The 57,671-nt window shown below is 41.2% G+C and carries 37 protein-coding genes (1 of these 37 only partly in view); 10 read left to right on the top strand and 27 right to left on the bottom strand.

Translation table 11 applies throughout. The features are described from left to right. Positions 1 to 102 precede the first annotated feature (102 nt). The 3 genes from QZZ41_RS09150 to feoB all read right to left on the bottom strand — a co-directional run bounded on the left by QZZ41_RS09150 (position 103) and on the right by feoB (position 3,627). Positions 103 to 1,020, bottom strand: coding sequence for a CorA family divalent cation transporter (locus QZZ41_RS09150; RefSeq protein WP_295070781.1), 918 nt, complete (start codon positions 1,018 to 1,020; stop codon positions 103 to 105). A 120-nt stretch (positions 1,021 to 1,140) separates the two neighbouring features. Then, positions 1,141 to 1,278, bottom strand: coding sequence for a FeoB-associated Cys-rich membrane protein (locus QZZ41_RS09155; RefSeq protein ID WP_295070784.1), 138 nt, complete (start codon positions 1,276 to 1,278; stop codon positions 1,141 to 1,143). After that, positions 1,279 to 3,627 (bottom strand): ferrous iron transport protein B, encoded by a 2,349-nt coding sequence (gene feoB, locus QZZ41_RS09160; RefSeq protein WP_295070787.1) that lies wholly within the window; start codon positions 3,625 to 3,627, stop codon positions 1,279 to 1,281. A gap of 583 nt (positions 3,628 to 4,210) precedes the next feature. Between feoB and QZZ41_RS09165 the strand changes: the two genes are divergently transcribed. Next, positions 4,211 to 6,217, top strand: a complete 2,007-nt coding sequence (locus QZZ41_RS09165) for a metallophosphoesterase (protein ID WP_295070789.1) — start codon at positions 4,211 to 4,213, stop codon at positions 6,215 to 6,217. 57 nt (positions 6,218 to 6,274) lie between these two features. Here the strand turns inward: QZZ41_RS09165 and QZZ41_RS09170 are convergent, their stop codons facing one another. Next, positions 6,275 to 7,075, bottom strand: coding sequence for a class I SAM-dependent methyltransferase (locus QZZ41_RS09170; protein WP_295070792.1), 801 nt, complete (start codon positions 7,073 to 7,075; stop codon positions 6,275 to 6,277). Positions 7,076 to 7,627: 552 nt separating this feature from the next. On the opposite strand from QZZ41_RS09170, the gene QZZ41_RS09175 reads away from it, so the two are divergent. Next, the gene (locus tag QZZ41_RS09175; protein WP_295070794.1) at positions 7,628 to 10,363 is read left to right on the top strand and encodes a CotH kinase family protein; all 2,736 of its coding nucleotides are present in this window, start codon (positions 7,628 to 7,630) and stop codon (positions 10,361 to 10,363) included. 101 nt (positions 10,364 to 10,464) lie between these two features. Beyond that, the gene (locus tag QZZ41_RS09180; RefSeq protein WP_295070797.1) at positions 10,465 to 11,202 is read left to right on the top strand and encodes a polyphenol oxidase family protein; all 738 of its coding nucleotides are present in this window, start codon (positions 10,465 to 10,467) and stop codon (positions 11,200 to 11,202) included. Positions 11,203 to 11,520: 318 nt separating this feature from the next. On the opposite strand, the gene QZZ41_RS09185 is transcribed toward QZZ41_RS09180, so the two are convergent. Beyond that, positions 11,521 to 11,670, bottom strand: a complete 150-nt coding sequence (locus QZZ41_RS09185; protein ID WP_295070922.1) for a hypothetical protein — start codon at positions 11,668 to 11,670, stop codon at positions 11,521 to 11,523. Between QZZ41_RS09185 and QZZ41_RS09190 the strand changes: the two genes are divergently transcribed. Next, positions 11,639 to 12,703, top strand: coding sequence for an alpha/beta hydrolase-fold protein (locus QZZ41_RS09190; RefSeq protein ID WP_295070800.1), 1,065 nt, complete (start codon positions 11,639 to 11,641; stop codon positions 12,701 to 12,703). The genes QZZ41_RS09185 and QZZ41_RS09190 overlap by 32 nt on opposite strands. Before the next feature lie 111 nt (positions 12,704 to 12,814). On the opposite strand, the gene QZZ41_RS09195 is transcribed toward QZZ41_RS09190, so the two are convergent. From QZZ41_RS09195 to QZZ41_RS09205, 3 genes are all read right to left on the bottom strand, one after another. After that, complete coding sequence (locus QZZ41_RS09195) at positions 12,815 to 13,870, bottom strand: metal ABC transporter substrate-binding protein (protein WP_295070803.1); 1,056 nt, start codon at positions 13,868 to 13,870, stop codon at positions 12,815 to 12,817. Positions 13,871 to 13,957: 87 nt separating this feature from the next. After that, positions 13,958 to 14,257: a hypothetical protein gene (locus tag QZZ41_RS09200; protein WP_295070806.1), complete on the bottom strand. Its 300-nt coding sequence runs from the start codon at positions 14,255 to 14,257 to the stop codon at positions 13,958 to 13,960. A gap of 264 nt (positions 14,258 to 14,521) precedes the next feature. Further along, complete coding sequence (locus QZZ41_RS09205; protein WP_295070809.1) at positions 14,522 to 24,787, bottom strand: leucine-rich repeat protein; 10,266 nt, start codon at positions 24,785 to 24,787, stop codon at positions 14,522 to 14,524. Between the two features lie 395 nt (positions 24,788 to 25,182). On the opposite strand from QZZ41_RS09205, the gene QZZ41_RS09210 reads away from it, so the two are divergent. The 5 genes from QZZ41_RS09210 to QZZ41_RS09230 are packed head-to-tail and all read left to right on the top strand — an operon-like array spanning position 25,183 to position 30,910. Beyond that, positions 25,183 to 25,866: a response regulator transcription factor gene (locus tag QZZ41_RS09210; RefSeq protein ID WP_295070812.1), complete on the top strand. Its 684-nt coding sequence runs from the start codon at positions 25,183 to 25,185 to the stop codon at positions 25,864 to 25,866. Beyond that, positions 25,866 to 27,017, top strand: coding sequence for a HAMP domain-containing sensor histidine kinase (locus QZZ41_RS09215; protein WP_295070814.1), 1,152 nt, complete (start codon positions 25,866 to 25,868; stop codon positions 27,015 to 27,017). Before QZZ41_RS09210 ends, QZZ41_RS09215 begins: the two co-directional genes overlap by 1 nt. Before the next feature lie 60 nt (positions 27,018 to 27,077). Beyond that, positions 27,078 to 27,839, top strand: coding sequence for an ABC transporter ATP-binding protein (locus tag QZZ41_RS09220; RefSeq protein WP_295070817.1), 762 nt, complete (start codon positions 27,078 to 27,080; stop codon positions 27,837 to 27,839). 10 nt (positions 27,840 to 27,849) lie between these two features. Continuing rightward, complete coding sequence (locus tag QZZ41_RS09225; protein WP_295070820.1) at positions 27,850 to 30,195, top strand: FtsX-like permease family protein; 2,346 nt, start codon at positions 27,850 to 27,852, stop codon at positions 30,193 to 30,195. Positions 30,196 to 30,244: 49 nt separating this feature from the next. After that, entirely contained in the window at positions 30,245 to 30,910 is a 666-nt protein-coding gene (locus QZZ41_RS09230; protein ID WP_295070823.1) for a CPBP family intramembrane glutamic endopeptidase, read from the top strand. Between the two features lie 72 nt (positions 30,911 to 30,982). On the opposite strand, the gene QZZ41_RS09235 is transcribed toward QZZ41_RS09230, so the two are convergent. Next, complete coding sequence (locus tag QZZ41_RS09235; RefSeq protein ID WP_295070826.1) at positions 30,983 to 32,605, bottom strand: DUF5131 family protein; 1,623 nt, start codon at positions 32,603 to 32,605, stop codon at positions 30,983 to 30,985. Positions 32,606 to 33,432: 827 nt separating this feature from the next. On the opposite strand from QZZ41_RS09235, the gene QZZ41_RS09240 reads away from it, so the two are divergent. Beyond that, positions 33,433 to 34,572, top strand: coding sequence for a glycerate kinase (locus QZZ41_RS09240; RefSeq protein ID WP_295070829.1), 1,140 nt, complete (start codon positions 33,433 to 33,435; stop codon positions 34,570 to 34,572). 103 nt (positions 34,573 to 34,675) lie between these two features. Here the strand turns inward: QZZ41_RS09240 and QZZ41_RS09245 are convergent, their stop codons facing one another. The 18 genes from QZZ41_RS09245 to QZZ41_RS09330 form a co-directional block, all read right to left on the bottom strand. Continuing rightward, positions 34,676 to 37,390, bottom strand: a complete 2,715-nt coding sequence (locus tag QZZ41_RS09245; RefSeq protein WP_295070832.1) for an endo-1,4-beta-xylanase — start codon at positions 37,388 to 37,390, stop codon at positions 34,676 to 34,678. A 345-nt stretch (positions 37,391 to 37,735) separates the two neighbouring features. Continuing rightward, positions 37,736 to 39,286, bottom strand: a complete 1,551-nt coding sequence (locus QZZ41_RS09250) for a serpin family protein (RefSeq protein WP_295070835.1) — start codon at positions 39,284 to 39,286, stop codon at positions 37,736 to 37,738. Between the two features lie 45 nt (positions 39,287 to 39,331). After that, complete coding sequence (locus QZZ41_RS09255; protein WP_295070838.1) at positions 39,332 to 41,257, bottom strand: serpin family protein; 1,926 nt, start codon at positions 41,255 to 41,257, stop codon at positions 39,332 to 39,334. A gap of 184 nt (positions 41,258 to 41,441) precedes the next feature. Then, complete coding sequence (locus QZZ41_RS09260; protein ID WP_295070841.1) at positions 41,442 to 43,553, bottom strand: hypothetical protein; 2,112 nt, start codon at positions 43,551 to 43,553, stop codon at positions 41,442 to 41,444. Next, positions 43,540 to 44,094, bottom strand: a complete 555-nt coding sequence (locus tag QZZ41_RS09265) for an RNA polymerase sigma factor (RefSeq protein WP_295070844.1) — start codon at positions 44,092 to 44,094, stop codon at positions 43,540 to 43,542. Before QZZ41_RS09265 ends, QZZ41_RS09260 begins: the two co-directional genes overlap by 14 nt. A 267-nt stretch (positions 44,095 to 44,361) precedes the next feature. Beyond that, positions 44,362 to 45,393, bottom strand: coding sequence for a GGDEF domain-containing protein (locus tag QZZ41_RS09270; protein WP_295070847.1), 1,032 nt, complete (start codon positions 45,391 to 45,393; stop codon positions 44,362 to 44,364). A 399-nt stretch (positions 45,394 to 45,792) separates the two neighbouring features. Next, positions 45,793 to 46,401, bottom strand: coding sequence for a dTDP-4-dehydrorhamnose 3,5-epimerase (rfbC, locus tag QZZ41_RS09275; RefSeq protein WP_295070850.1), 609 nt, complete (start codon positions 46,399 to 46,401; stop codon positions 45,793 to 45,795). 1 nt (position 46,402) lies between these two features. Continuing rightward, positions 46,403 to 47,290, bottom strand: a complete 888-nt coding sequence (gene rfbD / locus QZZ41_RS09280) for a dTDP-4-dehydrorhamnose reductase (RefSeq protein WP_295070853.1) — start codon at positions 47,288 to 47,290, stop codon at positions 46,403 to 46,405. 3 nt (positions 47,291 to 47,293) lie between these two features. Next, a complete protein-coding gene (rfbB, locus tag QZZ41_RS09285) occupies positions 47,294 to 48,322 on the bottom strand; it encodes a dTDP-glucose 4,6-dehydratase (protein WP_295070856.1) in 1,029 nt (342 codons plus the stop codon). Positions 48,323 to 48,334: 12 nt separating this feature from the next. Beyond that, positions 48,335 to 49,222 carry a glucose-1-phosphate thymidylyltransferase RfbA gene (gene rfbA, locus QZZ41_RS09290; RefSeq protein WP_074717897.1) on the bottom strand — a complete coding sequence of 296 codons (888 nt, stop codon included), beginning with the start codon at positions 49,220 to 49,222 and terminating at the stop codon, positions 48,335 to 48,337. Between the two features lie 9 nt (positions 49,223 to 49,231). Then, a complete protein-coding gene (locus tag QZZ41_RS09295) occupies positions 49,232 to 50,464 on the bottom strand; it encodes a nucleotide sugar dehydrogenase (protein ID WP_295070861.1) in 1,233 nt (410 codons plus the stop codon). Between the two features lie 110 nt (positions 50,465 to 50,574). Further along, positions 50,575 to 51,453: a glycosyltransferase family 2 protein gene (locus QZZ41_RS09300; RefSeq protein ID WP_295070864.1), complete on the bottom strand. Its 879-nt coding sequence runs from the start codon at positions 51,451 to 51,453 to the stop codon at positions 50,575 to 50,577. A gap of 100 nt (positions 51,454 to 51,553) precedes the next feature. Next, positions 51,554 to 52,462 carry a glycosyltransferase family 2 protein gene (locus QZZ41_RS09305; RefSeq protein ID WP_295070867.1) on the bottom strand — a complete coding sequence of 303 codons (909 nt, stop codon included), beginning with the start codon at positions 52,460 to 52,462 and terminating at the stop codon, positions 51,554 to 51,556. 20 nt (positions 52,463 to 52,482) lie between these two features. Next, positions 52,483 to 53,619 (bottom strand): EpsG family protein, encoded by a 1,137-nt coding sequence (locus QZZ41_RS09310; protein ID WP_295070870.1) that lies wholly within the window; start codon positions 53,617 to 53,619, stop codon positions 52,483 to 52,485. 21 nt (positions 53,620 to 53,640) lie between these two features. Beyond that, positions 53,641 to 54,672, bottom strand: coding sequence for a glycosyltransferase (locus QZZ41_RS09315; RefSeq protein ID WP_295070872.1), 1,032 nt, complete (start codon positions 54,670 to 54,672; stop codon positions 53,641 to 53,643). Positions 54,673 to 54,860: 188 nt separating this feature from the next. Further along, positions 54,861 to 56,216, bottom strand: a complete 1,356-nt coding sequence (locus QZZ41_RS09320) for a Gfo/Idh/MocA family oxidoreductase (protein ID WP_295070875.1) — start codon at positions 56,214 to 56,216, stop codon at positions 54,861 to 54,863. A gap of 29 nt (positions 56,217 to 56,245) precedes the next feature. Next, positions 56,246 to 57,319 (bottom strand): aminotransferase class V-fold PLP-dependent enzyme, encoded by a 1,074-nt coding sequence (locus tag QZZ41_RS09325; RefSeq protein WP_295070878.1) that lies wholly within the window; start codon positions 57,317 to 57,319, stop codon positions 56,246 to 56,248. Between the two features lie 2 nt (positions 57,320 to 57,321). Continuing rightward, a protein-coding gene (locus tag QZZ41_RS09330) for a Coenzyme F420 hydrogenase/dehydrogenase, beta subunit C-terminal domain (RefSeq protein ID WP_295070881.1) crosses the window boundary here: on the bottom strand, positions 57,322 to 57,671 show its 3' portion. 871 nt of this gene lie beyond the right edge of the window; only the last 350 of its 1,221 coding nucleotides appear in the window; the start codon falls outside the window, past its right edge; its stop codon occupies positions 57,322 to 57,324.

Raw genomic sequence — 57,671 nt, forward strand, 5'->3', positions numbered from 1 at the left:
GGTTCGGGGGAAAACCTTTCCTCAGAAAGGGTTCCCCCGATAAATAAATATATTTTTCTGTATCAGTATCATCATTAAGGCAGCTTTTCTAATCAACTCGGTTTACAGCCATTTTTTCTTTCTGAAGAATATCAGGCTTATCACAACTATTATAATGCTTATCAGTATAACGATAGGATATGACGCTTTGAATTCAAGCTCAGGCATATATTTGAAGTTCATTCCGTACCAGCCTGCAATGAGTGTAAGCGGCATAAAGATAGTCGTAACAATGGTAAGTATGGTCATTATGCGGTTCTGCTTTATATCAAGCTGGGACTGGTAAAGCTCGCGTATCTGTGCGGTGTAATCTCTCAGTGCTGCGGTAGTATCATGGAGACGCGCGATACGCTGAGTAAAGAGGTGGAAATATCTCAGGTTTTCGTGTGCAAAGAAGTTATTCTCATTCTCCTCAAGCTCCTGACCAAGATCCTCAAGCTGTTCGTAGTGTATCCTCATATCGCGGAGATCGCTTCTTATCTCACTTAAACGCTTGGGGTAATTGTCCTCTTCTCCTGCAAGGATCTTATCCTCCATTTCGTCAAGCTCAGCATCGTATTTGGCAAGAATTCCCTGATCTATATAAATTATCTGCTCTAAGAAATCATAGATGAACCTTTCAAGGGACGGATTAGTCCAACGCTTGCTTTTTACGACTCCTTTGATTATTTCCTCCACAGTACCGCTGTCGTCAATGAAAACTATCCCCTTTTCGTCCAGAGCAAATGCGAAATTGTTCTTTTTTTCCGCAATATTATGCCTGTCGGGAATAGAAAATGTACCTGTAAGTGAATCATAGTTTACTTCCGCCTTTGTACTGTGTATCTCGGAGGTACTGACTTCAAGGTCAATGCCCATATCAAACTTTGAACTGTTGCCGAGCCATTCCTCAGTCGAAAGCACTGCAACATACTTTGCCTTTGAATCCTTTGGTCTTAAATTCTTGCATTTTTCAAGAGTATCCTTAATAAGATAAAACATAGTATTCTCCCTTTGTGTCACGAACGTTTTTTTCATTATATCACACAAGTACACACAAATCAATATCAGCGAAAAATAAATACCTGTAAAGCCTCTTTCCCGAAGCTTTACAGGTAATTTTCATTTTTTATAACATCCGCTGCATTTAGCACAGTTACCGCAGCAGCTTCCGCTTTTTGCATTTTTCACCGCAGCCCTTACCGCAAACACAAGAGCCGCAGCTATAAGCACTATAAGGACAATATCAGCTATATTCATTCAGCTCACTCCTATCGCTATAAGTACAGCGCGTATGATAAGCGTTACGATCCACGCAACTCCGCACTGCCATACTACCACTGCCAGAGCATATTTTTTGCCGAGCTCCCTCTTTACAGCTGCAATAGCCGCAACACATGGAGTATAAAGCAGTGAGAACACCAGCAGACAGCCTGCGGAAAGTGAAGTCATTGCAGCACCAACGCTTCCCGAGTAAAGTATCTCAAGTGTGGATACTACGCTTTCCTTTGCCATAAATCCGCTTATAAGCGCAACAAGTATACGCCAGTCGCCAAGCCCAACAGGACTCATTACAGGTGCAAATATTCCTGCTATGCCTGCAAGTATGCTGTAACCTGCATCGCTAACCATATTCAGATGAGTGTCAAAGCTCTGTAAGAACCATACAACAACTGTAGCAATGAGTATTACCGTGAAAGCTCGCTGTAAGAAGTCCTTTGCCTTTTCCCAGAGAAGCTGCGCAACGTTCTTTGCGGCAGGAAGTCTGTAATTAGGAAGCTCCATTACAAAAGGAACTGCTTCGCCGCGGAATAAAGTTCCCTTGAAAAGATAAGCGGCAAGTATTCCCGTAACTATACCGAGAAGATAAAGTCCGACCATTATAAATCCGCCACGTTTTGGGAAGAAAGCATTTACGAAAAATGCATATATAGGCAGTTTTGCGGTACAGCTCATGAATGGCGTGAGAAGTATGGTCATCTTTCGGTCGCGCTCACTTGGCAGAGTTCTCGTTGACATTACAGCAGGCACTGAACAGCCGAAGCCGATAAGCAGCGGAACTATACTTCTTCCCGAAAGTCCTACCTTTCGCAGGAGCTTGTCCATAAAGAAGGCAACTCGTGCGATATAACCGCTGTCCTCAAGCATTGACAGGAAGAAGAACAGCGTAACTATTACAGGCAGGAAGCTGAGAACGCTTCCCACACCTGCAAAAATACCGTCTATAATAAGATCATGTATGACGGAGTTTACGTGTGTATGGACAAGAGCCTTATCAGTAAGCTCCGTGACCTTGTCTACGCCCATTTCAAAAAGATCCTGCAAGAACGCGCCGATAACGTTGAAGGTAAGAAAGAAAACAAGTCCCATAATAAGGATAAACGCAGGTATTGCAGTATATTTTCCAGTTAGTACCTTGTCTATCCTGCGGCTGCGGATATGCTCCTTGCTCTCCGCAGGTTTATTTACGGTATCATCGCAGAGCCTGTGTATAAACCTAAATCTCATATCCGCTATGGCGGAGCTTCTGTCGAGACCGCGCTCCTTTTCCATCTGAGTGACTATATGCTCCATAGTCTCGATCTCATTCTGGTCAAGGTCAAGCTTTTCTATTACAAGAGGATCGTCCTCAATGACCTTGCTGGTGACAAATCTCAGCGGCATACCGATAGACTCTACATGATCCTCGATAAGGTGGGATATACCGTGCAGGCAGCGGTGTACTGCACCGCCGTTCTCGGTCTTGTCGCAGAAATCATATCTAAGTGGTCTTTCCTGATAATAAGCAACGTGCATGGCGTGTTCCACAAGCTCCTCGATACCCTTGTTTTTAGCTGCGGATATAGGCACAACAGGTACTCCCAGACGCTTTTCCATATGATTTATGTCGATACTTCCGCCGTTTGAGGTAAGCTCGTCCATCATATTCAGTGCAACTACCATAGGTATGTTCATTTCGAGGAGCTGCATGGTAAGATAGAGATTTCGCTCTATATTCGTTACATCAACAATATTGATTATAGCGTGAGGCTTCTCATTGAGTACGAAATTACGGGAAACTATCTCCTCGCTGCTGTATGGCGACATTGAATATATACCCGGCAGGTCTGTGATAAGTGTATCATCATGGCCTATGATAGATCCGTCCTTGCGGTCAACTGTAACACCCGGGAAGTTGCCTACGTGCTGCTTTGAACCCGTTAATCTGTTGAAAAGTGTGGTCTTGCCGCAATTCTGATTGCCAACAAGTGCAAAACGTATAACTGTACCCTTTTCAAGCGGAACACCGTCACCTTTTGCGTGGAAGCGTCCGCCCTCACCAAGTCCGGGGTGCTCGGTCTTTTGCTTTTTCTTCTTTTCCCTGACTTCTTCCTTTTTTTCAGTGACAGGACAGACTTCGATCTCGTCTGCGTCAGCAAGACGGAGAGTAAGCTCATACCCGTGAAGTCTCAGCTCCATAGGATCACCCATAGGTGCGTATTTTACAAGAGTCACCTCTGCTCCGGGGATAAGTCCCATATCGAGAAAATGCTGTCTCAGCGCACCTTCACCGCCGACTTTTTCAACTCTGACAGTCTCTCCTATTTTTATGTTTTTAAGCGTTTCCATAACCTGCTCCTAAACCTGTAAAGATCATATTTTTTCTATTATATCGCAAAGGATATATCACATCAATTCTTTCAGAAGCCCCATTATCATTGTTAAAATAAAAAAATATTTCCGAATATGTCTGATTAAACTATTCTGATACGATTGTATTTATGTGAGCGCAATTGCTACTACCACATTAGCAAGCCCCCGGAAACTTTTCGCAGTTCACTCCCCCCATCGCTGCGGAAAATGTTTCTTTGATTTAATCATATCCTCGGAAAAACAGGTACAGGTTTCTGTGCCTGTTTTGCTTTTATATGGTAAATACGGCGTTAAACATTGTTTAATCATGGGTTAGCTTAAACAAACCCTGTTTTATTTATAAGGGGTTAGCTCAAACTAACCCTTATAAATAATATCACTTTCCCAGTGTTTTGTCAATAGCATAAACATAGCATCAGGCAGAATTTGTTATCATGAACAAATATAATAGTATTCGCTAACTTATTTTAGCTAATTTCTGAGCATTGAATTATTTCCCGATACATGATATAATACATATGATACGTAATTTATGCATAGAGATCGGAGTTTTTCATATATGAATATCCTAAAAAAAGCAGCAGCTGTTTTGTCTGCCGCAGTTTTTTCAGCCATGTTCATGCCTTTTAAGCCGCAGGTCGCCGCAGCCGATAGCTACATCGCTACTGCGCCGTTCAGCCTTGAAAAAGGCGTTCTTACTCTGGATAACGGCGAAAAATGGTATAAAGTCAACGAATTTGAAAACGGAAATGACTACATCATAACAGTAAAAGGCTCTGACGATAAAGAGCTTATGCTGACTGCTTCAAATGACGATATAAGCGAATATATCTGGCATTATTACAGAAGCACTATGGTGACCAGCACTGCTCCCGAGTACACTACCCTCATTTCTCGTTCATTTTCTCTTGCCTGCCACGAGAACGAACTGTATACTGTATCAAACTGGTGGTCATCAGGCGAAATGGCGTGGGAGTATCATAACGGCAATCTCTGCTACAGAGAGGACGGAAGCGTTTCTTATCTTAAATACAGTGAAGGAAGCGATGTTCCCTTTACCTGTACCGATAATGCCGCAGAAGCCGCAGAAGTGTGCCTGTATTCACAAAGCGAATACCTAAGCCGCTGCATTGCGGAACACCCGTCCGCCGAAAGCTATGTTATCGAGGGCAGCGGTTATGCTGCACCTGTATTCACAGCAAAGCTCTACGATGATATAACTGTTGACAGCGTAAAGTGGTTCATTAACGGCAGGGAGCAGTCCTGTGCAGAGCTTTCGTTCACTGCCGATGCTCTCAGAAATAAAAAAACAGGAGTTTACCGTGTAAACTGCCTTATCGAAGGACATGACGGCAATGATATCCATTACCGCGAAAAATCGGCAGACGCAGCATTTATTGTTGCAAAGGGAGTTACACCCGAGTCCTTTATGACTTTTTCCGATGTACACGAGCAGTACTTCTTTATCACCGATGCCATAGAAAAGATTATGGCGCATACAGGCGGATATGTGCCGTCACTTGTCATATGCACGGGCGACCTCGTAAACGGACCGACTGCAAGCAAGGAGAAGATGCTTGACCGCTATTATCCTCAGATAGTCTCATATCTCGGCGGACTTGACACAGTATTCGTATCTGGCAACCATGATTCGGGCGAAGCAGCTTCCATAATGTCCGACAATGCAGGACTCGGTTCTGAGAATGACCGTTCACCATACGGCGGACAGATATTCAAAGGCACTTCCCAAGCCGCTGCTAAAAACGGAAAGAGCAGCCGTTTCGCAAAAGGTATCACCGTCTACGGTCTTAACTTTGAAGCTTCTATCGAAGGAAGCGGCAATAATATCACTTATTCCTACGACAGAACCATAGAAAAACTTGACAGCTTTCTGAAAAAGACTGCCGAGGATTACCACGGCGAACTTGTGGTGATATCGGCTCACTCGGGACTTCATGTACTGGGCGTTCAGCCTGAGTCAATGACCAGATACGGAATTCAGATAAGCAAATGGATAGGCGAAAATCAGTACAACATTGATAATTCCTATGAGCTGACAAAGCTTATAAACAGCTACGCCGAAAAATACAATATGGATATAATGTACCTCTTCGGTCATGACCATTCACGTCAGGAAAGCGAGCTTATCATGACAGACGGTGACGATCTCACAAGTACTGTTGAATACAGCAGCAGAAGCTATGACACTCAGCCGTTGAAATTCACCTATGCACATTCGGGCTATCTTTCCACTACCATTGGCTGTGCAGATGCGCATTTCAGCTTTGTATACCGCAATGGTGAAAACTACAGCTTTGACCTTATGAGCACCTATAATGATACGCTGAGACATACGGAAATCAAAGCGAAAAATACGTTCAAAGAGCCTGTTGTCACTACTTCGGCATCAACAACTGTCCCAACTAAGACAACAGCAGCAGGAACTTCCGCAAAAAAAGGTTCTGACAGTCCTGCTACAGGCGATAAATTCAGCATCATCGGCATTGTCGTCCCTGCGGCAGTACTTATGCTGATTAGCAGAAAGCGCAAAAAGAATAACCGTTAAATGAAAAGCTCCCGAAAGCAGAAAATAACTGTTTTCGGGAGTTTTATTATATATCGCTTAAAGCTTTCGTGCCAGTTGAAGGTCTAAGGTATCGGATATGACAAGCCTGCCGCCGTTAGCGTTTATGGCTTCTTTTATGCTTGAGAAGAATTCTTCCCTTACTCCTTTTTCAATGGTGATGTGGTCTGAGTAAGTGCCGAGGAGCTGAATGTACTCATCAGCCGTAAAAACACGTTCACGGTAAAATATATGAGACTGAATATCGATAAAACCGTATTTTCCTGCTATATTTGCAGTTTTCTCGGACTGCTCTGCCGTATACTCGGCAGAAGTACCTCGTTTTTTCTCAGGATAATAGCTGTAGTAGTATTTATCATAGGCAGCTTCTATCGCCTGTGCAAGTGCGGTATCTTTTTTGCTTATGCAGGGGTGATTGGCAAAACGCGCAAACGCTCCGCCCTGTCTGAGCATGGAGAATACCTTTCGGTAGCCTGTCTCTTCGGGTATCCAGTGGAATGCAGTTGCTGAGAATACAAGATCATAGGTATTTTCAGCAAAAGTCATATCTTCAAACTTTCCTGTCATAACAGTCAAATTCGGGTATTCTTTAAAATTCTCCTTCAATAGCTCGGACAAATTCTCACCATACTCTACGGCTGTGAGGTCACAACCTGTATCGAGCACAGGCTTTGTAGCCTGACCGCTGCCGCTTCCTACCTCGACAGCACGGCTGTTTTTTTCAATATGTACATAGCCGAAAATCTTCTGATATAATTCACCGACATAGCCGGGACGCATCTTATCATATGCTGATGAAACACTGTCAAAAGTACGTTTTAGCTCATTTTCTGCTGTCATTGCAATGCACCTCCGTATAACAATATAGGATAATCATTATATAACATATCATACCAAAAGTCAAGCTACGGGATTATACGCTAAATATTAACATCAAAAATATTAAATACAGTAATTATTTCCATATATATTGCATTTTGTGTTTATGTGTGCTATAATGAGTGTAGCACATTAATTATATCATAGCACTTCACTTACATGATATAATGAACGCTAAAGCATTCATTATAATTGATTTAAAAGCCCTTGCAGATACGCAAATCTGAGATTTGCTCCCTGCATATCGGGCAATTATATCATAACGCTTCGCTTATATGATATAATGAACGCTAAAGCATTCATTATAATTGATCTAAAAGCCCTTGCAGATACGCAAATCTGAGATTTGCTCCCTGCATATCGAGCAATTATATCATAACGCTTCGCTTATATGATATAAATAATGTAATGTAAATGGGAATGCGGATTACGACAGGGAATCTATAAGACAGAAAAATGTTCCGGTAATATCGGGTCAATGAGGATGATTAATCTAAATTATCGGAGGAGAACATGAAAAACAGATCAAAGAAACGTACTGCTGCGGGAGTACTGTGTCTTGGTATGCTGTTGCAGTCAGCAGCATATCTCCCTGCAAACGCAGACAACAACGGTGCAGTGACCATAAATGAGGTCTGCACCAAAAACACCACCTACCAGTCGGGTGACGGAAACTATTATGACTGGATAGAACTTTTCAACAGCGGAAAGTCAGAAGCAGACATATCAGGCTGGGGACTTTCAGACAAAGAACAGGAGCCTTACAGGTATACATTCCCAAGCGGAACGCACATACCTGCAAACGGACGACTTGTTGTGTTCTGCGACACCGATGCCGCAGCAAATGACAGCAAGACTGCTCCATTCGGATTATCTGCTTCGGGCGAAACTCTCGTACTTACGGACTCACAGGGCAAAACAGCTCAGACTCTTACAGTCGGCGCACTTGCTGCTGATACTTCATACGGACAGTATCCCGACGGCAGCGGCGAATTCTACACACTGAGCTGTACACCGGACAAAGAAAACGCTGCCCCCGAAGGCAGTGCAGCTGTACGTCAGCCTGTGTTCTCACAGGAAAGCGGTTTTTATGATAGCAGCTTCTCTCTGAACCTTACCGCAGAAGAAGGCTGTACCATATACTATACCACTGACGGCAGCGATCCAACAACAGAGTCTGAAAAGTACACAGCACCTATCACTATCGAAGATATGTCAGATACTCAGAACCGCCTCAGCGCACGTACCGACATAACTCCGAACAAAGCAACAGCACCGCGTGACAGCGTTGACAAGGCAGCTTTGATACGCGCAATATCAGTTGACAGCGAAGGCCGCGCAAGCGAACCTGTAACAAAGACGTATTTTATAGGCAAAACAAATTCGGGATACTACAAACAGATGAAAGTAGTATCATTAGTCACAGATCCTGACAACCTTTTCGATTACGAAAAAGGCATCTACTGTCTCGGAAAGGTGTTCTACGGCGACAAAAATCCAAACGATCCACAGGAGGAGCAAAGACCTGAGGAGCACAAAGAGCCTGAGGGCGAAAGACCTGAGGATAACAAGCCCGAGGAACATACAGGTCCCGAGGGCGGCAGACCTGGACGCAACAGAGCTCCACAAAACGGCAATATATGGGAAATGGAAGCCAATTATACTCAGAGAGGAAAAGAATGGGAACGTCCTGCTAACTTTACTCTCTTTGACGGCGGCGAAATGGTACTCCAGGAGAATGTGGGTATCAGAATAAAGGGCAACTATTCAAGGTGCCTTGCACAGAAGAGCTTCAATATCTACACAAGACAGGATTACGGCTGTGCAGAGTTTGATTACGACTTCTTCTCGGGGAAGGCTACAAAAGCTAAAAACGGAAAGGCTATCAAGAAGTATGACGGGCTTGTTCTCCGCAACGGCGGCAATGACAACGGTGCGGCTTTCTTCCGCGACAGCATAAACCAGAGCCTTATAACTGACAGAGCATTTGCTTATCAGGCTACTACAGAATGTGTAGTATTCATTGACGGCGAATTCTGGGGCACTTACCAGATGATGGAAAAGATCAGCGACAGCTACCTCAGCTCTCACTACGGAGTTAAGAAAAGCGATATCGCTATGATAAAGAACGGCGAGCTTGAAGAGGGCAGCGAAAGTGATCTGAGTGACTGGCAGGCTCTCTGCAATGGTGTTGCAAACGGCAGCATATCCTACGATGAATTCTGTCAGAAAGTGGATATACAGGGCTTTATGGACTACTTTGCAGCTCAGATATACTGGGCTAATGCAGACTGGCCGAAGAGAAACTATACCGCATGGCGTTCAGATGCCATTGACGAGGAAAATCCCTATGCTGACGGCAAATGGAGAATGGTTCTCTTCGATACGGAATCAGGTCAGGGACTTTACGGTTCATATGACAAGTCATTCTCAGCAGACTGCTACAGCCGCTTAAAACAGGACGGCAGCCAGCTTGCTAAAATGTTCACTGCTCTTTCGGGCAATGAACAGTTCAGACTTGACTTTTCAAGAACTATGATGGATATGGCAAACTATAACTTCGTTCCCGAAAAAGTAAACGAAGTCATAAGCTATTACAAGAACAACTACAAAGAGCAGATCGCAGATACTTACGAGCGTTTCAACTCAGGCAGCTCAGGCAAATTCGAGAGCGAGCTCTCAACAGTTGCAAACTTCTACGCTCAGCGTTATTCATATGCAGAGCGTACCACAAGATTGGCAATGAAGCTGTCTTCCGAGCCTCACAAGCTCACAGTAATCAACTCAGGCGATAAGGGTACTATTGACCTTAATACTCTCAAGCTCGGAAACATAGACCAGTGGAGCGGCAAATACCACTCCGATTACGACATCACTATCTCAGCAGATGCAAGCGGCGAAGAGGCTTTCACACGCTGGAACATTAAAGGCGCAGAGATAATAAGCGGAGACAAGACTTCGGCAACTATCACAGTAAGACTCAGCTCAGATGCAACAATTGAAGCAGTTTACGGAGACTCGGAGGGAACTATCTCCGAAGAACCCGATGAAGAATACATTTTAGGCGACCTCAACAACGACGGAGTTGTGGACATCTATGATCTCAGCCAGATGAGAAAGGCAGTCGTTTCAGGCAGTGCTGAACACTTTGCAGCTGCCGATATCAACGGCGATAAGGCTATCACCAGCGACGACCTTACACTTCTCAAGAAGTACCTCACAGGCGAGATAAAAGCATTTACAAACTAAACTATAAAAGCAGACCGTCTGTCATATGGCAGGCGGTCTGTTTACATTTTTATGCTTAGATGATATAATAAAGTATCACATGATCCTATGAGGTAAAATAAATGAAAAGCATAACTATAATTGATGATGAGTTCTCCTTCGGCGGATTTACTTCGGGAAATGAGGGCATATGGACAAGAAACGCTCCCACCGATCCGCCTACAGATGATTACATATCTCTAAGTGAAAGACTTGAAGCACCATTGTCACGTATCATACGCCCATATCAGGCAAGCGGTGATAAAGTTGAGATAGTCGGTGCTGAACACGGCGGCATGGGAGTCATAAAGGATAACGTACTGAAAAAAGTGGACGGTATCGTTACTGCCGAAAAAGGCATTGTTCTCAGCGTTCTCGCGGCGGACTGCGTTCCCATATATCTTATTGACAAAAAGGCGGCAGTCATCGGACTCCTGCACTGCGGCTGGCATTCGGCAGCAGGTTCACTTCTCCATAATGCTGTTCAGCGCATGAAAGAGCTGGGAGCTTCTGCTGCTGAAATTCAGGTGATAACAGGACCTCATATCTGCCATGAATGCTATGAAGTGGGCGAAGATGTCCGCAAAGTTTACGCCGAAGCTTTCACAGAAAAGCAGCTCGATGCTATATTCACTACCATTGACGATAAGCTGTATCTCCACCTATCGGAAGCTGTACGGTCAAAAGCTGCGGCAGAAGATATTCCCGATGAAAATATCTCAGCAATAAACTGCTGCACTTTCAACGATGAGTCATTATACTCATACAGACGGGGCGACAGAAGCAGACAGAATGCAGCATTTATCATGATGAAAGCATAATATTGATTAAATTAGGAAAGTATTATCTTAATTCTCACTTATCATGGAACTCAGCCTTTAGCCCTTAGCTATTAGCCAAGGTGTCGCCTTCGGCGAATAATTTAAATAATGTGAGCGTAAGCGAACTCCTTCGGCTAATGGCTTTTTTACAAAGAATCTCTTCCCTAATTCAATCAATATTAATTTAAAAATTAAAGCGGATGTGCCGCTTCTTTTTTAGTATTTTAACCTTCCGAATTCCTTGACTTTTCGGGAAATTTACGGTAAAATTAAACAGTCAATCAAGTATAAGACTCGGGGGTATTAAAATGAATATTATCAAAAAACTGCTGCTTCATTTGCAGCTGCCGCAGCTATAGCTGTATCCTCTGCGCTGCCTGCATCAGCTGCTGTAAGAGGTGACCTTAACAACGACGGCACTATCGACTCATTCGATGTGGTATTATGCCGCAGGAATATCATCACCATGTTCTCGGGCGGTCAGACTGACCTGCTGGCTGACATCGACGGCAACGGATCTATACAGATAAACGACCTTGTACTGCTGCAAAAATACGTGCTTGGCACTATAAAGGAATTTCCGCAGACTACAACTGCCGTCACAACTATGGCCACTACAACTTCTGTACCTGTTGTTACTACGACTGTTACAACGCCAAACGGTGACAGCTACATGAAGAAAATGGCAGCAGATATACACATTCATGAGGAATCGTCCTCAACTGAAAAAAAGGCAGGCGTTGACTACGGAACGATCGAGAAGAAAACTTACTTCTCAAAGGACGCTCAGCGCGAAAAGAACCTCAATATCCTGCTTCCGCCGGGATACGACAGCAGTCAGAAATACCCTGTAATATATGTTTTCCACGGTATATTCGGCTCTGAGGACTCCATGCTCGATGAAAGCATGAAGATACAGACAATGCTCGGAAACCTTGTAGCTTCGGGTGAAGCTGAGAAAATGATAATCGTTTTTCCACAGATGTTCACCACAAAGGAGAACATCTTCCCTGCATTCACAAATGAGTCCTCCCGTGCATACGATGCTATCCGCGAGGATCTCGAAAACAGCATCATGCCGTTTATGAAAGAGAATTACCCTATAAAGGAAGGCAGAGAAAATACTGCTGTTACAGGTTTTTCAATGGGCGGCAGAGAGGCTCTCTATGTTGGAGTCACAAGACCTGATCTCTATGGCTATGTGGGCGGAGTATGCCCTGCTCCGGGTATATTCCCTACTGTTGACGGAAATATGACTCACGAAGGCTGTATATCTCCCAGTGAATTCTGCTTCGGCTCAGCTCCGAGCCCGTATGTTTTAATGATAACCTGCACAAGATTTGACGGTACTGTAGGAGATGCTCCCGACAGCTACCATGACACGCTCACTCAAAACGGCGTGGAACATATCTGGCATCAGCTTACTGACGGCGACCACGGTTCTATATCCGTAAGAGCGCATATGTATAATTTCCTAAGATATGTATTTAAAGCTAAATAATGCCGTCGCTTATATAAAATCCAAGCCCCGAGACAATGCCTCGGGGCTTGTTCATACTATTATCATACTCGCCGAATTAATAACTCACTGTAAGTGCAGTAACTCCGCATCTCATTTGAGCGTACCGCTCAGAACGTCGTAATTCTTCTGCATAAGCGAGATATAGCTTGCACCGTCCTTTATATCATTTTTGGATACAGACTGTAGCGAATTAAGTTCAGCTATCTTGACGCCGCTCTTTCCCGAGCTTGAAATAACTGCATTTGCTATATCCTTGTTTGAGTTTTCAAGTGTATATACAGTATCGCAGCCTAACTCCTTAACTTTATCGGAAAGGAATTTGATAGTTTCAAAGCTTGCTTCGGATTCAGCTGAACAGCCGATAAATGCTGCAAAGTAATCAAGTCTGTAATCGTCTACAAAATAGCGGAATGGGAATCTGTCACCGAATATAAGAGTTTTTACGGAAGCACTGTCCACAAGTGCCTTGAAACTGCTGTCAAGCTCATCAAGCTCTGAAACATAGCTTGCAAGGTTAGATTTATAGTCAGCAGCATTTGCAGGATCTATCGCCTCAAGACTGCTTTCTATTTCTGTACAGAGGAGCTTTGCATTTTTCAGTGAGAGCCATACGTGTTCATCGTATTCGATCTCTTCCTCTTCATCTTCCTCTTCGGACTCCTCTTCTTCCTCGCCCTGCATACCTTCTTTCAGCTCCTCAGCCTTTGCAAAATCGCCGAGAGCGTCCATAAGGTTGATGACCTTCATATCCTTGTTTACTGCATTTTCGAGTGCATCTTCCACCCACTCGTCAGACTCGCCGCCTACATACACGAACAGATCACAGGTCGATATCTTCATAATATCATCAGCTGTGGGCTGATAATTATGCAGGTCTATACCGCTGTCAAGCAGATAGGATATATCAACGTTTTCGGCATGGCTGCCGAGTATCTCCTTTGTCCAGTCATACTCGGGAAATATAGTGCATACGACCTTCAATGGCTCTGCATCAGTCTTTGTTTCATTATTCTCTGTAGCTGTTACAGTTGCACCTGTCTCACTTTTTTCAGATGCTGCTTTACCATTAGCAGACGAACAGCCTGTTAATGCTGAAGTAGCCAGCATAAAACTCATAGCTGTTAAAACCGTACTTTTCTTTAACATAAAAAATGACCTCCATTTTGAATAACTGACATAATTTTGTTAAGCTTTGCCACGAAAAGGCATAGCTCTCCTATAAACTGCCGTTTTTCAGCTTAGGAGCTCAACTTTCAGCGATACGAGGGTATCATGCTCTGAATATACTCTGATAACTGCTTTTATAAGTGCCGCCACCGTAATGAGCAGCAGCATAAGCTTTATAACACCTGCTGCCTCGGCATTTACCGTATGAAGAACGTGACTGCACTCAGCAAGTTCTATGCAGACGGAGCAGTTCTCTCCCGAACATACGTGATCGGTATGAACTGCTATATAGCAGGCGGAGCTGAAAATAACAAAGCTGAATATGATAAATATCATAAATGAAAGTATTCTGTTTTTGTTATTCATCATGCTCACCTCAGCTTATCAAATATAATATGATAATGATTATCATATTCGCATTATTAATTATAACGCTTATGACCGCTTATGTCAATGCATGACTGAAATTTTCTACGCCCTCTGCAAATTGATAATGTCTCTCATTTTTAAACTATTAAAAATGAACAATCCACCGCATTGAAAACTCCAGCACAATTTAGCTTAGAAGCGTAAAAAAGAGTCCCCACAGATCGTGAGGACTCTTCTTTTTTGTGTCATTCGCTGTAAGACTTAATCAACTTTAGTTGTCTGTGGAACAGCGATCGTTGTTGTTGTAGTTGTTGTCTTGGGTTCAGCAGATGTTGCAGCCGTAGTTGTTGTAGTTGTAACAGGCTCGTCATCGCTTTGTGCATCTGCTTCAATCTCGATCGACTCGATCACGTTATTCTTAACGAATTTCTCAAGTGATACAGGCTCAGTTATTGTTGAATAGTAAACATAGTATCTGAGAATGATCGAAGCGTCAACAGAGTCTACAGAACCGTCATTGTTAACATCAGCAGCAGCAAGATTTTCTTCCTTGATGATACCATCCTGATGTGTAGCAACGAGTGCGTACTGACGAAGAACAACTGATGCGTCAACTGCATCTATTAATCCGTCTGCATTTACATCACCGTAGTTTACGACAACAGGAACTGTTGTTGTTACAGTTGATGTAGTTGTTGGCTCAGATGTTGTTGTAGATGTTGAAGTTGAAGATGTAGTTGTTGGCTTAGATGTTGTTGTAGATGTTGATGTAGTAGATGTTGTGGTTGGCTTAGATGTTGTTGTAGATGTTGATGTAGTAGATGTTGTGGTTGGCTTTGATGTTGTTGTAGATGTTGATGTAGTAGATGTTGTGGTTGGCTTAGATGTTGTTGATGTAGATGTAGTAGATGTTGTAGTTGGCTTAGATGTTGTTGATGTAGATGTAGTAGATGTTGTAGTTGGCTTAGATGTTGTTGATGTAGATGTAGTAGATGTTGTAGTTGCCTTTGATGTTGTCGAAGATGTTGCAGTTGTTGTAGTTGTAGTTGTAGATGTTGTTGTAGTTGTTGTAGTAGTTGTTGCAACAAGTGGACCATTGCCTGTGAGGTTATACTCACGTCCGCTGAAGTCGTTTACCTTGCCCTTAGCTACAATCTTAGCACCGTTCTTTACAGTGATGTTTGTATCAGGAGCAATAAGAACATCAACGTTCTCAGGGATAGTTATGTCAGATGCTATTGTAATATTACCGAAGAGTGAAAGCTCTGTCTTAGTGTCGAGCTGAGCAGCTTCCTCAACAGCTACCTTGACATCAGCATAAGTATTCTTATTGCTGAGCATTGCAGTTGCCTTTGGATTGATAGTTATGCTGTCACATATCTCACCGCAGGTATCACATCTTCTTACTGCAAGACCTTCCTTGCCGTCCTTAGGAGCAGCTACAAGAGTGTAACCGCTTGTTGACTTGCACTCATGCTTTTCAACATTGCTGATCTTGATCTCTTCTGTTGTACCGTCTGAGTAATCAACGATGAGCTTACCGCTTGCACCGATCTGATCTGAACTTACTCTGATGATAGTATCGCCCTTTACAGTAAGTGAACCGTCTTCATTGAGCTCTGTGCCGTTGATATCAGCAAGTGTGAACGAGTTCTCTGATGCAGCTGCCTTTACCTTGCTGTTTCCAAACGGAGCAAAGTTGCGGATTACGTCTGCTTCAATTCTGATATTTGTAGGAAGTTCTCCGTGTGAATGGAGGATAAGGTTCAGTTCATCAGTAAATGGTAAGAGATTTCTGTTATATCTGTTGATATATTCATCGAAATCGTCGATGAAGAATGGTGAATCGGTAGTTACATACTGAATATAGTGGTTAGTGAAGTTTATATACTGATTTGTTGTCTTGTCTGCGTGCTTGTATGCTTCAAAGAACAGCTCGCTTACCAGCTGATTAGCTGTATTTGATGCTACTCTTCTTACAGGGATCCTCTGATCAGGAGTACGCTCCTTGACCTTGATCTCGCAGTCAATTGCGTTTGAACCGTAGAACTGTACGATAACGTCCTTAAGGATATGCTCTACAGGCATTTCACCTACAGCTGCCTCAAATACGCTGCGGATACCGTCTACGTTCATGAGTTCGGGACGCTCCTCCAATACCTGAAGTATCAGAGCTGTGTTCCTGTCAAAATCATAAGATGAGACATATCTCTCAAATACTGAAGCCCATACATCAGGTACATTTACTGTATATGTTACAGCCTGATGAGGATTCAGATCAACTGGGAAATAATGAGTGCCTCTTCTTGTATAAAGTGTCTGTTCCTTAGTGATAGCACCAAGTGATGTAAGATTTCCGTCTGTATCAAGATTTGTGAAGTACAGTGTTGCCTTTGAACCCTGCTGCTTACCCTTTATAGTGGTTTCAAGGTTGTAAACAGGCTTGTCTGATACATTCTTGAGAGTTATCTTTATAGGATAATTTCTTCCGTAGTATGAAAGTGAAGGAACTTCAACTGTCATCTTGAGTGCATCGTATGCATATACGTGGAGATTTTCCTGTGATCTGTAAGTGAGTGCGAATGGATCGCTTCCGTTCATGCCGCTGAATACAGCTGAAAGTGAATAGTCGCCTTCCTTATCGCCGCGTACGCACCAGTTTCTTGTAGCTACCTGGTTAGGAGCAAGACTACCGATGTCTTCAACGACACTGCCGTCAACAAGTGTAAGTCCGTTAGGTACGTTGAGCCTTGCAGTACAGTCTGTAAGAGTACCTGTGCCCTTATTTGTTACGATAAGCTGAACGTCATAGAATTCCTTCAGCCACTTGCTTTCGCCGTAGATGATAAGGTACATATCCTCATCAACTGTTTCCTCATGGATAACGTGTGCGTGGATCTCATCTACATATACATAAGGTCTGTCAGTTATAAGCAGAGGCTTTTCACCGTCTACCTCAAGGTATACATAGTTAAGAGGTTCATAACCTTCGTCCCACTGAACTATTCTGTTGAATACAACGCCTGCTGCCTCGAAATCAGCTTCGATAGAATACTGTACGCAGTTGAAGTTGTCAGGATTTCTGATGTCAATGCCTCTCTTGATGATCTCATCTTCTGTCATTTCCTTAACGTGAAGTTCACCATCGACCCTGAGGATAGGCTGTGTAGTAGTTGTAGATGTTGTGCTTGTTGTCAGAGTTGTTGTTGAAGTTGTAGTAGGCTTCTTTGTTGTTGATGTAGTAGGTTTAGTTGCTGAAGTTATGTTAGGGGTAATTGTTGAAGTTGTAACAGGTTTCTTTGTTGTTGATGTAGTAGGTTTAACTGTTGTAGTTGTTGAAGTTGTAGTAGGCTTCTTTGTTGTTGATGTAGTAGGTTTAGTTGTTGTAGTTGTTGAAGTTGTAGTAAGCTTCTTTGTTGTTGATGTAGTAGGTTTAGTTGTTGTAGTTGTTGAAGTTGTAGTAGGCTTCTTTGTTGTTGATGTAGTAGGTTTAGTTGTTGTAGTCGTTGAAGTTGTAGTAGGCTTCTTTGTTGTTGATGTAGTAGGTTTAGTTGTTGTAGTTGTTGAAGTTGTAGTAGGTTTCTTTGTTGTTGATGTAGTAGCCTTAGTTGTTGAAGTTGTGGTCTTTGATGTAGTAGATGTTGAAGTCTTAGATGTAGTAGATGTTGAAGTCTTAGATGTAGTAGATGTTGTCTTAGCTGTTGTTGTAGTTGTAGATGTTGTTGAAGAAGTTGTCTTCTTAGTAGTTGTAGTTGTTGTCATTGAAGTAGGAACGTTGTATACTACTTCGCCTGCAGTGTCTGTAGACAATGTACCGCCCATTACAGCTGTGAAGTACTCTGAAGGAGCTGTGCCCTTATTGTACTTAGCATAGCCGTTTGTGATTGTACCTGTCTTGATAGCTTCGATACTTACCTTACCGCCTGTAAGCTTTTCGATAATGTCGATAGTCTTATCTGCCGGGATGTAAATGCCTGCAAGCGGGCTGCTGATGTCAAGCTTGCCGCTTATAGCTATCTTAGTATTGTTTGTGCAGTAGATACCATAGTTATCTGTACTTGATATCTTACCGCCTGTGATGTTGATCGTACCGTCATTTGAGCTTGAATAGATTCCGTAACCGTCATCTGCCTTTACAGTTGCACCACTGAGGTTGATAACACCTGAGTAAGATCTGTCAATGAAAATGCCTGCACGGTCATAATAACGATTGTTATTAGCAATAGCCTTTGACTCAAGAGTACCGCTTATAAGGTTAGTTGTACCCTTGCTTGATCTGAGTGAGAGCGGATTAGCAGCGTTTGAAATAACAGTTGCACCGTTAAGAGTAAAGTTACCGTTGCTGTTTACTCCTACTGTTGCGTAATTGTTATTCTTATCATTTCCATAGAAAGTACCGCCAAGGAGTCTGAGTGTACCGTCTACATTGAACAGTTCATAGCTGCCGGTAGCGTTCATAGTACCTGTCTTTGCCTTGCTACTGTCTCTAACTGTAACTATACCGTTGCCGCCTATTCTTACTCTGTTGATGCTTACCTTATGACCGTTGAGGTCGAGATCCAGCATTGTATTGCTGTAAATATCGCCTTCAACAGTTACATCGCAGTCGAGCTTGTACTTACCATGTGTAGGAAGACTGTCCGTCTTGCTCCATGTCTTTGTGTCAGCTTCTACGAATTTAAGGTTGTTGTCAGCAGCGTACTTCTCTGCATATGTTTCCTTATATCCAACAATAGTATCTACCTTGCTGTTTCTGAGGAAGTTGCCGTTAATGCCTGAAGCATTTGCAACGCTTGCAGGGATATAAACTGAAGTTACACCTGAATCGCTGAATACATCATTGCCGATGTATGTTACTGACTCAGGGATCTCAAAGGATTTGAGTAATGTACAGCCGCGGAATGTTTCACCGCTGAGTGATGTGAATGTAGCAGGAAGAACTGCTGATGTAAGGTTCTTACAATCTCTGAACAAGCCTGATGTATTTAAAGACTTAACTGTGTCAGGGATAATGATCGACTTGAGACCTGTGCCATAGAATGCACCGTTCTCTATTCTCTCAACAGAAGCAGGGATAACGAGCTCTGTGATAGCTGCATCATTGTAGAATGCATTATATCCGATTGTCTTTAAGGTATCAGGAAGCTTTATGCCTGTAAGGGCTGTACAGCCGTAGAATGCATTGCTTCCGATAGTTTCAAGTCCTGATGAGAACTTAACTGATTTAAGTGTTGTTAAATTCTGGAATGCGTTGTAATCGATAGTCTTTATATTTGCAGGTATCTCGATAGATTCAAGCTTTGTGTTCTGGAAGCAATATCTGCTGATAACTTCAAGCTTTGAAGGTATCTTGATAGATGTTATTCCTGTGCCTGCGAAAGGAGACTGTCCGAGACTTTCAAGTGACTCAGGAAGCTCGATGCTTGTGAGTGCTGAACAGCCGTTGAATGCATTGCTTCCGATAGTAGTTACAGAATCAGGAATATCAATTGATTTAATTGAAGTACAGCCGTGGAAAGCCATGTCTCCAATAACAGTTAACGACTCAGGAAGTGCAATTGTTTCAATTGAAGCACAGCCATTGAATGCATAATTTCCGATAGTAGTCAAAGACTCAGGAAGCTCTACGCCTGTAAGAGCTACACAGCCACTGAATGCATTGTTTCCGATAGTTTCAAGCTTTGAACCAAACTTAACAGTCTTTAAGTTCGTTGCACTGCCGAATGCATTATCACCGATAGCTGTCATGCTTTCAGGAAGCTCAACAGATTCAACTGCTGAATTATAGAATGCACTTCCTACAATTGTTTCTACACTCTCAGGAAGCTTTATTTCCTTAAATGGACTGCCGTAGAATGCACATCTGTCAATTGTCTTAACACTGCTTGGGATACTGATCTCTGTAAGTGCGCTGCAATTATTGAAAGCATATTCAGGAATAGCTTCAAGCTTTGAAGGAAGCTTTACTGATGTCATCTTTGATGCACCTGCATAAGCATTCTTAGGAAGCTCTGTACGTGAATCAGAATAAATGATGCTTGTAATGTTTGTATTAGCGAATGAGTTATTAAGTGTCTTTACAGAATCAGGGATAGTGATCTCTGTTATACCTGTTCCTGTGAAAGGAGTATACCCGATAGTTTCAAGATTCTTAGGAAGTTCGATACTTGTGAGCTTGCTGCAGTTATTGAATGCATAGTTGCCAAGAGTTGTCAAAGACTCGGAAAGTGTCACACTTGTAAGTGCAGGACAATAAGAGAATGCATAAGTTCCGATAGTCTTTACAGAATCAGGTAATGTAATGCTTTCAAGACCTTCACAGTAAGTAAATGCATTATTTCCAATAGATTCAAGCTTTGAAGGGAACTTGATCTTCTTTAAGCTCTTACAATTATAGAAAGCACTGTCAGGAATTGCCGTCATGCTGTCAGGAAGCTCGATCTCTTCGATAGATGAACCACTGAAAGCACTGTTGGAAAGTGTTTCGATATTGCTTTCAAGCTTCAGCTTCTTTATGCCGCTGCTTGTGAAAGCATTTGAACCGATCGATTTAACCGTACTCGGTATTGTAACGCTCTCAAGTGCTGTACAACCGCTGAATGCATAGTTCGGAATAGCTGTAAGCTTAGAAGGAAGCTTTACAGATGTCATCTTTGAAGCACCTGCGTAAGCATATGCCGGAAGCTCTGTACGAGAATCAGAATATGTGATAGTCTCGATGTTTGAGCCTGAGAAGACATTATTATTCAAACTCTTTACCGAATCAGGTATCTTGATCTCCTTGATTCCTGTATTGGCAAATACACTATAAGCAATAGTTTCAAGATTCTCGGGAAGCTCAAGCTTTGTAAGCTTTGTACAACCATTGAACGCATAATAGTCTATTCTTGTAACAGAGCTTGGAAGCTTGATATCAGTAAGCGCAGTACAACCATTGAACGCAGAATATGGGATAGTTGCAATCTTTGAAGAAAGCTTTACTGATCCAAGTGAACTTGCATTTGCGAATGCATAGTTGCTTAATGAAGTAACAGTCTCAGGAAGCTCTATAGATTCAAGTCCTGAACTCTGGAATGCATAGCTTCCAATGCTTTCAACCGTCTCAGGGATATCTATGCTCTTGAGAGCTGTACAGCTTGTAAATGCTCCGTAAGGTATCGCTGTGAGCTTTGCAGGGAGCTTAACTGATGTGAGCTTCTTTGAACCTGAGCATACATAATTTGGAAGTGTTGTGATATCATCAGCGAATACAACAGATTCAAGATTTGTATTTGCCAACGCATAATTGCTTATGGTCTCAACAGTAGCAGGTACAGTTAATTCCTTTACACCGCTCTCATAGAAAACATTTGAACCTAAAGATTTTACAGTGCTCGGTATTGTGAACTTTGTAAGACCTGTACAGCCGCTGAAAGCATTATTAGGAAGAGCTGTAAGCTTTGAAGGAAGCTTTACTGATGTCATCTTTACAGCACCTGCGTAAGCATTTGCAGGAAGTTCTGTACGAGAATCAGAATATGTGATAGTCTCAATATTTGAACCAGAGAATGTACTGCTAAGGCTCTTTACTGAATCAGGGATAGTTATTGCCTTTATTCCCGTACCTGAGAAAACATTTGAACTTATAGTCTCAAGTGATTCAGGAAGCTCCAGACTTGTAATGTTGCTGCAATTCTGGAAAGCATTGTAATTGATCGTTTTAAGAGCACTTGGCAGTTTGAGTTCCTTGAGTGAACTACAGCTCTGGAAAGCATATCCTTCTATTGCAGTAACAGTTTCAGGTATCTTCACATCAGTAAGTGAAGAACAACTTGTAAACATATTACTTGGGATAGATGTAAGCTTTGAAGGAAGCTTTACAGACTTGAGATTTTTAGAACTATTGAACAAACCATAATTGAGCGTAGTAAACTTATCATCTATCTCAGCAGACTCAAGGTTTGTATTTGCAAAAGCATAGCCAACTATCGTATCAACAGTTGAAGGAACCTTTATGCTCTTTATGCTGCTTCCTGCTAAAGCATATGAACCAATAGTCTTTATGTTTGAAGGTATCTCAAAGCTTGTTATCTGAGTACAACCTCTGAATACATAGCTCGGCAAAGTTGCAAGCTTTGAAGGAAGCTTAGGATCCTTCATCTTTGCAGCACCGCCGTAAGCATAGTTAGGAATTGTTGTTGCGTCATCAGGATAAAGGATAGATTCAATATTTGAATCAGTGAATGTCTCGGAATTAACATTCTTTACAGAAGCAGGTATCTTGATCTCCTTTATTCCTGTGTTGCTAAAGCAATATGCTCCGAGTAATGTGATATTCTCAGGAATAGTAATCTTTTCAAGTGAAGTACAATTACTGAAGCAATAGTCAGGTATATTTGTAACCTTGCTTCCAAAATCTACTGATGTAAGCTTTGAACAACTATTGAATACACCATAGTTCCAGTGTATTACATGATCAGGCATCTTAAAGCTTTCGATCTTCGTACCTGCAAGACAATATGAACCAAGTGTAGTCATTGACTTAGGAATGTTTATTTCCTTTACTCCCGAACCATAGAATGCATTGCTGCCAATGCTTGTAACAGTATCAGGAAGTGTTACCTTTTCAAGAGCTGTACAGCCGTAGAAAGCACTTGAAGCTACCGTTGTAAGATCAGACGGGAATGTTACACTTTTAAGATTATAACAATCTCTGAATATATCGTTACCACAGCTGATAGATTTGTCAGGATATGTTACTGTCGTAAACTGTGTATTTCTGAAAGCACGTCCATTTATGTACTTCAGGTTCTTAGGATAATTAAACTCTGTAAGACCTGAGGAATAGAATGCCTCGTAGCCGATAGTCTCAACAGTATCAGGAAGCTTAATGCTCTTAAGTGAAGTACAGCCTGAGAACATACCGCTTTCAATAATCTTGATGTTTGAAGGGAGCTTTACGGAAGCAAGACTTATACAACCGCCGAATGCGTTGGTTCCAATAGTTTCAACAGTATCAGGTATCTCAAGCTTTGTAAAGCCTGTACTGTTCAAAGCATTGTATTCAATTTTAGTTATATTGTCAAAATTGATACTTGCAAGTTTTGAACAGCCCTGACACATATAAGCTGATAATGCAGTAACCTTGCTTGGGAGCTTCAACTCTGTCAGTGATGAACAGTACTGGAAAGCATACGCTCCGATATTTTCAACACTTTCAGGGATATCAATTGATGAGAGCGAAGAACAATTTGAGAAGAATCCATATGGGATAGCCTTCATATTGCTCGGGAGCTTTGCAGATTTGATGCTTCGGCTATTATAGAAGACATAGTTTCCCCAGGACTCAACTGTTGAAGGTACATCTATCGACTCAAGAGATGTATTATTGAAGGCATAGTCGCCAACATTTTTTACAGTCTCAGGGATAGAAACAGACTTTATCTTTGACCATGCAAAAGCATATGATTGTATATCTGTTACCTTCTTGCCGTTTATCTCTGACTGGATAACAGCCTTTGTTGCTTCATAGTCACAGTAAGCAACCTCAGCATGATCCTTATATACGTTGTAGTATATAAGATCCTTCATTACAACTTCATAATCCTTTGTTGAAGTAGCTGCTGTTGAAGAAGGATCGATGAGGACATATCCGTCAAAAGGAGTTCCCTTGAGGTAAGAGTCGCTGTCTGTATCAGCCATATGATAAACATTTGTAACATATTCAGTCTTTACTTTCGGACCTACAAAGCTGAAATATTGCTTATTATAGTTATTGTTTGTACAAATGTTTACGTAATATACATCTTTTGGCTTTGCATCGGCAGGTACTTCTAAATTCAAGGTTGCAAATGTACCATTTTTACCTTTTTTTACAGTACCGTCTGATGCAGTGCTGCTGCTTGCATATATACCGTAAGTTTTTCTGCTGCTTGTAGGAGAATAGCTTGAATAACTTACATACATACCTGCTGTTCCGTCTTCTTTTCCGCTTTCAACGCCTTTAAGTGTAAGACGGCTGTCCAGATCCACATATATCGTCGCATTGGAGTAATACTCATCATTAGCGGCGAAGTTAGCATCATTGACCTTTATAGTCAGAGCTACTGTCGAACCTGGCTTTGCAACTGTATGGCTTAATGATATTTCCGGATCAGGCTGAAGCCTTTGTGATTCGGGTATAGTAGAAACTGTAGTAGAACTAACTGTCGCTTTGGTTGTCGTAGTCGTTGTTGTCGTTGTTGCTGATGCAGCAGCTTTTGCAGGTGCGCTTGTAACAGCATCTGATGAAGCAGCTGCCTTTGGTGCAGGAGAAGTTGTTGCGACAGGGCTTGTTGTGATTGTTGCGTTGTTTGTCTCCATAATTTTATCAGATGTTATATTGATAATATCTGAAGCGGATATGGAACCGGTCAGTGTTTTTTGTCCGATATCAGTGTTTGCTGCACCTGCTGAAAGGTTTGCAGGGATCTGCGTTGTGAGCATCGCAGACGCGGCAAGCACGGAAACGAACTTTTTGGTGATCTTCCCGGGATGTTTATGTCCCATTTCAATTACCTCCCTTATTAAAAATTAAATGAATGTAATTCACCACAATAATTATACCATGATGAGGGGAAAGGTCAATAGAAACGGAACTTTTGTAAACAAATTTTGGTAAAAGCTACCTAACTTGTAGCAATATTCAATGTCAAAACTACTAAAAGTAATAAAAATTGCAGATTTAGTTTGTTTAAAAATAGTAACATTTGTTTTAAAATATATGGCTATATAAGTTATATATCATGATTTATTAATGAATATCACAAAAAACGCAATCAGCAGTAACCTATCGCCTGTCTTGACATTAAAACTGTAATGTTGTATGATTTTAATATCTTATTTGCTGCAAAAAATGCGGCTAAAACTTCATTTCATACATTTTTTTAAACACGGAGGACAACATGAGAAACAGTATCCTTATTATAGATGATGATGCAGACCTTTCTTTCGTAATATCAGATATGCTTGAAGGCTACGGCTACGACGTAACAGCTGCCGAAACTGCCGAAGAAGCCTTTGAGCTTCTGAGCAAAGCAAGCTTTGATCTCATTCTTCTTGACATAAATCTCCCCGATTCTACAGGATTTGAGATATGCAGCGAGCTTCGCAGGGTATCAGATGTACCTGTTATCTTTGCAAGTGCCCGTACAAGCGAATCCGACAGGATAACAGGCTTTGACATAGGCGGAGACGACTACCTTCCAAAACCCTATTCTATGGCTGAGCTTTTCTCACGCATAAAAGCTCTCATGCGCAGAGCCTACGGAGACAGCGGCGAGAAAAAGTCAATATCTTTCGGCAATGTTAATGTTGATATCTCCGCACGTTCGGTCACTAAGAACGGAGCTGCCGTGGCACTTTCCCTAAAAGAGTTCGACCTCCTCGCTTATCTGTGCGAACATATGGGTACGGCTGTATCAAAGGAAGCTCTGCTTTCAGCGGTATGGGGAGCTTTTTCCGCTGTAGAAACGTCAACTCTTGCAGTACATATACGCTGGCTCCGCGAAAAGCTTGAGGACGATCCTGCGTCACCGCGATACATTAAAACAGTCTATAAAGTAGGCTATATACTGGAGGTCGAATAATGAAAAGCAGGATAATCGGCATTACACTTTTCTTCATAATGCTTATCGCAGGTGTTTCTGTATTTTTCGTGCATAACGAGAAAAAAAGTTACGACTCCGACTCAAACGGTGAACTGATAGTCTCGCTGAACGAAGTGGAGCAGCTCATACATATGGGTGAAACAGAGAAAGCTGCCGAAAAAGCAGCCCTGCTCAAAGATACTATACGCCGTCAGGAAAAGCCTGTTCGTGAAAACTCAGATACATTTATTATATGTATCATAGGCTGTATTTTCGCGGTCACTGTTTTCGGATATGTGTATTTCTCCATACTCCGCCCCTTTGATAAGATGAAGGCTTTTGCCGAGAAAATAGCTCAGGGAAACTTTGATATCCCACTGAACTACGAACGTTCAAACTATTTTGGCAGTTTCACATGGGCATTCGACAGTATGCGCCGTGAGATAACGAAAGCGCGAGCCTGTGAGCGCGAAGCCATAGACAATAACAAGACCGTTATCGCTACGCTTTCGCATGATATTAAAACTCCTGTTTCTTCAATAAGAGCCTATGCAGAGGGACTTGACGCAAATCTTGACAGCTCTCCCGAAAAAAGGCGCAAATACTTATCGGTGATTATGCGCAAGTGCGATGAAGTATCCAAGCTCACAAACGATCTTTTCCTGCACACGCTCTCCGACCTTGACAAACTGAAAATACACCCCGAACAGCTGGAGCTGACTGAGTTTATGGAAAACACCGTCAGGGAAATAGCTGCCGAGCATGATGATATCAGCTTTATCCGTCCGGACTTCACAGCCGAGGTAAGTGCAGACAGGAACAGGATCATGCAAATCACTGAGAACCTTATAAACAACGCAAGGAAATACGCTCATACGGATATAAATGTATCTATGGAGCTTGAACAGCACGATGTGCTCATACGCTTCCGCGACTTTGGCAGCGGTATCCCCGACTCGGATATGCCGTTCATATTCGGCAAGTTCTATCGCGGAAAGAATTCGGGCAATGAGCAGGGCTCAGGTCTCGGACTTTATATCGTAAAATACCTGACCGAAGCTCAGAACGGAGAGGTAAGCCTCAGAAACTGCCCCGATGGAGGTCTCGAAGTAACCATATCGCTCCCCTTGCTTAATTCGGGATTATCTTAAATACTTCTTAATAACTTTTGCTGTATAATCAAAACAGTAAAAGCGAAAGGAAAAACATATATGAAAAAATCTATTCTGACAGCAAAGTCACTTTCAAAGAGCTTTGCTCACAACGGCGAACAGGTACATATACTGTCAGGCGTTGACCTGGATATATATGAAGGAGACTTCACCGTTATAATGGGAGCTTCGGGCTCGGGCAAATCCACCATGCTCTACGCTCTCAGCGGTATGGACAAGGCTACCGCAGGCTCTGTTATGTACGATGACAAAAACATCGTCCTCATGGGCGAGAAAGAGCTTGCAAAGCTGAGATACTCCGACTTCGGATTTATTTTCCAGCAGATGCACCTTGTAAGCAATCTGTCACTCTATGAAAATGTTGTAGTATCAGGCTATCTCAACAAAAAGAATTCTCCTGCCGAGGTAAGAGAACGGGCTGACAAGCTTTTCAAAAGAATAGGCATAGACCACATAAAAACTCACCTTCCCTCACAGGTATCGGGCGGCGAACAGCAGAGATGTGCTATAGCAAGAGCTGTGATAAATCAGCCCAAGCTCCTCTTTGCAGATGAGCCTACAGGCGCACTGAACCGCAAAAACACCACAGAAGTTCTCGACCTGCTCACAGACCTCAACAAAAACGGTCAGAGCATACTCATGGTAACACATGATATTCGCGCTGCTGTAAGAGCTTCAAGGCTGCTTTACCTCTCGGACGGCAATATCATAGGCGAGCTCAGTCTCAGTCCTTATGGTGAGACCGAAGAAAAAAGCCGCGAAGCTCAGGTAAACGCATGGCTCAATTCACTTGAATGGTGAGGTGAGAACTATGGAGATAATCACCCTGCTGAAAGCAAATATACGCCGCAGAAAGGGCACATTCATAAGCATCGTCATTCTAATGTTCATCATCTCAATGGCACTGACGCTTATATTCAGTATCAGAAAAAGCTGCGAAGATTCCTTGAATGATGCTTATTCCTGCGCAAAAAGTGCAGATGTCACCGTTATGCTCAAGGACGCACTCCTCACAGATGAAATGAGGCAGAAGCTTGATAACGAAGCGATAATAGACCATTACACCGTAACACCTACAGCTGTTATTTCCTACGGTATGGATTCAGATAAAGCAACCCATAAAAGTTCCTGTTTCTTTACTCCATTGACCGAGGGGATAAGGCTTGTAAACGAAGAATGTAACGGCTATGCCGAAAAGATACCGCCGCTATCAAAAGGCGAGATATACCTTAGCTACGGCTCAAAAGGCAAATTTAAGTGTGATATCGGAGACAAAGTCACCGCGCACACTATAAGCGGAGACTATGATTTCACTGTAAAGGGATTTGTTGTTGAGCCTATGTTTGGTGCTATGGTGGTAGGCTGGAAGTGGCAGTTCATATCGCAGGAAGATTTTGATATGATAATGGCTGCAAATTCCGCCGAAAACAGCAGTGATCACTGGGGCACGGGGTATATTGTGCAGATATACAAGTCAGACGGCTGTACACTTTCAGACGGCAAATTCCGCCGTCAGGTAAATCTGGACACGGATATCATCTCAAATGCATGGGGTTCTACGACAAAAAGTGTATCAACACACTATACCAACATCTACTCGGATATCATAATGGGCATACTTCTTGTGTTCATACTTATACTTGCTACAGTCGTTCTTATAGTTATGGGGCACAGTATCTCAACAAGCATCGAAATGGATCATACCAATCTGGGAATACTGAAATCTCAGGGATTCAGCAACTCCAAGATACGTATCTCGATACTGCTTCAATACCTTATCGCGGAAGTCATAGGCGGTATCCTCGGAATATTCTGCGGACTCCCCCTCATAGGCATTATTACAAGTGTATTTGATACCATATCAGGCTGTATCACAGAAACACACCCTGCCCTGTGCAAAACACTTCTTTATCTGCTTGTTATCATCGGGATAAGCGTAGTGTTTATTATCATCACAACCCACAAGGTTTGCAGGATATCCCCTATTCGTGCTATCTCGGGCGGCAGAAATGAAATATACTTCGACAGCCGCATAAAGCTTCCCATAAGTGCAAAGCTGCTTTCTCCAACACTTGCTGTTCGTCAGTTCACATCTGCAAAAAGAAGATACGTTGCTTCTGTGATAATTGCTGCAATACTTGTAAGCTTCATGCTCATGGTAAATGCTCTCAGCGCAGCTATAAATTCACGAAAAGCAGGAGAAACTATGGGAATTGAAGTCAAAGATGTAATTATTAACTTCAATGAGATGACGGAAAAGGACAAAATAGATGACATCATGGAAACAGTCAAGGAATATGATCCTATCCACAGAAGATATGTCTCGTTAGGTACATATATTTCGTTGAACGGTGAGGAGATATACTGCCGTATGGATTTTTATCCCGAGGACATTATTACCACAAAAGGCAGAGCTCCTAAATATGATAACGAGATAGTCATAACCGAATTAGTGGCTGATGAGTTTGATCTTAAACTCGGAGACACTGTAAACATAGCAAAATTTGAAAACCACAAAGAGTTCGTGATCTGCGGAATATTCTCATCAATGTCCGACGCAGGTATGTGTACTTCGATCACAGAAGAAGCAGGCGAAAGCCTCGGTCTCCATAAACGTACCGACTATTGCAGTATCATGCTTGAAGATGAAACAAAAGCAGAAGAGATAAAAACTGCTCTTGAAAATAAATACGGAGACGCTATGAAAGCAACTCTCGGCAAATTCGATGATGAAAACAAGCTTATAGAAACAGCAATAGAAATAATGAGGCTGATAATCTACTCATTCTCAATGTTCTTTGCTCTCGTAGTCGTTTCAATGGTAAGTTCAAAGGCTTTCACACAGGAAAAGACAGATATCGGAATATTCAAGTCACAGGGCTTCACTACAGGCAAGCTCAGGCTGCAATTTGCGGTAAGATTTCTTATTGTATCTATTCTCGGCGCACTGCTCGGAACTTTAATGTGCGGCCTGTTCATGAATAAGCTGCTCACTGTTCTGCTTAAAGGCATAGGCGTAACGAACTTCTATACACCTCTTACTCCTGCAAGTATCCTTATACCTGCCGCTGCTATATGCATATGCTTCTTCCTTTTCGCACTTCTTGTTTCACGAAAGATAAAAAAAGTCGGCATAAGACAGCTCATAACCGAATAAACCAACATCAAAACGAACTATACATTCAAAATGCTTGGAGGCATAAAATATGGAAACTACAACGAAAAGCAGAAAATTAAAGATCACGTTACTGGTCTATATAATCATTTTCTATGGCATATGGACACTATATACATTCCTGGTTTCACCGTTCCTTGAAGACCATTTCCAAAATGCGGCAGTATGTCAGATCATCAAGGAGTGTATCAAGAACCTTGTGTGGACGCTTCCTGCCATGCTTCTGGTGCATCACTTCTCATCAGAGGTACATATACAGCTGAAGGAAATGTTTACAACGAAAGTAAAATGGTTACACTATCTTCCTATCTTTGCATTCTTCACTGTAGACGTACTGATAACTCGTTACAGAATGGATCATTCTCTGAAATTGATCCCCGATCTCAGCGCAGATAAGGTCATCATGCTCCTCTCGGTAGGAATTACGGAAGAAATGGTATTCCGCGGCTGGCTGCTCAATGCTACGGTAAGCAGTGACAAGAAAAAGCAATGGCAGGCTATAGCGTTAAATGCAGTCATGTTCATGCTGATACATTTCCCCACATGGATAAGACACGATACATTCGTTTCTGTGTTTACAGGATTTGGTTTTATAGAGATACTTGCTTTAGGCGTGATATTCAGTTTAAGCTTTCTCAAAAGCAGGAACATTTTTGTTCCAATACTGCTTCATATGTACTGGGATCTGATCGTATGATATTTTACAAAAAGGCAGAAAATGAAAAACAGGAGAGCTCATCAAAGCTCTCCTGCTTTTTTATGTATATTATTATGCATATTCCTGAACAGGAAGCGGTGCAATGAAGAACGTATCATCACGCTTGATATTGCCTTCTTCCGTAAATATAGCTGCGTTTGCGATCGGCGTACCGCCTAACCTTTCAACAATTACCTCCAAATCTCTAAGAGACTCGGGAGTACTGATAACGTTGTCGACAATGAGAACGCGCTTTCCGTCAAATGCTCTTGCTTCTTCTGCGGAAAGATAAAACTTTTTCTTTTTTTCCGACAGAAGCGATTTGACGGATACTTCTAAGGTATCATCCATATAAAGCTTTACGGACTTATGAGCAATGATACAATCCTTTCCGCTCTGTCTTGAAAGCTCATACGCAAGCGGAGTACCCTTTGTTTCAGCACTGAATATCAGATCGAATTCAGGCATTCTTTCAAGAAGTCTCTTGGCGTTTTCTGCAATTATCTCAACCTCACCATAAAGTATAGAAGCTGCGATATCAAGCCTGTCAGCAGGAGCACATCTTTTAAGTTCATCATTGAGCTCTGCTATCTTGACCTCGTAGTATTCGGCAACAGCACCCTTCTTCAGTTCAAGATTTCTTGCACGGATAGCCTTTGCTTCTCTCAGAAGCTTAGGACTCTGTTCCAGGAACTCATATCCGCTTTCCAGAACGGTTTTCATTATATCACGTTCAATTTTCACAGGTATGCCAAGCTCGATGCATTTGTCAATGAGATCCTTGATCCATTCAAACCTAAGCGGATTAGCTCCGCCCACTTCTCCGCCGATTATGACCCATGTATAGTCCTTGCCGAATGTATTGACAATTTCATCAAGGTGGACCGGTTCTATATATTCAAGCACAGGCTGATATACGACACAGGCTGTAATCTTGTGATCCTTAGTTTTTTCAATAAGATCGGTAATACGGCCTGTACACGCATTACGGTCAACTGTACAGGAAATAATAACATTTCGCATATCAGTATCCACAGGTATTGGACTGAGGTCAATTCCGCTCGGACGTTTTGTAACAAGCTGGAATGTATCAACAAATCTTCTCTGTCTGCGCTTTATATTACTTGCCGCAATGATCTGCTGAAGAACATTTTCCTGCCACTCGGGCTTCCAGCAGCCAAAATCAGACATATAAGTCAGGAACCAGTCGATAGGATTTTCATTTTCAATATTGAAGAGCTCAGGGATATCATTTCCCTCTTCGTCCTTTTTCATTTTATAGAAGCCGCGGAATATCTGCTTCTTGTAATCCTCAGTAATACCAAAATGATCTACTACGCATTTTGTAAAGCAGTACTTGCAGCCGATAGGACATCCGATAACGGGAGAATACACTTTCGTATTCAGGTGTGTGTCATAGTTGATATCTTTAAGTATACGTTTAAGCGCAAGTTGATGACCGTCATAATAAGCATGGAGCATCTGTATCTGGCTCAGATATTCCTGATGCATATTCCTATACTCTTCAAGTTCTTCCTGTACTGAGTACATATTCACCTTCAGCTTCGTATAATCAAAGCCGCCGAAATTGCAGATAAGTATATTCAACAGCCTGTTTACGACCTCAGGTCTTTCGAGCATTGTGATAATACCCGCTGACGGAGCGTCAGTATAATAGTCTTCAATTCTCAGCATAAAACATCTTGCCCCTCAATATTTATTTCTTTCCACGATTTTTGCCGAAAGCAGCATTAAACTGCATTCAGAGCGTGATCCCATCTGTCTTTTCCTATGCTGCGCGATATCTTTTATGCCGAAATGAATTAAAAAAGTAAATATGATATGCTCTGCACATAAGATACTTCATAAGTCGCAGAGATATGCATAATACGATTATAATGGCTGCTTATCATAAAACGGCACATTAAAAGTAAACGCATACGACAGAAAAATTATAATCAAACTTACGGTTTATTATTTTAGATCTGCCTGTAATTTAATATCATAAAATAACTGTTGATCATATCATGCTAAAAAGAATACCGATTAAATCAAAAACGATTAGTAAATATTCCCCACATTTATCCCTGTTTTAACGTAATAAAACAATGTGTGAGCTTTGAAAAAATAGTAAAATAACGGTATCAAAAAATATTATTAAAAATAATAGTAAAAAAAGGTAAAAATTAAGCTTTTGAAGATTTTTTACGTATAAGGAAATACTATTTATATTATATACTATATACACATTTTCGTCAAGTATAATTTTGTCCTTATATTGATAAACAAATGCTGCTATTTTGCAAATTTTAAGCATTTTCTTATATTTTTTCTTCAGTATTATAAAATAAATATATCAAACATGAATAATAATTATTATTTATTACCAATTCATTTAATTATATATATTTTATTATTTAAAATGTATTGACAACATAAGTTTTTAATGTTAAAATTTGGACTGAGTTGCAAAATATGCATATAATATAAACTATCAAATTAACAAATAGAGGTGAAATACCATGCATAAAGCTGTTATTGCAATAGATTCATTCAAAGGAAGTCTAACTTCTCTTGAAGCAGGCAAAGCTGCAGCAGAAGGATTACACCGTATTTTTCCCGAAACAGATACCGTGATCATACCTGTTGCTGACGGCGGAGAAGGCACTGTAGAAGCTCTTGTATCTGGTCTGAACGGAAAGTTCATCGAAACCGACGTGTGTGATCCTCTCGGAAGGTGTATCAAAGCCAAATACGGGGTACTTCCCGACAACACCGCTGTTATCGAAATGGCAGCTGCTTCGGGACTGACCCTGCTTTCGGAAAACGAACGCGATCCCATGTATACAACTACATACGGCACAGGCGAGATGATACTTGACGCTGTCAGACGAGGCTGCCGCAATTTTATCATCGGTATTGGCGGAAGTGCCACAAATGACGGCGGTATCGGCTGCTTGCAGGCTCTTGGCTTCGGTATGCTCGACAGCAATGGACAGCAGGTAAGCTATGGTGCAAATGGGCTTTCACAGCTTGCCCGTATCACCGACAGCAATGCAGTAAAGGAACTGAAAGAGTGCAGCTTCCATGTTGCCTGTGATGTTAAAAATCCGCTTTGCGGCACTAACGGATGCAGCGAGGTATTTGCTCCGCAGAAAGGCGCGGATAAAGACAGTATCAGCCTTATGGACGGCTATCTCAGCAACTATGCAGAGCTTACTAAAACGTACTGCCCTTCTGCTTCGCCTTATACAGCAGGCTCAGGTGCGGCAGGAGGGCTTGGCTTTGCACTGATGTATTATCTGAACGCCGAGCTGCAATCAGGTGTTGACCTTGTTATACGCGAAACGAAGCTGGAAGATATCATAAAAGACGCTGATATCGTCATCACAGGTGAGGGCTGTCTCGACAGTCAGACCGCTATGGGAAAAGCTCCCATAGGTATTGCAAAAATAGCAAAGAAGTACGGCAAGCCTGTCATTGCTTTCTGCGGCTCGGTACGCGAGGGAGCAGAGCTGTGCAACGCAAGCGGTATTGACGCATACTTCCCTGTTCTCCGCAGGATATGTACACTTGAACAGGCTATGAAAAAAGAGAATTCCTGCAAAAACCTCGCCGATACGGCAGAACAGGTTTTCAGAACTATAAAGCTTTTCTGCTGACAACAATATTTTCCGTAATACATAAAAACAGTCACAAGATCACTTATGCTCCTGTGACTGTTTTATTATTATGATTTATAAGATCAGGCTTAACATTTTGATCTTACTTTACAAGTGCCATTACCTTCTCATATGCAGGCTTTGGCTGATAGCCGTTAGAGAAGAGAAGTGGATTCTGCTCTCTTCTCCAGCTTACGCTGTCCTGAGTACCCCAGATTGTAAGTGCAGGGATCTTATCAGCATTCTGCATAGCGAGCTTGAATATCTTCTCATAGAGATTTGCCTGCTCCTGAGTATTTGAGCAAGTGATATCGAGCTCAGTGATCTGTACCTCAAGACCTGTGCTGAGGAACTTCTTGAGAGCTGTCTCATAAGTATTAGCATCAGGATAATTTGTAGCAAGATGTGACTGCATACCGATACCATCGATGTAGCCAAGCTGCTTGAGCTTCATAGCCATATTATAGATATCGTTTGTCTTTGCAGGAATATACTCGTTATAGTCGTTGAGATAGAGCTTGCAGCCTGCAGGAGCATACTGTCTTGCATACTTGAATGCGTTGATAACAAAACTGTCATCACCGTAAACTCTTACCCAGTTAGAATTGTTTGCAGGTCTCATTCCGCCGCCGTCATTGAGGAAGAGCTCGTTACATACATCGTATGAGTAAACATCAAGATTTGGATACTGCTGCTTAAGAGCTGCAAATGTATTCTTGATCATGCTCTCAAGACGCTGGTTCATGATATCCTTTGATACGTATGCACCGTTCTGTGAGAAGTTCTCACGGAAGAACCAATCAGGAGTCTGGCTGTACCAAACAAATGTATGACCACGGAGTGAGATACCGTTCTGCTCACAGAACTTCAGAGTCTGAGCAGCTCTGTTGAGAGAGATCTGAGTATTTACATTGTTGCCTCTCTGCTGACAAGCTGACTGATCAAGAATGCTGTCAGGCTTGAGTTCGTTCTCAGGAGTAATAGAATTATAATGCTTCTTAATGAAGTCAGCACCGCTGTTAAGCTCGTTAGGGCTTACAGATGTACCGATCTTGAAGTAATTTGCAAATGCACCCTTGAGGCTGTCCTTTGAACCTGCATTGTTGTTCTGCTGCTGGTTGTTATTGTTGTTGTTATTGTTGTTGTTATTATTCTGGTTCCACTGATTATTGTTGTTCCAGTCGTTGTTTACAACGCCGTTCCACTGATTATTGTTCTGGTTATTCCAGTCCCAACCCTGGTTCTGGTTCTGATTCCACTGATTGTTGTTCTGGTTATTCCAGTCCCAACCCTGGTTCTGGTTCTGATTCCACTGGTTGTTGTTCTGATTATTCCAATCCCAACCCTGGTTCTGGTTCTGATTCCACTGGTTGTTGTTCTGGTTGTTCCAGTCCCAACCCTGGTTCTGATTCCACTGGTTGTTGTTCTGATTGTTCCAATCCCAACCCTGGTTCTGGTTCTGATTCCACTGGTTGTTGTTCTGGTTCCAGTTATTATTCTGATTATTCCAATCGTTGTTTACAACGCCGTTCCACTGGTTGTTATTCTGGTTATTCCAGTCCCAACCCTGGTTCTGCTGTCCCCAGTTATTCCAGTTGTTGTTCTGGTTCCACTGGTTGTTATTCTGGTTGTTCCAGTCCCAACCGTTATTCTGCTGTCCCCAGTTGTTCCAGTCATTGTTCTGATTCCACTGGTTATTATTGTTCCAGTCATTGTTTGCAACGCCGTTCCACTGGTTGTTGTTCTGGTTGTTCCAGTCCCAGCCGTTATTCTGCTGTCCCCAGTTGTTCCAATCGTTATTCTGGTTCTGCTGTCCCCAGTTATTCCAGTCGTTATTCTGGTTCTGCTGTCCCCAGTTGTTCCAGTCGTTGTTCTGGTTCTGCTGGCCCCAGTTATTCCAGTCATTGTTCTGGTTCCACTGGTTGTTATTCTGGTTATTCCAGTCCCAACCCTGGTTCTGGTTCTGCTGTCCCCAGTTGTTCCAGTCGTTGTTCTGGTTCTGCTGGCCCCAGTTGTTCCAATCGTTATTCTGGTTTTGCTGCTGATTATTATTCTGGTTCCAGTCGTTGTTCTGCTGGCCGCCACCGCCGCCTGCACCTTCTGTAACAGTTACGCTCTTTACGTTAGCAGAACCGTTTGATCTGTAACCTTCGATATTGAGTGATACTTCGTAAAGTGTACCAGACATATCGAGACCAGCCTTTTCCCAAGCCTCGAAGTGCTTGGATACGTCGATAGTACCCTTCATGTAGTTTGTCTGATTGTTAGCTGAACCACTCTGTTTACGAACACTCCAGTACTGTGGGAATGTTGCTGTACCGTCAAGTGATGGCTGATTATAACGCATTGACTTGCGGATATCGTATGTATTGCCGTTAAGAGTTACTGTACCCTTATTTTCTCCGTCATTTCCGGGTGGTCTCCAGTCGCCCCAGCCTTCTACGATATAGTATTCCATAAGAGGATTTCTTGTCCATCCGTAAACGCACATATAAGAATTTCCTCTTGGTGTGTATTCTACATCATATGTGAGAACGATATTTCCGAAAGCCTTATAATTCTTCTTCTGGCTGTCGTAGTTCTTACCCATACGTGCGAGGAAGTTCTCAATGTTGCTCCATGAGCAGGTGAAAGAACCTGCACCGGGATTCATTGATGCCTGTCCCTGACCGTTCTGGTTCCACATCTCGTAGTCGTATCCGCCGATATTACCTCTTGTCTGCTGGTCAGCAGCTGAAGCAACAGCAGGGATAGCAGCTGCGATCATCATTGTGGAAGCACCTGCGCCGATGATCTTTTTGATCTTGCTAAGCTTCAAATAAATCACTCCTTTGACTTAGTAAAAAATGGATTAAGCAATTGGATTAGTAATACTCCCAGTATATTTTGCTGTTTTTATTTCTAACTTAATTATATTCATTCATTTCACCAGTCACAAGTCATTTTTTGCTCTTGTTTTTTAAATCAGTCAAATATTGCGAATTTTTAAAAATCATATTTCCCTAAAAATAGCCGTAAAGCACCATATGCCTTTAAAACGACAGCAATTTATGGAGCCTGTCTTTATGCAAAAATTGTTGTATTTATTATATGCAATATGTTATATATAAATTGCATAATGTTATATATCATATGCCATGTCAATCATTTTTGCTGTGAAAACTTACTCATTTGCCGTTTCAACAACAGAGCCTTCGGGAATAGTCAGCAAAGCTCCGATAAACAGCGGGATACGTGTTTCTCTGTCATATATACAGTAAACGAAAGGTCTTGTAAGATATACCTCCTTAGGCGGCATACCGCTTCCTGCCAGACCACCCGTAACAGCAGCTGCTGTAGCCTTTGTTCCTTTTTCATTGACATCAAGCGTTGTCTTGTGCTTGACGTAGTGCAGCCATGTCGGCACAGGTGCTGATGTAAGACCTGTGAAATTGGCTGTTTCTTCAAATGCACCTTCCATTCCCATTGCTTTCAGTTCTTCTTTAAGGTCGTTTTCATATTCCAGAGTATATTTCGGCATTGATGTGAGCGCGACCTCACATTTATTCTCTCCCTGAGCAAGAAGTGCGTCAAGTTTTTCATTTGTCAGGCTCTTGATATAATCATGTATATCTATATCCTCATGCGGCAGAAGAGCTGCATATCCGATATTCTTGTCCTTATAGTCTTTTATAAATCCGTCCGTATCATCATCACCTATATAATCAGCCCCGCACGTCATGAATTTACAGGTCTGGTCTGTTCCGAAAACATCTGTAAACTCCCAGTTGCTGACCTGATACCTCATATAATCGTTCGCCCATTCCGCATCAAGAACTACGGCATTGATGATAAAAAATACTTCATTCGGATCTATTTCGTCAATTATTTCAGGGATATAGTGTCTTGTATTTTCGTCTACCCATTCATTTACATTTTTAAGGGTATTACCGTTAAATGGCGACAGATAGTAATCCGCATCGTAGTAATTCAAATTTGTCTGTATAAATTCGGGAACCGGTATGATCAAACTCGGATCATCTCTTACCCATACGGAATTTGCAGTTTCTATCACCGATCTATTGCTCGAACCGACCTTTTTCCTGAACAGATACAGATATTCATTCAGTTCTTCAATAGGAACTCCGCCGAGCACCTGCTCCATTTGCTCAAGTGTTTCGCCTCTTGCTCCATTTGTAGTCATTGCAAGAGACTGCATTACGGAATAAGGTGATATAAATATATTTTCATTTTTGCCATCATCTATCGCTTTCAGAAGCTCAGTTGCGAATTTGCGCTGACCTGCTGCAAATTTATCGTCCGCTGCCATTCCTTTGACCTCAGATTTTGCTATACCAGAGCAAAGGTTACGTGAAACAGACAGTTTTTGCTCAGGCGCATCTTTTATCAGCATCTTTCTCATCTGACAGAGATCAAAGACATCATATGAACCGTCACCGTTTACATCTCCGTTGTCAGCGTTTTTAAGCTCGCCCTTTCCGCCCAGCCAACGCTGATACATTACAATATCAGAAATATTGAAAACTCTGTCATCATTTACATCTCCATTGCCGACTATATCCTGTGCGGAAATGCCTGCCGAGGCAAATGCCGGCAGCGTCATGCCTAATGCGAGTATAGCTGCAATTATTCTTGAACATCTCATTGGTTTTTCCTCCTTTATCAGTAAGCCGCCATTGTTGACGGCTTGTATTACATCGGTCACTATAAGCATAAAAGCTCTCCTGCCATAAAGACAGAAGAGCTTTCAGCAGTTGCATTACTTTTCTTCAAGCTGTGTAGCCGCACCAATAAACAGCGGTACATTGTTCTTATCAACTATCATATAAACAAAAGGTCTGTTAAGGTAGATATATACCTCTTTCTTCTGGATAGGAGCAGCTGCACCCAGTCCCATTATTACAGCTGTTGCAGCAGCAGCCTTTGTACCCTTTTCGGTAACTTCGATCTTTGTCTTATGGAGAACATCATCAATGTATAAAGGAAGTGCTCCTTCGACAGAGAGATCATTTATCTTTGAAAAGTCAGCCTTTGATGAATCGAATGCTGTTTCCATTCCAAGCTTCGGAAGTATATCCTTCAGCTTCTTTTCGTAATTATACTTGAACTTAGGTATCATTACATAAAGGTCTATAGTTGAAGGATCAGCGTATTCCTTTAATCCTTCGGCAAGTGCTTCACCGTCAAGGTCCTTCACGTAGCTTTCAAAATCAACGTCCTTATGAGGAAGTATGCCTACGAAGCTGTAATCACCATTCTGATAAGGCTTCTTGAAAGCATCGGCATTGCCGAGGTCATAATAAAAGCTTTCCATACTGTTCATTTCCTGAATAGGATGCTTGTCACCGTTCAGGTCGGTGAATTCGCCGTCTTGTGTGCTGAGATAGGGGCTCATCCATTCTGCTTCAAAATACAGGGTATTCAGCAGAAGCATAGCTGTATTTTCCTTTATGTTTTCCCTTTTGATAAGATTTGGTATCATGCCCTTTGTATTCTTGTTTACCCAGCTGTTTATGTCCTTGACTATTTTGTCCTCATTTCCCTTAAACTTGCACTTGTACATCTCAGAGTTATAGTACTTGCTATTTGTTTCAAGGAACTCGTCATATACCTTGAATGTAGGATCGTCCCTGAACCATATAGAGTTTGCAAGGTATACCTTTTCCTTCTCCTCATCAGGCAATCCCTTGACATAATATGCCATATACTCGTTTATCTCATCAAGAGTAAGACCGTTTCCGAGCACCTTTTCCATTTCCTTCTTTGTTTCGCCCTCAGCTCCGTTTGCAGTCATTGCCAGAGCTGTTGAAATGGAAAGCGGAGACAAAAGAAGATTTTCACTGTCATTCTCAGGGTCAAAGCACTTTTTCAGAAGATCAACACCGAATTTCATTTCTGCAGCAGCAAATTTTTCGTCAGTCTTTACGCCCTCCTCAGCCTTTACGCTTACAGTATTGTCAAGGCGCACACTTCCGATATTTGAAGCTCCGTTGAACTCCTTTGCACTTCCGAGAACGAAATCCGTTACCTGTCTGAGGTCCTCTTCGGTTATCTCGGTATCCATGTCGATATCCGCATTAAGGAACTGCACTTCGCTCAGCTTATACGAAAGATTTCCTGCGATATACTTCTTGTATGTAACAATGTCAAATGAGTCTATAACTCCGTCATCGTTTATATCGCCGTAGATATGCTCATTGGGATCCTTTATGGATACTATCTGGCTTACATAGTATTTATCGCTTCTTCCCCATGAACCATATCTGCTTGTATCTGTCATATCATCATATTTTTTCCTTGCAGCGAATTTGATGTTGACTCTGTCCTCACGTTTGAGCGTACTTGCCAATTCATGGTTATCAGCCTCATAAACCCTTGCAGACTCTTCATAATCATCACTGTTCAGCACTATCTCTTTATGAAATGAATATTCATACCAGTTGCTTCCAGTTGAAGGTATAAGGTCAATGGTTATAATCCCGGAAAAATTATGAACGTCATAGATATACGCATCAAGAAACTCATATTCATACATTTGAGTTTCCTCGTTGTAGCTAACGCTGGAGTAGCTTTCCTCTGCGTGTACAATCGGCGGCGGTGGGAACACCCCTCCCGAATAGCTTAACAGCAATGCAGTGCCAACAATGCCTGCTGCCAATCGTTTCATTTTTTTAGTTCTGCCCATAATAAACACTCCTCTCATGTCGTATGGATATAACAATCCATGTTACAATTATAACATTATATACCATAAATGTCAACAATAAATGTGAATTTTAATACACAAAAACAGACCTGCAAACGAAGCATTAAGCTTCGTATTTACAGGTCTGTTCATTATTAACTATATCATGTTTTATATTGCTGACTTAACCACCAAGTCCGAGGAGCTCTTTCTGTACCTGAAGAGCATCGTTAACGGTTATTCCGTTGCCTGTCTCGTAAAGATCAGCATTAAACTTTCCTTTGTCTGTAAGTTCATATTTATCAGGGTTTGCCTGTGACTGCATTATATATACAACGTCGCCCATATCCATGCCGCCGTCGAGATTTGCGTCACCGTTTCTTTCAATGTCTATATCGTTGAGAAGTGCAAAGCTGCTTGTGTATTCCTGTGAGATATTGAATTCTTCATTGGCATTCTTGTTGAAGATATCATCGTTTTTGAGCATCATATAGCACTCCATAAGGAGCATATCATATGTATCGCCGTACTTGCCGTCGCCGTTTACATCGCACTTAGTCTTGAAATACTCATACTGTCTCTCTCTTAATTCATTTTCTTCATCAGTAAAGCCTTCTGTATCATGCCAGTCAGGGAGGAATGTACATCTTACTCTCCACATTGCGATGTCATAATCGTATATGTCAAGCTTTCCGTCAAAGTTGAGGTCAGGCTCTTCCATCTTGCCGTCCTCGATATCCTTACAGTACTTCTTGAAGTCATTACTGAACTTAGTCTTGTCGAAGTTGCCGAAGTACTCGATGTTTTCGCCTGTTCTTGCAGCAAATACAAATGCAGCATTTATATCATAATTTGAAGCACCCTCGTAGAACTTTTCATAGTATTCGGTAAGGAAGTATTCAGTGTCAAGAGGATTGTCAAGGAGATAGCTGTAAGCCATGTAGCGTCCGCTGAACTGTCCGCCGTAAGGTCCGAGCTTGCTGAATACATCAGCACATCTCTTTACTGTTGCCTCAGGAAGTTCTATGATATCAAAAGTACACGGTCTCCAGCTTTCGCCGCCCTGTATAGTTGGATTGCTTGCATAGAACTCGCCTTCATCGCCTTCTTTCCAGTTGATAACGCCGTCTACCAGATTCTGATATTTTGCGTAAAGCGCAGTATCATTAAAGAGCAGGTTTTCAAGGAATATCTCATAGTCTACGCAGTCCTTAATATCAAATACGCCGTCGCCGTTGACATCAGGTGAGATATCACCGTCCTTGACCATATCAGCAAAGAAGCCGTAGCCCGTTCCGTAGTATCTCATGTATGTCTTTAAATTCATTGTAAAATAATATGAATTCGGGTGTACCTCATAGCCGTCTGCTATCGTTTGTTCATGGATTTTCTGAATTTCCTCGCTGGGCGGAAGTTCTTCATAGTTATCCATATTGAATACAGAAGTATCCAGAGGCTTTGTCATTAAATAATACTTTAACATGAGTAGTGCATCACTAAACCATGTTACAGATCCGTCATGGTCATAATCAGCATAACGCTCTATTCTTTCCTTTGTAGCATCATCTACGATATATCCGTCTGTATAAGCAAACAGCTTATAGCAGTCATCTATATCGAATTTACCGTCTCCGTTCAGATCTGTCTCGCCCTGTGCTACCTGAGCGATGATCTCCTTATCAAATGAGTTCTGTGAATACAGCCTGTAATTGTCATTAGCTGAAGCTTCCATAGGCATAGCTGATAATGCGGTAATAAATGATAATGCAAATGCAGATAGTTTTTTCATTTCTAAGCTCCTTTCGTCACCGGGTGCGATAATTGAGGCATCCGAATTGGCATTTGGTTTTGAGCTGCCATTGTTAAGTGAAGGATCCTTTATTAGTACTGTTGAAACCTTAGCATTGGCAGATGAATTCTGTGAAGCTGCGGTAACAGTGGATTTGCCGCTGTCCTTTACAGCTGTATTTGTAGTTCCGGCTCCATTCTTTTCAGGTGAAGCTGTCGTATGGGGCGAACTCGTATGTATTGCAGTATCCTCTTCCACCGGCTGCGTTGTAGTGACCTGCTGATCTGTGACAGTTTCCGTCACTATTATCTCATCATCATTCGGAAGGATAGGCTGATTATTTTTCATAAGATCATGAACTGCGAATACACAAATAATAATGGCTGCACAAAGACACGAAACAGTACATGATATGTTTTTGATACGACGAGCCCGCTTTCTTTTGCTTTCAATTATTGCATCGCCTTTTTCAAAGACACTTGCAATAGTTTCTTCATAGCTTTTCATACACAAAGCCCTCCTTGATAAGTTCTGCTTTCAGGGTCTTTCTGGCATGATAAAGAATATCACGGACCTGTTTTTCTGTTTTTTTCATTATGCTTGCCGTTTCTCTGTTTGAAAAATCCTCGAAGTATGTCAGATACAGTGCCTGCTCATATTCGGGTTTAAGTTTTCGTATAGCCTTATGTATAACGCGTTTTTCCTCATTCTGAATGATCCTGCCTTCGAGGTTTTCCTCGCTTACTTTTGACTCGGCATCATCAAGAGAAGTCTGCAAAACAGAAGAATTCTTTCTTATATAATCAACTGCCGTAAATCTGGCAATGGAATAAAGCCATGTCTTGAATGAGCTTTTTCCTTTATATTTGGGCTTTTTGACATATAGTTTTACAAAAGTTTCTTCCATTAATTCTTCAGCGATATTTATATTACATACAAGGCTTGACAGGTATAAGACAAGACCGTCACGGTATATGCGCATAACTTCTGCGAGACCGTCCTTGTCACCTGATAGAAAACGGCGGTAGCTACTTTCACCGTTATCCATATATACCTCCTTTCGGATAGTTCGTTGCCCATCTACTTATTAGTCGTAACTCGAACAGAAAATGTCGAAGTAGTTTTCAAAAAATTTTTCAGATTTATTATATCACTATTTTTTCGACTATTCAATGCCCAAAATCAGGTATGATCTTCAATGAAGATCTTGAAATTGCTCAGAATTTGTCCGGAGCAGTTATATCATAAAAATCAACTGAAAATTATTAACACTTTCAGGAGATCATAAAGAAAAGGCAGCCAATAGGCTGCCTTTTTATTCAGCATCTTCTGCTTTTCTTCTTCCGTGGAAAATTTCTTTCTGGATATACAGCTGCTCATCTGCCTGCGCGATAAGCTGTGTAGCTGTTATTGCTCCCGATCTGCACTCAGCACAGCCTGTACATACTGTGATAGCAGGGATAAGATCGGCACATTTCTGGCGCAGTACATTAACTTCATTCTGTATAGCCTCATCGATATCTGTATCATCATTGATTATCAGCACAAATTCATCGCCGCCGTATCTTGCACAGAAGCCATGAAGCCTGTCCGAAACATTGTGGATCGCGTCAGCAACAAGCTGGAGAGTCTTGTCTCCAACTATATGACCGAATTTATCATTGACAAGCTTGAAATCGTTGACATCTATCATATGTATCCTGAAAGAATTGCTTTCAGTAGCATTATGTATCATGTCCTGCAGGAATATCTCCATACGTCTGCGGTTATTAAGTCCTGTAAGCGCGTCGGAGTATATCTCGCTGTTCTGTATCTCAAGGAAGGAATAATGTATCGGAAGAAGTATTCCCATCGCAACTATGGGAGTAAGCGGCAGTATACCTTCAAGGACTGCTGTTGCCGAAGGAATGATTATAAAAAACAGCGGTAAGCGATATTCCTTTTTGAGCTTGACCTGCTGATTTGCAAAGCTTTTTCGGAAAGAGTATAATCCGCTTCCGAAAAGCTGTACGAAGGTCAATATGATATGTACGATATAACCGTCTGCAAACTGAAAAATACCATTTTTGTCAATATAGAAATAAAAGCCTGTAAAAACAGATGATATCGTAATTATACAGTCCACAATAGTTACAGTATAGTGTATTACTCTTAATGTTATTGTTTCCTTCATGTTATTCTGGTCGATACGTAAAATAACGAATATGCACCAGGCGAGAGTCAGCAGAGATACTGACTCCAGTCCCACAGTATTTGTTGCTTTGTTAAGCGTAGTGTTGAACGGTATCAGACCGCCTTGTCCAAGTGCCCACCAGATATCACTTATAAGGTAAATTATAAAAAACATAGCCATGCCTCTGAAATGACGCATCTGGATCTGTGTACCAACATTTTTGTTAGATTTTATAATAATACCTATGGAAAATAAAATACAAAAGACCTCAGTTATCACATATGAAATATAAAGTGACGAATTATTCATGTGATCCCCCCATACAAAACACCAAAAACAGATAACCATAAAAAACAAATAGCATAACGCTATGAACTCTCTGAGTATATAATAACACATTGATCAATTGAAGATATTGTTTTTTTGTAAATAGTTATCTTCAATCAAAATCTTTGTAACATTAAACAACATAACGTACTACGGTTTGTAGGAAATGATAAAGGGAGTGATACAATGTTTTCAAAAACAGACTACAAAAAATGCAGCCCTTTTGTTACAGAGCTGCATATAATATCAAAATTTAAATGTATCTTTAAAACCAAGCCATTTCTGATCCTTATCAGAAAGATTTAGCTTAGTACCGTCTTCAAGCGTATAACCTTCAGCACTTGCTGTGCCATTATATTCGCCTACGAGCTCAGGCCACTTTATACCTATTTCAGGATCATTCCAAGCCATTCCTCCTTCATCATTAGCATGATAGAAGTCATCACACTTATAGCAGAACTCTGCAACGTCACTGAGAACAAGGAAACCGTGAGCAAATCCCTTAGGGATAAGGAACTGCTTCTTGTTCTCCTCAGAAAGCTCAACACCGAACCACTTACCGTATGTCTTGCTCTCTGTACGAAGATCAACAGCAACATCAAAAACTCTTCCCTTTATAGCGCGTACAAGTTTAGTCTGAGGGAACTGCTTCTGGAAGTGAAGTCCACGAAGTACGCCTTTTGTAGAACAGGACTGATTATCCTGAACAAATTCAATATTCAAACCTGCTTCTTCCATATCACGCTGTGAATAAGTCTCCATAAAATAACCGCGGCTGTCACCGTGAACAGCGGGAGTTATAACGCAAAGTCCCTCTATGCCGCCGACATTTTTCTCAACTGTTATCTGTCCCATTTTACTGTATCTCCTTTAAATAACGTGAAAGTGCATCCTGCCATGAAGGAAGCGGAGTAAAGCCGTTTTCAACAAGCTTTGACTTGTCAAGACGACTGTTGAAAGGTCTTGCTGCCTTTGAAAGTCCGTACTCTGCTGTAGTAACAGGATTTACCTTTGTGGACATTCCTGCCTGCTTATATATCTCAACTGTAAAGTCGTACCATGAGATATATCCACCTTCGTTTGTAGCATGGTAGTAGCCATATTTCTCAGTCTCTGCCATATCAACAAGAAGTCTTGAAAGATCAAAAGTATAAGTAGGTGTACCTATCTGATCAGATACAACACGTACTTCAGGATATTTCTGACCTACGTTCAGCATAGTCTTGATGAAGTTCTTACCGTTTACTCCGAATACCCATGCGATACGCACGATGAAGTACTTATCAAGAGTATTAGATACTGCAAGCTCACCATCCAGCTTTGACTGTCCATATACATTCTGTGGAGCGTAATCCTTGCAGTCAGGCTGCCATGGTTCTGTTCCCTGTCCGTTGAATACATAGTCAGTGGAAATATATATCATCTTGCAGTCAAGCTTTTTACAGACATTGGCGATATTCTGTGTACCGTCAACGTTTATAGCCTTGACTTTCGGCTTGTTCTCTTCATCTTCGGCAGCGTCAACTGCTGTCCATGCTGCACAGTGGATAACAACATCAGGCTTTACTTCCGATATTGCCTTTTCTACTGCTGCCCCATCGGTTATATCAAGCTGTACATAAGGATATTTTATATCAACTGAGGGGATGATATCACTTCCTATGCCCTCATATCCGCGCTTTGCAAGCTCGTTCATAACATCATGTCCGAGCTGTCCGCCTACACCTGTTACAAATGCTTTCATATATCACACCTCTGCACGATTTCCGTACATCTTCTCATAGTAGTTCTGATATTCACCGCTGATTATAGTTTCCCACCACTCACGGTTCTCGAGATACCACTTGATAGTCTTTTTGATACCGTCCTCGAACTTTGTCTCAGGCAGCCAGCCAAGCTCGTTGTGGATCTTAGTCGGATCGATAGCATAACGCATATCGTGTCCCTTTCTGTCTTCAACGTGTGTGATAAGGCTCTCAGGCTTGCCAAGTTCCTTACAGATGAGCTTAACGATGTCGATGTTCTTCATCTCATTGTGACCGCCTACGTTGTACACTTCGCCGACCTTGCCCTTGTGTATGATAAGGTCGATAGCGCGGCAGTGATCCTCAACATAGAGCCAGTCACGTACATTAAGTCCTTGACCGTACACAGGAAGCGGCTTGTCTGCGAGAGCGTTAGCTATCATAAGAGGAATAAGCTTCTCGGGAAAGTGGTAAGGACCGTAGTTATTTGAACACCTTGAAATTGTCACAGGAAGCCCATATGTACGATTGTACGCCATAACAAGAAGATCTGCGCCTGCCTTGGATGAGCTGTAAGGGCTGCTTGTGTGGATAGGTGTAGTCTCTGTAAAGAAAAGGTCAGGTCTGTCAAGTGGGAGATCACCGTAAACCTCATCTGTTGACACCTGATGATAACGCTGTATGCCGTACTTGCGGCAAGCGTCCATAAGTACCTGTGTACCGAGGATATTTGTCTGAAGGAATATCTCAGGGTTCTCGATAGAGCGGTCAACATGTGACTCTGCTGCGAAGTTAACTACAATATCAGGCTTTTCTTCCTCGAAAAGCTTGTAGATTGCTTCTCTGTCGCATATATCTATCTTCACGAAACGGAAGTTAGGATTCTTCATAACAGGCTCAAGTGTTGATAAATTGCCTGCGTATGTGAGCTTATCAAGACATACTATCCTGTAATCCGGATATGTATCAAGCATATGGAATACGAAATTTGAGCCTATAAATCCGGCTCCGCCTGTAACAAATATGGTCATGGTCTTTTCTCCTTAATACTTTATTTTGCCTTCAGCAACTTTTTTCAGATGCTGACCATATGGCGACTTTCCATATTTCTCAGCAGACTTCATCAGTCCGTCTTTATCTATCCAACCGTTGATGAAAGCGATCTCCTCAGGTGCCGAGATCTGGATTCCCTGACGATTCTGGACCATCTGAACGAAGTTTGTAGCTTCTGCAAGGCTGTCCATAGTACCTGTATCAAGCCATGCAAAACCGCGTCCGAGAAGCTGAACATCAAGGAGATTATCGTGAAGATACATCTCGTTGAGTGTTGTTATCTCAAGCTCTCCGCGGGCAGAAGGCTTTACCTGATTTGCTCTTGCGCTTACACCTGCGGGGTAGAAATAAAGTCCTGTAACTGCGTAATTGCTCTTTGGAACAGCAGGCTTTTCCTCGATAGAAAGAGCGTGTCCGTCCTTATCAAAGTCAACAACGCCAAAACGCTCTGGATCAGGAACATAGTAGCCGAATACGGTTGCTCTGTTGTTCTCCTCAGCATTCTTCTTTGCAGCACGAAGAATTGTTCCGAAGCCGTTTCCGTAGAAAATATTATCTCCAAGCACCATTGCACAAGCGTCATCGCCTATAAACTCTTCTCCGAGTATGAATGCCTGTGCAAGTCCGTCGGGACTTGGCTGTACCTTATAGCTGAGGCTGATGCCATACTGTGAACCATCTCCGAGAAGTCTCTCAAAATTAGGCAGGTCAGTAGGCGTGGATATTATAAGAATATCCTTAATGCCTGCCAGCATAAGTGTGGACAGCGGATAATAAACCATTGGTTTGTCATATACAGGAAGCAGCTGCTTCGATGTAACCATTGTTAATGGGTAAAGTCTTGTTCCGGATCCTCCGGCGAGAATAATACCTTTCATTTCATCACCTCAATCTCTTCTAAATAAATCTCTTGTATAAACTTTATCCTGAACATCGTCAAGGCAAGCATCATATCTGTTGGCAATAACCGCGTTACTCATTGATTTGAACTTATCAAGATCATTTACAACGTAGCTGCCAAAGAATGTATCACCGTCATTAAGTGTCGGCTCATAGATAATTACCTTTGCACCTTTTGCCTTTATTCGCTTCATAACGCCCTGGATCGAGCTCTGACGGAAATTATCGCTATTAGACTTCATTGTAAGTCTATACACACCTATCGTAACTTCCTTTTCCTTGCTCTTATCATAATTTGAGTTTGCATCATAATACCCTGCAAGCTGGAGCACTCTGTCAGCAATATAATCCTTACGAGTTCTGTTGGAAGCAACAATAGCAGACATCATATTCTGTGGAACATCGGCATAGTTTGCAAGTAACTGTTTTGTATCCTTAGGGAGACAATATCCGCCATAGCCAAATGAAGGATTGTTATAATGAGTACCGATACGCGGATCAAGACATACACCGTTGATGATCTGCTGTGTATCAAGGCCTTTCATTTCAGCATATGTATCAAGTTCATTGAAATAGCTTACACGAAGTGCAAGGTATGTATTCGCAAAAAGCTTAACTGCTTCGGCTTCGGTAAAGCCCATAAACAGAGTATCAATATCTTCCTTTATAGCCCCCTGCTGAAGAAGTTCCGCAAATGTATGTGCAGCTTCAACAAGTCTTGCATCATTCATATCTGTTCCAACTATTATACGGCTCGGATACAGATTATCATAAAGTGCCTTGGACTCACGAAGGAACTCTGGGCTGAAAATGATATTCTTGCTGCCGGTCTTCTCCCTGATCGACTTTGTATATCCAACAGGGATAGTCGACTTGATGACCATGATAGCATTTGGATTATACTTAATAACAAGATCAATAACAGCTTCAACTGCACTTGTATCAAAAAAGTTCTTTTTGCTGTCATAATTAGTAGGAGCAGCTATAACTACAAAATCTGCATCTTTATAAGCTGATTCTGCATCAAGTGTAGCTGTAAGATCAAGTTCCTTTTCAGCAAGATACTTTTCGATGTAATCATCCTGTATAGGTGACTTCTTATTATTTATAAGCTCAACCTTTTCGGGAATGATATCAACTGCCGTTACAGTATTATGCTGAGAAAGCAAAGTTGCTATTGAAAGTCCAACATAGCCTGTTCCTGCTACCGCAATTTTCATTCCAACAACCTCCATTTATTATCATTATTTTTCATACTTTATTATTTTTCGCACGTTCTGCAATAGCATGATATAAACTTTTTATTATTGCAGCGATTCGTTTTCAGCCGTTATGAATCCTGGTGTTTCAAATAAAGCTTCATTGTACCGGTTATACACATCAGCCAGCTTGCAAATGTCTTCATCTTTCTAACAAGACAAAAACTCTGAAAATAAAACTTTGCTGCTTTTTTCAAACTTACCTCACGTTCTGCATCAGCTCGTGACTTCAGCCACTGGGCAAGCATTTTCTGATTACCGGGTTCGATATCTGAATAGTGTTTATTTAATATATAACAAATTGCACTATATGTTTTCTGGTTATTTGTTATACTGTCTTCCTGCACATAAACATCAACAAGAGTTTCTTTTAACGAACCGACACGAAAATTTATTGCTGCCTGCAATCCCAGCTCCCAATCCTGAAATCTCTTAACGTTAGGATCAAATTGAATTTTTTCAAAACAATAACGGTAACATAGAATAGTCTGTGTCGAAACCCAGTTTCCGTTTACGAGCTGACACCATAAATCCTGAGCATTCTTTGGGCAATCCACCATACCGATTTTTTCCTGCTTGCCATTACGATATCGGATAAAACCACAAGTCATAAACTCCAGCTGTTTTTTCTTTAAATACGCAATTTGTTTTTCAAGCTTGTCCGAATGCCATATATCATCGCTGTCGTGCAGTGCGACATACTTTCCTTTTGCTTTTGATATTCCATAATTTCTGGCATAGCACGCTCCTGAATTCTTATCAAGAACATAATAGTGCAAGCGAGGATCTTCATATTGTTTGAGTATTTCAACAGTATTATCTTTAGAACAGTCATCTACGACAATAACTTCAATATTATCGTATGTTTGTTTTAAAACACTGTCAACCGCTTTAGCAATTGTTTTTTCTCTATTATAGGATGGAATAACGACAGATATCAATTCTTCCATATGAAACCTCCATATGTTTAATGCTGCCAATCTGTGCTTCAGCACATTGGCATTTATCTAAAAAAGCTTATCTCTTATTAAAGTAACCTTTATCTTTGTATTATGCCTTATTCAACAAGATCAAAAATTTATAAACAATATTGCGGCGTGAATTCGGAGCTTTAATAGTTTTATCGAAAAGCAGGCTCATTTTATCTTTTATACTGCGCTGATAGTTCGCTAATTTACTCAGCTCACGCTTTTCCTTTTCAGACAGCATATCACGGTAGCAATTCAGGAACTCTTTTGAGAGCATCTTTCGCGGCTGAACACTATTATCAAACAAACGTGTGAATTTGTCTTTAACAGTATCAAAATCCAGCTTACTTGCCCCCACAACATTGTCCTCATGCTGACGATAACTGATATGTGGTCGTTTATCATAATAAACATTTCCAAAAAATGCACACACCAAATGAATCCATGCATCATGCATCAAGCAATACTCAGGTATTTTTCTTACTGCAAGTTCTGCCGCTTTTCTGTTAAAAACCATTGTACAGCCTGCCGCCATATTATCTATGAGTATATTGTATTTATTCTCGCCTTCAAAGCTTGATGAGTGAAACGATCTGATCGTCTTCAAATTACTATCTACAACCCGAAGATTGGAATAGTACATATTGGGCTTATCAGCAGGATAACCCTTGATATGTTTTAAAGCAACATACAGCTTATCCTCATCCCAGATATCGTCCTGATCACTGAATGCATAATACTCATTTTCAGGAGCACATTGAACAAGATTAAGAAACGATTTTGCTGATCTCAGGTTCTCACCTTCGTATACTTTGATTTTAGGCTGCTTCGAAGCAATCTCCTGAATATATTGATATGTATCATCAGGTGAACCGTCCACACGGATCAATATTTCAACATCAACTTTTTTTTGATTTAGAATACTGTTGAGCTGATCATTAATATACTTCTTACCTTTGTAAGCAGACATCAAAACAATTATTTTATCCATCACTATTCCCCATAACTATCTTAATTAACACTAAAAATCGTACGATATGGCAAAGCACCATGATTTCCGCTTGTTGTAACCAAGTAACTATAAACTATAAAGCAAAAGACAATTGCACCCATTACTAATATTCTTAATGGCTGTATTTTAATTCGTTTTATAGCAAGCGGTATCAATATAATTGCCGGAAATCCAAATAAATATCTAAATCTGTCTATCAGCGCAATACGCCCGCTAAACAGAGCGATCCACAAATTTATTACCTGTGCTGTATAATATAACTTATACTTTCTATCATCTTCTTCCTCCCATTTTAAAAATGGGAACATTTTTTCAAGCTTTTTTCTTATACCCTTAGATACATTTATCTTCAAATGATTATTATCATGGCTGCTATTAAAGCTTAATGACGCAAGCATCAACACCGCAAACTGAACTAACAGATATACATAGCCTACAACACTACTATCATACTCAGAACCGATATACCATGCCAGTTTTGTATGCATGATTATCATCATGATAATTCTCGCCATAACTCCGGCTAATGCGAATATAACTCCACTTAAAGCCACGGCAATACCTGGTGTAAGCTTTATTTTATCATACCAATAAAGTATAATGAACAGAGCGCAGCTGAAATGGAATCCGGCAGCGAGCAATATACATATTACAAATTTTATTAACTCTTTTTTCTGTACATAACGCAAGCCATACATTACAATTGCGCCGCCTATCATCTGTCTAACTATATTTTGATAGGCAAAATAATGAGTCATTCCTACAATAAGAAAAATACTTAATGCAGGATAAGGTGATTCATCAAAAATATGTTTAAATACAACAAGAAAAAAAATCGCTGAACAAACAACTAAGACCCATTGATATTCAAGTCCCATTTTGCCTACGATCCTGTTTACAAGATAGTATAGAAACTCTTTTTGCCGAACACCTCGCAAAGCTAATTTATAATGTTTGATATAATTAAAGTAATCCGTTCCTACACCATATCTAATAGAAGCAAGAATAAACAATGGCATTGATGACACAATTATTGCCATTGTGCGAAATATTCCCTTTTTTCTGCTTTCACTTATTCGTTCAAAAGCAGACGCAAAAAGAACGGATATAGCGCATGTCAGATAATATATAGCCATTTGTTCTCCTTATACAATAAATCAGCATAATCGTAATACACGCAAAACTTTTTCAAACTTACGAACGAGCTTATATCCCCAAAAACAATTGTGATCAATTGTACTTTTTTTAATTTTCTCCTTGAATGATAGCGATGCCGCTTTTACCTTTTTTACAGCAGCAAAACCTATATCCTTCTTCGCGCGAATAAGAAAATCATTTATTTCATCAGATTTACATCCATTTGCTATTAATTCATCCAAAACGCAATAAATATATTCATATTTTCTTAATGCACACTGTTCTGAGGAAGCATTTAATCTTTTCATGATCTCAACCTCATGCTTATACCAATTAAAAATGCCAAGCCAACGGTTTTCATATGCTTTTTTACCGCTCTTACATGATGTACTTCCATTTTCTCTCTGCTTCCAAATATACAAAACATCTGGTACAAAAACAATTTTAGATGCATTTCCGTTTACTCTTGAAACAAAAATATGATCTTCATACCCATAACGAACAGTCTCATCAAAGTTTATATCATACTTATTTAAAAATGAACGAAGATAAATTCCCGCCCATACACCATATCCACACTTTTTTATACTAAGAAGATAATCTTCCCATTTTTGCGGCTTTATGGTAAATTTCTTAAACGGTGCATAATCAGCCCCTATTTTTCCAAAACGAGTTGATAATTCATGTCGTCTACGGAAACGCACACAGTCTGAATTCGTTTTTTCAGCTGCATTGACACTTTTCTCCAAGCATGAAATGACCATCTCATCATCATTATCACAAAAAGTAACATACTTTCCTCGTGCAGCAGCCAAACCGCGATTTCTCGCTCCACATATGCCTTTATTCTGCTGGTGGATCACAACTACTCTGCTGTCTTCTTTAGATAATTCATCGCAAATACTTGGACTTGAATCACTTGAACCATCATCAACCAAAATCAGTTCAAAATCGCGGTACGTTTGACGCAGAATAGTCTGGCATGTACCTTTCAAGTATTTTTCAGAATTATACACCGGCATAATTACGCTTATCATTGGATTATTATTCATATCTATTATCCTTTTACCTAATTGCATAAATCATTTGCGTATACATATTTAGAAAGTATACCATATGACTTTAATCGAGTGTTATTTATTTTCAAATAAATGACCGAGATATTCTTTTGCATCAATTTACTTGATCATACCTGTATTCTTGACACTTGTAACATTCCCCGAAGCTGCAATTGTTATATTTATGGCTGAATAATATTCAACCTGTCTGTTCCTTGATAGAATGATTCTATCATTTTTACTATTGCACCGGAACATTCTTGTGAAATTACATTGTAACGTCCTTTGTTCTGGATCGACTTAATAAACGCTACTATCTCATAACGAATCCCTTCGCCGTCCAATTGATAAAAATAACGTTTATTCTGTGTCGCATTCTCAAAGCGGACCTCAAAATAATCTGTAAGCCACCAAGGAGCCGGAACGTATACATAACCCTTTGTTCCTGAGATCACAAGTTCTCCCTCAGATTTTACACCTTTGCCAACACGAAGTGAAGCTACTGCATTAGAATAAATCAAATCTATTTTTGAGAAAACATCAAAATTAGAATCAGTACCAATTGTTTTTGATACAATTGTTTTCTTAAGATAATTTGTACCAAGAATTTGAAAAATCGGAAGAAGTGCAGTCGGTCCCCAACCACAAATACTATTCCAGCGTTCATCGAGTTCTAATCGTTGTATTGCATCAATATCGCGCATACTTGTACATACTGCGTCAACAGATACTACATCACCGATCGCACCGCTTTTTACCAATACAAGCAATCTGGAATAAGCAGTTGCATAAGCTGTTTTTATACCATCCATCAACACACAACCGTTTTGTTCTGCAATAGACCATAACTCAGTGCATTGATCCGTTGATAATGCGATAGGTGATTCACACAGAACGTGTTTCCGTTTCAAAAGAGCGTTTTTTATATGTGAATAATGCTCTGCCGGATGAGTGACAATATACACAGCATCCATTTGATCCAGAAATTCCTCATATTGAGCAATTGAATATACAGGAACACCTTCGGGAAAATTAAGTTCTTTATTCAGATCATCAGTACAAATTCCTGATATCTTAGCTCCATTAACATAATCACATTCGCGAATAAATTTGGATAATACCATATTACTTCCAACAATTCCAATGTGTACCAGTCTTTTTTCTTCTCGAAGATCTGTACTTGAAATGCCTTCTGTTCTTGGTAAATAAACTACTTCGCAGTACTCCTGCAAATAATCAAATTTTCCTACCCAATCAGAACCTACCGTGAAGATATCGACCTGATAACGTTTGATATCATCTATCTTCTGACCTTCATATTCCTCAATGATTATCTCATCAGCAAGACCTGTGGCTTTTACTGCTTCAACTCTTTCCATTAAGGATTGCTGAAGATTGATCTTACCTCTTGTCTTGTCATAGTCGTCAGAGGTAATGCCAACTATCAAATAATCTCCAAGAGCTTTGGCACGCTCTAACAATCGAATATGTCCGTAATGGAGCATATCATATGTTCCGTATGTAATTACCTTTACCAATATATCATCTCCATTACAAGCATTATCCCTTAAAGTTTTCCCTTGCTCTGCATATCCTTCAGAGCATTAATAAGTGTTGTATTATCATCATGTGTCAAATGTCCTATATGACCTACACGGAAAATAGTGCTCTTCATATCGCCGCCGTTCGGGCAAATCCAGATACCGTAGTTATCCTTGAGCTCTGTAAATATCTCATATGCATCTGCATTGAGCGGATGAACAGGTGTAACACCATTTGCAGGTGACTCAGAAACAAATTCAAACGGAAGTTCGCTGATCTTATCCCTGAAATCCTTTGCCTGTGCTGCAACACGAGCTATCTCTGCGTCTGCACCGCCTGCTGCTTCTATTTCTTTCAGTCTTGTATTGATCTGTCTAAGGATTCCCACCGCAGGTGTGAACGGAGTCTGTCCGCGTTCCATATTTTTAAGTACATCTGCAAGATCAAAGTACATTGACTTCACTTTTGCATTTGTCACACGCTCAACAGCTCTCGGAGCGAGAACTATCATTGATACACCCGGAGGGCAGGCAAGAACCTTTTGTGAACCTGTTATCATCACATCTGCGCCGCAATGTGCCATATCAAATGGATCGGCAAGAAATGCTGAAACGCAGTCACATACATAGAACATATCGTTCTTCTTACAGAATTCTCCGATCATTTCCGAATCATAGAGAACACCTGTAGAAGTTTCATCTATATTTACCAGCAGACCTGTATAACCTTTTCCATCATACTCATAAAGTCTCTCTTTTGTCAGCTTTTGTCCGTGATTAAGTTTCAGGACATCGTGAGGAACATCATGTATCTCACAAAGTTCACAAAATCGCTGTCCAAAGCTTCCGCCGTTGATGACCAGCACTTTATCATTATCCGTAAAACAATTCATGACAGTTGCTTCCATTGAACCCGTGGAAGAATTTGTCATGAAAGCTACTCTTGAGTCCTTGGGTGCTTTTGAAAATTTCAGCATAAGCTGCTCATTTTCAAACATCAATTCAGAAAATTCAGGTGTACGAAAATAAGGCACCTGTTCTCCGCCAACAGCGCAAACCTCATCGCTGCACATAACCGGTCCTACTGTAAAATTAAGCAATATTACTCCTCCTCACTTCTATGTCTGAGATTCCATAAAAATACTTTTTGTCTGTTTCCCCAGACATACTTTTGAAATAGCAGTTTTTTTGTAGGTGCATCTGCCCATTTTTTACAAATCTCAGTATAATCCATACTTGTGTCCATCAGATCACGCATACAATCATCACGCTGCGGATTTCCGTCAATATGCTTTCGCATAGGGCTCTGATACTTCAATGCAGTCTCGAAATCAAGCTCATGTCCGACAAATCGTTTTGCAGCCTTATTCCAGAGTTCTTTTCCCTTTTCGGTATTGCATACGATCAGTGATGCTCCGCCGTTTTTGCCATAAAGCTCGGGACAATACAGAT

The sequence above is a fragment of the Ruminococcus sp. genome (assembly GCF_016283395.1).

What these genes read in the sequence shown, in the direction of transcription:
- QZZ41_RS09150 (WP_295070781.1), bottom strand. Translation starts at nt 1,020, where the DNA reads ATGTTTTATCTTATTAAGGATACTCTTGAAAAATGCAAGAATTTAAGA.
- QZZ41_RS09155 (WP_295070784.1), bottom strand. Translation starts at nt 1,278, where the DNA reads ATGAATATAGCTGATATTGTCCTTATAGTGCTTATAGCTGCGGCTCTT.
- feoB (WP_295070787.1), bottom strand. Translation starts at nt 3,627, where the DNA reads ATGGAAACGCTTAAAAACATAAAAATAGGAGAGACTGTCAGAGTTGAA.
- QZZ41_RS09165 (WP_295070789.1), top strand. Translation starts at nt 4,211, where the DNA reads ATGAATATCCTAAAAAAAGCAGCAGCTGTTTTGTCTGCCGCAGTTTTT.
- QZZ41_RS09170 (WP_295070792.1), bottom strand. Translation starts at nt 7,075, where the DNA reads ATGACAGCAGAAAATGAGCTAAAACGTACTTTTGACAGTGTTTCATCA.
- QZZ41_RS09175 (WP_295070794.1), top strand. Translation starts at nt 7,628, where the DNA reads ATGAAAAACAGATCAAAGAAACGTACTGCTGCGGGAGTACTGTGTCTT.
- QZZ41_RS09180 (WP_295070797.1), top strand. Translation starts at nt 10,465, where the DNA reads ATGAAAAGCATAACTATAATTGATGATGAGTTCTCCTTCGGCGGATTT.
- QZZ41_RS09185 (WP_295070922.1), bottom strand. Translation starts at nt 11,670, where the DNA reads ATGGTGATGATATTCCTGCGGCATAATACCACATCGAATGAGTCGATA.
- QZZ41_RS09195 (WP_295070803.1), bottom strand. Translation starts at nt 13,870, where the DNA reads ATGTTAAAGAAAAGTACGGTTTTAACAGCTATGAGTTTTATGCTGGCT.
- QZZ41_RS09200 (WP_295070806.1), bottom strand. Translation starts at nt 14,257, where the DNA reads ATGAATAACAAAAACAGAATACTTTCATTTATGATATTTATCATATTC.
- QZZ41_RS09205 (WP_295070809.1), bottom strand. Translation starts at nt 24,787, where the DNA reads ATGGGACATAAACATCCCGGGAAGATCACCAAAAAGTTCGTTTCCGTG.
- QZZ41_RS09210 (WP_295070812.1), top strand. Translation starts at nt 25,183, where the DNA reads ATGAGAAACAGTATCCTTATTATAGATGATGATGCAGACCTTTCTTTC.
- QZZ41_RS09215 (WP_295070814.1), top strand. Translation starts at nt 25,866, where the DNA reads ATGAAAAGCAGGATAATCGGCATTACACTTTTCTTCATAATGCTTATC.
- QZZ41_RS09220 (WP_295070817.1), top strand. Translation starts at nt 27,078, where the DNA reads ATGAAAAAATCTATTCTGACAGCAAAGTCACTTTCAAAGAGCTTTGCT.
- QZZ41_RS09225 (WP_295070820.1), top strand. Translation starts at nt 27,850, where the DNA reads ATGGAGATAATCACCCTGCTGAAAGCAAATATACGCCGCAGAAAGGGC.
- QZZ41_RS09230 (WP_295070823.1), top strand. Translation starts at nt 30,245, where the DNA reads ATGGAAACTACAACGAAAAGCAGAAAATTAAAGATCACGTTACTGGTC.
- QZZ41_RS09235 (WP_295070826.1), bottom strand. Translation starts at nt 32,605, where the DNA reads ATGCTGAGAATTGAAGACTATTATACTGACGCTCCGTCAGCGGGTATT.
- QZZ41_RS09240 (WP_295070829.1), top strand. Translation starts at nt 33,433, where the DNA reads ATGCATAAAGCTGTTATTGCAATAGATTCATTCAAAGGAAGTCTAACT.
- QZZ41_RS09250 (WP_295070835.1), bottom strand. Translation starts at nt 39,286, where the DNA reads ATGCTTATAGTGACCGATGTAATACAAGCCGTCAACAATGGCGGCTTA.
- QZZ41_RS09255 (WP_295070838.1), bottom strand. Translation starts at nt 41,257, where the DNA reads ATGGGCAGAACTAAAAAAATGAAACGATTGGCAGCAGGCATTGTTGGC.
- QZZ41_RS09260 (WP_295070841.1), bottom strand. Translation starts at nt 43,553, where the DNA reads ATGAAAAGCTATGAAGAAACTATTGCAAGTGTCTTTGAAAAAGGCGAT.
- QZZ41_RS09265 (WP_295070844.1), bottom strand. Translation starts at nt 44,094, where the DNA reads ATGGATAACGGTGAAAGTAGCTACCGCCGTTTTCTATCAGGTGACAAG.
- QZZ41_RS09270 (WP_295070847.1), bottom strand. Translation starts at nt 45,393, where the DNA reads ATGTTTTTTATAATTTACCTTATAAGTGATATCTGGTGGGCACTTGGA.
- rfbC (WP_295070850.1), bottom strand. Translation starts at nt 46,401, where the DNA reads ATGGGACAGATAACAGTTGAGAAAAATGTCGGCGGCATAGAGGGACTT.
- rfbD (WP_295070853.1), bottom strand. Translation starts at nt 47,290, where the DNA reads ATGAAAGCATTTGTAACAGGTGTAGGCGGACAGCTCGGACATGATGTT.
- rfbB (WP_295070856.1), bottom strand. Translation starts at nt 48,322, where the DNA reads ATGACCATATTTGTTACAGGCGGAGCCGGATTTATAGGCTCAAATTTC.
- rfbA (WP_074717897.1), bottom strand. Translation starts at nt 49,222, where the DNA reads ATGAAAGGTATTATTCTCGCCGGAGGATCCGGAACAAGACTTTACCCA.
- QZZ41_RS09295 (WP_295070861.1), bottom strand. Translation starts at nt 50,464, where the DNA reads ATGAAAATTGCGGTAGCAGGAACAGGCTATGTTGGACTTTCAATAGCA.
- QZZ41_RS09300 (WP_295070864.1), bottom strand. Translation starts at nt 51,453, where the DNA reads ATGGAAGAATTGATATCTGTCGTTATTCCATCCTATAATAGAGAAAAA.
- QZZ41_RS09305 (WP_295070867.1), bottom strand. Translation starts at nt 52,462, where the DNA reads ATGGATAAAATAATTGTTTTGATGTCTGCTTACAAAGGTAAGAAGTAT.
- QZZ41_RS09310 (WP_295070870.1), bottom strand. Translation starts at nt 53,619, where the DNA reads ATGGCTATATATTATCTGACATGCGCTATATCCGTTCTTTTTGCGTCT.
- QZZ41_RS09315 (WP_295070872.1), bottom strand. Translation starts at nt 54,672, where the DNA reads ATGAATAATAATCCAATGATAAGCGTAATTATGCCGGTGTATAATTCT.